The sequence below is a fragment of the Exiguobacterium sp. s146 genome (assembly GCF_018618415.1).
Lineage (GTDB): Bacteria > Bacillota > Bacilli > Exiguobacteriales > Exiguobacteriaceae > Exiguobacterium.
On sequence record NZ_JACSMA010000002.1, the window covers coordinates 229,680 to 286,786 of the forward strand.

The window sequence follows — 57,107 nt, forward strand, 5'->3', positions numbered from 1 at the left end:
ATCGTTTCGCCTCCCCACTCTTCCGGTACAAGACCAAACTCTGTCAATTCTTGTTTGACGCGGTCAGGGTTTGCGCCTTCTTTATCCATTTTGTTCACCGCGACGATAATCGGCACGTTTGCCGCTTTCGCGTGTGAGATGGCTTCTTCTGTCTGTGGCATGACGCCGTCATCCGCTGCGACAACGATAATCGCGATATCCGTCACTTCGGCTCCGCGGGCACGCATCGTTGTAAAGGCGGCGTGACCTGGTGTGTCGAGGAACGTGATCTTTTTACCGTTGACTTCAACTTGATAAGCACCGATGTGCTGCGTGATCCCGCCGGCTTCACCAGCAACGACTTTCGTGTTGCGGATCGAGTCAAGAAGGGTTGTCTTACCGTGGTCGACGTGACCCATGATCGTCACGACAGCTGGACGCTCCACAAGCTCATACGGAGAGAAGTCGATTTCTACTTCTTCAAAGTCCGTCTCGTCGATGAGGACTTCTTTCTCGACTTCGTAACCGAATTCAGTTGCAAGCAACTCAATCGTCTCGTCATCAAGTGTTTGGTTGATTGTCGCCATGACACCAAGACCCATCAACTTCATGATGATCTCGTTTGGCTTTTTATCCATTTTCGCAGCGAGGTCCGATACGCTGAGGACATCCTCGTACTTGATGACGTTGCCCATTTCAGACTCTTGCGCTAAACGAGCCGCTTTACGTTGACTCGTTTTCGAATTTGGATCCGCTTCTAATGGCACGGCTGCTTTCGCAGGTTTACCTTTGAATTTACCGCCGCGCTTTTTGTTGCGGTTGTCGTTGCGGTTGTTGCCGAAACGGTTGCCACCACGGTTACCCGCTTGGTTGCTTTGACCGCCAGACGCTTGTGGGCGTGCTTTCGGTGCTTCTTGTTTGCCAGCAGGCTTCGCGTCAGCCGGTTTTGACTCGGCAGACTTCGTTTCAGATGGTTTCGTTGCAGCCGGCTTGTCTTGCTTGTCAGCCGAACGGTATTTCTCAGGGTTGAAGACACGGTCGAGTTGCTTGACCGATTCCTCATCTAAGACAGCCATGTGGTTTTTCACTGGCTTGTTCATTTTCTCGAGCTGAGTAATGACTTGTTTACTTGTTACATTCTGTTCTTTTGCAAATTCATAGACGCGTTTTCCCAAAGCATCCACCTCCGTTAATAGTTAAGAGAGAAGTTGCTTAAGCTTGTTCGCAAATCCGGATTCTGTCACAGACACGACGACTCGCATGTCTTTACCTAAAGCAGCCCCGATCGTATATCGGTCGCTCACTTCAATCAATGGAACACCATACGATGTGCATTTGTCGGTAACCCGTTTTCTCGTAGATGCTCCTGCATCTCCGGCAAGGATGACAAGCTTGGCTCGGCCAGCTCGCACATCCTTCAACACAAACTCTTCTCCCATCGTTACTTTCCTCGCCCGTGCGGCAAGGCCTAACAATGATTCCCACTGACTCATGATTCGGCTCCTGTAACAGCTTGAAGCAGCTGCTCATAAAGCGCGTCACTCGTCTTGACTTTTAAATGATGATCGAGTGTCCGTTTTTTCTCTGCTAAACGAATCACATCCGCATCTTTCGATAAATACGCCCCACGTCCGTTCAATTTACCAGACGTATCGATGACGACGTCGCCTTCCGGCGTCCGAACGACACGAATCAACGCTTGTTTCGGTAACATTTCTTGCGTGACCACACATTTGCGCAAAGGAAGTTTCTTTGGCTTCATGGTCATTCCTCTTCTTTCACCGTTGTCGGTTCGAGAGCGACGTCAACCGAGTCAGTCTGTTCCATTTCATTGTGAACAATTTCTGGCTCCGGTTCAACTTTTTCGGCGTACGTATCATACAAGTCCATGCCCTCTGCATCCGTCTCGCTCTTGATATCAATTTTCCATCCCGTCAATTTCGCGGCAAGACGGGCGTTTTGACCGCGCTTCCCGATGGCGAGTGACAATTGATAGTCTGGCACGACGACCGTCGTCGATTTGTTCGGTTCATTGACGTACACGTCAACGACTTGAGCCGGACTGAGTGCGTTTTTCACGAACTCTTTCGGGTCGTTCGACCAACGAACGATATCGATTTTCTCACCGTTGAGCTCATCGACGATCGTTTGGACGCGTTGCCCTTTCGGACCGACACAAGCGCCGACTGGATCGACGATGTCTGAATGGACGGCAATCTTCGAGCGGTCACCCGCTTCGCGTGAGACCGACATGACGTCGACCGTTCCGCTCGCGATTTCTGGCACTTCGAGCTCGAACAGACGACGCAACAAGCCTGGATGCGTCCGTGAGACTTGAATGGCTGCACCAGAACCTTTCGTCGTCGAATCGACTTTCGTCACATACACTTTGATGCGGTCATGAATCTGGTACGATTCATTTGGCATCTGCTCGTTCGGTGTGAGCACCGCTTCGATATTGTTCTCAAGACCGATATACAAGTTGCGTGGGTCGAATCGTTCCACAATCCCTGTCATGATCTCGTCTTCTTTATCGACGAAATGATTATAGATGCGCTCGCGCTCGGCTTCCCGCATCTTTTGCGTGACGACTTGTTTAGCCGTCATCGCCGCGACGCGACCGAAGTCGCTCGGTGTGACTTCTTCTTTATGGAAGTCCCCTAACTCGTAGTTCGGGTCAATCTCATGTGCTTCTTCGAGCGACAATTGTTGCTCGGGATGCGAGAGACGTTCGACGACTTCAAGAAGTGCGAAGACACGAATATCACCGGTCACTTGGTCGAATTCAACTTTTACGTTTTCATTCGGGTTGGCGACGTTTCGGCGGTATGCCGAAATGAGCGCCTGCTCAAGTGCATCGATGATAATCTCCTTCTCGATTCCTTTTTCGTTAGCAATCTGTTCGATTGTTGTGAGTAATTGTGGCCCCATCTTTACCTCTCCTTAACTAAACGTGACCGCTAGGCGGGCTTGTGCAATTTTGTCTACCGGTAGCGATATCGCTTTTTTTCTTGTCTTGATGCGTGTCTCGACGACGGCTGTCTCGCCGTCATACTCTGTCAAAATCCCTTCGAACTCTTTAGCACCTTCGATTGGGGCGAACGTCTTGATATAGACATTCTTTCCAATCGCGCGTTCAAAGTCGGTCGGCTTCTTCAGCGGTCGTTCGGCACCGGGACTCGAGACGTCAAGATAATAGGCTTGTTCGATCGGATCGCTATCGTTTAGTTTTTCCGAGAGTTGTTCGTTGATGTTGACGCAATCATCTAAATCGACGCCCCCCGGCTTGTCGATATAGACGCGCAAGAACCAGTCCGGCCCTTCCTTCACGAATTCGACATCGACCAATTCCATGTTCTCACGCTCCACGATCGGCAACGCGATCGCTTCGACGACTTCTGTTATTTTGGACACTCTCATCCCTCCTTCTGGCTTTTACATACAAGAAAGGAGTAGGGTTCCCTACTCCTTTCCGTCGTAGTATCCAACATTGTTCGATACCAATATATCATATTTTCCCGTTTTTTCGCAACTTACACCCCAAAATCAAAGAACGAGAGTTGGTTCTCATCCGGGAGGCCTTCGAGACATTTCATCGTATCGAGCGTCTCGACGATCGTCTTCGACAACTTGGCCCGTTTGCGCAAGTCTTCTTTCGATAAGAACTGTCCTTCGGCACGTGCATCGACGATGGCTTTCGCCGCGTTCGTCCCGAGACCATCGACCGCATTGAACGGCGGGATGAGCGTGTTCCCTTCAATCAGAAACTCGGTCGCGCTCGAACGGTACAAATCGATGTTCTGGAACTTCATGCCGCGCTCTAACATCTCGAGTGCGAGCTCGAGCACCGTGTGCAGGCCTTTATCTTTCGCCGTGGCTTCAAATCCTTTTTCCCGGATATCCGACATCGCTTTACGCACGGCCTGAGATCCTTTGATCATCGCCGACAAATCGAAATCGCCGGCCCGGACCGTGAAGTACGTCGCATAATACAAGATTGGATGATGCACTTTGAAATAGGCGATGCGGACGGCCATGAGAACGTACGCCGTGGCGTGCGCTTTCGGGAACATGTACTTGATTTTCTTACAAGACGAGATGTACCATTCCGGGACATCGTTGGCCCGCATCTCCGTCTCCATGTCTTCGGACAAGCCTTTCCCTTTCCGTACCGACTCCATGATTTTGAAGGCGAACGACGGTTCGAGGCCCGCATAAATCAAGTAGACCATGATGTCATCTCGACACCCGATCACGTCTTTCAGTTCACACGTCCCGTTATAGATAAGCTCATTGGCGTTGCCGATCCAGACGTCCGTCCCGTGGGACAGTCCCGAGATTTGAACGAGTTCGGAGAACGTCGACGGCTTCGTCTCTTCGAGCATCTGTCGGACGAACTTCGTCCCAAACTCCGGAATCCCGAGCGTTCCCGTCTTCGATTCGATTTGCTCCGGCGTGACACCGAGCACTTCCGGCGACGAAAAGATTTTCATGACCGTCGGGTCGTCCGTCGGAATCGTCTTCGGATCGATGCCGGACAAGTCTTGCAGCATCCGGATGGCCGTCGGGTCATCGTGCCCGAGGATATCGAGCTTGAGCAAGTTGTCGTGAATCGAGTGGAAGTCGAAGTGGGTCGTCTTCCATTCCGACGTCTTGTCATCGGCCGGATATTGAATCGGTGAGATTTCGGCGATGTCCATATAATCCGGGACGACGATAATCCCTCCCGGGTGCTGTCCGGACGTCCGTTTGACGCCGGTGACACCCGAGACGAGCCGATCGACCTCGGCGTTCCGATAAATCTTGTCGTTCTCGGTCGCATAGCCTTTCACGTAACCATACGCCGTCTTATCGGCGATCGTCCCGATGGTGCCGGCACGATACACGTACTCTTCACCGAACAACACTTTCGTGTAGGCGTGGGCATGCGGTTGATATTCCCCTGAGAAGTTCAAATCGATATCCGGCACTTTGTCCCCTTTGAATCCAAGGAACGTCTCGAACGGGATGTCGTGCCCGTCTTTCGTATACCACGTCCCACACTCCGGACATTGCTTGTCCGGAAGGTCATAACCGGAACCGACCGAGCCGTCATCGAAGAAGTGGGAATGTTGACACTTCGGACAGACGTAATGCGGCGGAAGTGGATTGACCTCGGTGATCTCCGTCATCGTCGCGACGAAACTCGAGCCGACCGAACCACGTGACCCGACGAGATAGCCGTCATCGAGCGATTTTTTGACGAGCTTATGCGAGATCAAGTAAATGACGGCGAATCCGTGACCGATAATCGACTTCAACTCTTTCTCAAGTCGAGCCTCGACGATTTCTGGCAGTTCGTCGCCATAAATCGAACGGGCCATGTCATAACTCATGTTCCGGACTTCGTCATCCGCGCCTTCAATCTTCGGCGTATACAAGTCATCCGGGATGATTTGAATCGACTCGATTTGATCGGCGATCGCGTTCGGGTTCGTGATGACGATCTCACGGGCGAGCTCGTCCCCGAGGAACTTGAACTCTTCCATCATCTCTTTCGTCGTGCGGAAATGGGCGTGTGGCAGCTCTTTCCGCGTGTTGATGAAATTAGCGCCACCTTGCGTCCGAATCAAAATCTCCCGATACGAGCGATCGGTCCGGTCGAGATAGTGGACATTACCGGTCGCACAGACCGGCAGTCCGGCCTGACCGGCGACGCGAATGATTCGTTTGATGATCTCGCGCAACTCGAGTTCGTTGGCGACGATCTCTTTATCAATCAAATGGAGATAGAGCGCCGGCGGATGAATCTCGATGAAATCGTAAAACGCCATCATCTTCTCAAGCTCTTCGTCCGACTTGTTCAAGGCGGCATCGAAAATCTCCCCGTTGTCACACGCCGAACCAATCAACAGGCCCTCACGGCGTTTGATAATCTCCGAGCGCGGCATGCGTGCCATACGGAACAAGTAATCGATGTGCGACAAGGAAATCAGTTCGTACAAGTTCCGGAGGCCCGGTTTTTTCGTTTTCGCATAAATCGTCGCATGGAACGGACGAATCTTCGAGACATCGCTCCCGACTTTGGCATTGAGCGAGCGATGCGTCTGCATCTCAAACATCTGTTTGGCTAGTTCGAGCAGCTTCATGAGCAAATACGCCGTCGCCTCGGCATCATAGATGGCGCGGTGATGTTGCGTCAACTCGATATCGAATCGCTTCGCGAGCGTGTTGAGACGGTGGTTCTTGAGCGTCGGTAAAATCGTCCGGGCGAGCTCGAGCGTATCGATGACCGGATAATCGTCCGGCTCGTGTCCGCCGCTCCGGAGCGTCGCTTCGAGGAAGCCCATATCGAACGCGGCGTTATGCGCGACAAGGATACTGTCCCCTGACCAATCGACGAACTGTTTGGCGATGACTTCCGGGTCGGGCTGACCATGGACCATGTCATCAGTGATACCCGTCAGTTCGATCGTCGTGGCCGAGAGCGGATGTTTCGGATCGGCGAACGCCTCGAACCGGTCGATAATCTCTCCGTCTTTGATTTTGACGCCGGCGAGCTCGATGATTTTATTGTAGACGGCCGATAGTCCCGTCGTCTCGACGTCGAAGACGACGTACGTCGCATCGTCGAGCGGGACGTCGGTCGGATGATAGGCGACCGGAACTCCGTCATTGACGACGTTCGCCTCGACCCCGAACAACACTTTGATGTCATTCTTCTTCCCGGCGTAATACGCTTCCGGGAACGACTGGACGCCGGCGTGGTCGGTGATGGCGATGGCGCGGTGGCCCCATTTCGCGGCTCGTGCGACAAGCGCCGATACGTTCGTGACCGCGTCCATCTGGCTCATCTGCGTATGCGCATGCAGTTCGACACGTTTCTCGCCGGCCCATTCATCCTGGACCGGTTCGACTTTCACTTCTTGCAGTTGCGACGCCATCATGCACAGTTCGCGCATGAAACTGTCATCCTCGACTCGACCGGCCGCTTGAATCCACATGCCTTTTTTGACGGCACTGAGCATCCGGTCATCGTCGTCATCGCGTGCGAACACTTTGACGATGAGCGAGTCGGTATAGTCCGTCATCTTAAACGTGAACAGTTTTTTGCCACTCTTCAGTTCTTTCCGTTCGGCCGAGAAGACGAGGCCGCGGATGGCGACGCGGCGTTCTTCTTCGATAATCGTCTTGATTGGGACGATTTCGTCTTTAATCAAGGCACCCATTCGTACTTCCGTGACCGGTTCATCGTTCGTCTCGGTCGACTTGGCGAACTGTGCCGCGAGTGCGAGTTTCGCCTGTTCTAAATCTTCTTGGACGACTTGTTCGCGCAACGCTTGGTTCGCTTCGGCATCTTCGGAGAAGAACGCTTGGCACGGTTTTTTCATGAAGCCGTAGGCACTGTAGAGCGCCTGAACTTCTTGGCATAACTCTTTATCGACATAGTTCGCCTCAGGGGCCGAGCGCACCGGGATGAGCAATTTGTTCTGCTCGAAGCGCGGTGAGACCGATGCGAAATAACTGCGCATCGCGCCCGACACTTGGCTCAGTTCACTCACAATCCGCGGCCAATAGTCGATATAGTCCTGTTCGCCCCCACCTGACGTCGTCGTGAACCGAGCGTACACCTCGTCCGCGAACGTCGCATAGCGACTCTCGAGCCGGCTCATGAACAGTTGGTACACCTCATACGGCAACACTTGTTGCAATTGGAAATAAAACGTCCACGTCCGGCGTTGCTTGTTGACGACAAGTCGTGACAACTCCGCTCCGTCGAATTGATCCGTTTCGGTCGTGATGCCGAGGTCACCCAAGAGCAATTGCATTTTTTGATTAGCTTCCACGGGTAAGAAGTCCCCCTTTTATCATTCAATGTCGAAAAATGAAGGTGACGGCAAGAAACCGTCACCTTCATCGATCATTTGGCTTCGTTCAGTTGCTCCGTGATCACACGTGGCAACTCATCGACTGTCGTCTCGAGGACTTCGCCAGTGGCACGTACTTTCACTTCGACGATTCCTTCGTTCGCTTTTTTCCCGACGTTGATCCGAATCGGAAGTCCGATCAAATCAGCATCGGCGAACTTGACGCCAGCCCGTTCTTTACGGTCATCATACAATACATCGTATGTCGATGACAGCTCATCGTACAATCGGTTCGCCAGTTCGACTTGCGCCTCATCCTTCGTGTTGATGGCAATCAAGTGCACATCGAACGGAGCGACGCTCTTCGGCCAGACAATCCCGCGGTCGTCATGATGTTGCTCGATGACCGCTGACAATGTCCGCGAGACGCCGATGCCGTAACAGCCCATGATGAGCGGTTCGGCCCGGCCTTCTTCGTTCAAGAAAGTCGCGCCCATCGCTTCTGAATAGCGCGTGCCGAGCTTGAACACTTGTCCGACTTCAATCCCGCGGGCGAAGCGGACCGGACCCGACTCGTCAGGTGCCATGTCGCCTTCGACGACGAAACGGAGGTCGTGATACGTCAAATGCGACAAGTCGCGCTCGGCGTTGACGTGCGTATAGTGGGTGTTCGCCTCGTTGGCGCCACATACCGCGTCGACCAAATATTTGACGGCATAGTCGGCGACGACTTTGACAGGCGAATGGATTGGTCCGAGCGTACCCGGTTCACAGCCGAACAAGTCGATAATCGTCGCTTCTTCTTCCATTTGGATATCGAGTCCGCCGAGGGCGTTCTTCACTTTGACGTCGTTCGCCTCGTGATCGCCGCGGACGATGGCCATGACCGTCTCGCCGTCGACGTTGAAGAGGACCGACTTGATCGTCGTTTTCGGATCGACGTTCAAGTAACGCGCCACGTCTTCAATCGTCTTGTTGTCTTTCGTGTCGACCTTATCGAGGGGGAGCACGTCAGCCGTTTGCATGTCATAACGGTCGAGCGTTTCTGCCATCTCGATGTTCGCCGTATAGTTTGATGAATCCGTATAGACAATCGTATCCTCACCGATTTCGGCGAGCGCTTGGAACTCGTGTGTATCTTTCCCGCCGATGGCACCAGAATCGGCCACGACCGGACGATATTTCAAACCGATGCGGTCAAAGATGTTCGAGTAGGCTTGATACATATTTTTGTACTCTTCGTCCAGGTCATCTTGCGTCGCATGGAACGAGTATGAGTCTTTCATCAAGAACTCACGGCCCCGAAGCAATCCGAAGCGCGGGCGACGTTCGTCACGATACTTCGTTTGAATCTGATACAAGTTGACCGGCAACTTTTTATACGAGTTGAGTTCATCGCGCACGATTGACGTGATGAGTTCCTCATGGGTCGCACCGAGTGCGAAACGACGGTCATGACGGTCCGTCAATCGCATCAATTCTGGACCGTAAATGCCCCAGCGTCCCGTCTCTTCCCATAGTTCAGCCGGTTGAATCGCAGGCATGAGCAACTCTTGCGCTCCGGCCCGGTTCATCTCTTCGCGGATAATCGTTTGGATATTGTGCAATACGCGATGGCCGAGTGGGAGATACGAATAAATCCCAGCGGCGTTTTGGCGCATGAAGCCCCCACGGACGAGAAGCTGATGGCTGATGGCTTCCGCATCGGCCGGTACTTCTCTTAATGTAGGCATGAACAGTCTCGATTGTTTCATAGGTATCAACGTTTCCCTTCTGTAACTCGATTAAATCTAAATTATTTAAAGAATGATTGGATATCATTCCAGGTGACAATCAACATGAGCAGCATGAGCAAGGCGAAGCCGATAAAGTGGACGAAGCCCTCTTTTTTCGGATCGATCGGTCGGCCGCGCACCGCTTCGAACAAGAGGAAGATGAGTCGGCCTCCATCGAGCGCTGGGAGCGGCAACAAGTTGAAGATGGCCAAGTTGACGGATAAGAGCGCCGTCCAATTGAGGAGCATGATGAATCCGCTCGCCGCCACTTCGTCGGTCATGCGCACGATTCCGACCGGACCGGCCAACTGATCGACACCGACCTGACCCGTCACCAAGTCACCGACCGCGGAGAAGATGAGCGTCGACATCGTCCACGTCGTCTCGGCCCCCGTCGTGAAGGCTTTGGCCGGTGATCGTTCGAGCGCGTTCGTCACGCCTAAAATCCCGACCGTCTCCCCGTTTTGTTCGATCGCTTGCGGCGTAATCGTCACCGTTTGCTCGACCTCGTCACGAAGATACGTCACTTCGGTCGGCGTGTCGGCACGATCGGCCAATACCGTCCGCAAATCGAGCCAGTTGTCGATCGGTTGACCTTCAATCGAGACGATCTCGTCGCCTGCGACAAGTCCGGCTTGATCGGCGGCCGAGTCCGGTTGGACCGTACCGATTTGGCCATCGTCCGTCGGTGTCCCTTGGACGAGACCGACGATGACGAGAAGGAGGAAGGCAAGGACGAAGTTCATCGCCGGGCCGGCTGCAATCGCAAGCACCCGCTTCCAGACAGATTGGGCTCCGAACGTGCGGTCGTAAGGCGCGATTTGAATTTCCATGCCTTGGTCGACGAGAAGCGTGTCCCGCTCGAGCGAGTAGACACGGACTTCGTCATCGACAAGCAGTTGTACTTTCAGCTCGCGGACCGAGTCAAACTTGTCGACCGTCCCGACGACATGTACGTCTTGGGCCTGGTCCGGTTGGAAATAGACACGATCGACCGTCCCGGCGCTCGTCAAACGCAATCCGACGTGTTGCCCGGCCTTCACTTCGATTGGTTCAAAATCTTCCCCGGCCATTTTGACATAACCGCCGATTGGCAATAGTCGAATCGTATACAGCGTCTCATTTTTTCGGAATGAGAGGATTTTCGGTCCAAACCCGATTGCAAATTCATGACAGAGAATCCCTGCCCGTTTCGCCATGACGAGGTGTCCCCATTCATGAACCGAAATGAGTACCCCAAACATCAAAACGATGGCGATAAAAGTCGTCATTGTCTATTCCCCACCTTCACTTTCCTTGCTGAATTTGTTCTCGAACCGCTAGGTCGATTTGAAGAATCTCCTCGAGCGTCGGTTCTGCAATTACCGTATGTGTGTCCATCGCTTGTTCGACGATGCGTTCGATCTCGAGGAACGCAATCTCCCCGTTCAAGAACAGCTCGACGGCCGCCTCGTTGGCCGCGTTGAGCACGGTCGGCATCGAACCGCCGGCGCGACCGGCCTCATACGCAAGGCGTAACGCTGGATAACGTGTCAAATCGGCTTCCGCGAAGTGCAGCGTACCGATTTCTCTCAAGTTTAACCGCTTGTTCCCGTCGATTTCAAGACGTTTTGGGGCGGATAGCGCATAGAGGATCGGGCCTCGCATATCGGGGTTTCCGAGCTGTGCCATGACAGCGGCATCTTTGAATTCGACCATCGAATGGATAATCGATTCGCGGTGGAGCACCACTTCAATATCATTATAATCGATATCGAACAACCAGTGCGCTTCGATGACTTCGAGTCCTTTATTGAACATCGTCGCTGAATCGATTGTGATTTTCGCACCCATCGACCAGTTCGGATGAGCGAGCGCCTCGGCGACGGTCACGCCTTCAAGCTCTTCTCGCGACTTGTCACGGAAACTTCCGCCCGAAGCCGTCAAGATGATTTTCGAGACGTCCTCGCGACGCTCCCCGTTCAAGCATTGATAGATGGCCGAATGTTCGCTGTCGACCGGGAGCAGGCTGACGCCATGTTTTTTGACGGCCGCCGTCACGAGATGTCCTGCCGTGACGAGCGTCTCTTTGTTCGCGAGCGCGATGTCTTTCCCCGCTTCGATGGCGGCAAGGGTCGGTTCAAGCCCGACGGCCCCGACGACTGCCGTCACGACGACATCGGCCCGTTCAGCGGTCGCACATGCAATCAACCCTTCCAGTCCGATGAAAAAGAGTGGTTCATATGTAAGGCGTGGCTTGAGTTGTTCGAGTACCTCGATATTTTTAGCGGATACATATTTCGGCCGTAGGCGATTGATCCATTCTTCCGCCACGTCTACGTTCGATCCGAACGCATAGGCCTCAAGTTCAAACAAGTCGGGGTGCTGTTCGATGACGTCACATGTCTGTACGCCAATCGATCCAGTCGCCCCGATTAAGCTGATTCGCTTCATCTTGACACTCCTCTTTTATAACAAATTAAATACCCAAATGACGGTGAATACCGCGATCATACTATCAAACCGGTCTAAAATTCCACCGTGTCCCGGTAACAGATGACCCGAATCTTTTACATTATATTGCCGCTTGTACGCTGATTGTACCAAATCTCCGAGTTGACCGACGACTGATACGACGACCGCAAGCACCAACACCTCGAGAATCGGCAACACCGGCTCGATGAGCACGTAGATGACGCCGAGCACGATGGCCGACACGATGCCGCCGATTGCGCCTTCAATCGTCTTATTCGGGCTGATGGATGGCCAGAGTTTTGTCTTTCCGATGGCCTTCCCTGTGAAGTAAGCGCCGGAGTCGGTCGCCCAAATCATGAACAAGACGAGCAGCACTTTGACGAGCCCGTCTTCTGACAAGCGGACGAGTGCGAAACTCGAGAACCCGATGACGAGATAGACGGCAGAGACGAAATAAAAGCTCGCATCCTCATACGTGAAACGGTTTTTCGTGACGACCGTCCAGAACAAGAGGAGCATCAACCCGAGCACCATCCATTGCGTCGTCGACATCGGCAACTCATCAAGGACGAGTTGACGTTCGAGCAACATCAAGACGAACGGGAACGCCACGAGCAGTGACGTCACGAGAAACGGGAACGCCATCAATTTGTGGTTGCGCATCAATGTGAACTCACTCAATCCGATTAAGGCGAGTATGCCCATCAAGATGACGAACGGGCTACCGCCTAAGGCGATTAGCGTGACAAATATGGCGCCGGCCCACAGACCGGTAATAATTCGTGTTTTCATGTCACACCCCGCCAAACCGGCGTGTTCGCGCGTTGTACGCTTCAATCGCCTCGACGAAGTGGTCCCGTTTGAACTCGGGCCACAACACGTCCGTGAAATGTAGTTCAGCGTAAGCCCCTTGCCAGAGCAAGAAGTTCGATAGGCGCTGTTCCCCGCTCGTACGGATAATCAAATCGACGTCTTGCATGTTCGTCATGAGACGCTCACCAATCATGACGTCATCGATGTCATCCGGTTGGATGGTGCCGAGAGCCACGTCATTGGCGATTTGTTTCATCGCTTGCACGAGTTCGTCACGCCCGCCGTAGTTGAGGGCGAAGACGAGATCGAGTCCCGTGTTCGTCGCCGTCCGGGTACGGGCCTCATCGACCGCTTCTCGCGTCCCGCGTGGCAGTTTCGTCACATCCCCTGCGACGAGCACGCGTACGTTCTGTTCATCCAATTCTTTTAAATCCGTCTCCAAAAATTGCTTCGGCAATTTCATCAAGAAGTTGACTTCTTCTTCAGGACGCGTCCAGTTCTCCGTCGAGAACGCATACAGCGTCAAGGAACGGATACCAAGTTCTTGGGCGGTGCGCACCGCTTCCCGGACCGACTTCATCCCTTCCCGGTGACCCATGATGCGAGGGAGCCCACGCTTCTTCGCCCAACGGCCGTTGCCGTCCATGATGATGGCGACGTGTTCGGGAATGCTCAGTTCCGCCTCGGTTTTTGTTTTAGGATTCACCCATTTAAACATACTCTATCCTCCTGATTGTATGAAAGAGGGACCCTCTCAGTAAAAGGGTCCCCACACAGCTTTTTGGTATACCACTTCCGTGATTACACTTCCATGATTTCTTTTTCTTTCGTCGCTGCAGATTCATCAATCTTTTTGATGTACGAATCCGTTAACGATTGAACGTCATCCACGTAACCGCGAAGGTCGTCCTCAGTCAAGTCCCCATCTTTTTCGAGCTTCTTCAAGTTTTCATTCGCGTCACGACGAACGTTACGGACAGCGACTTTCGCTTCTTCCGCGTATTTCTTCGTCACTTTCACGAGCTCTTTACGGCGCTCTTCTGTCAAAGCTGGGATGGCGAGACGAATGACCGTCCCGTCAGAAGACGGCGAGAGGCCGAGGTCGGCTTTTTGAATCGCTTTCTCTACATCTGACACCATCGATTTGTCCCATGGTTGAATCAAGAGTAGACGCGCTTCCGGAGTGTTGATGTTCGCCACTTGGTTGAGCGGAGTCGGTACACCGTAGTAGTCGACTTGGACCGGGTCCAAGATTGACGCGCTCGCGCGTCCCGTACGAAGTGTCCCGAAATCACGTTTCAAGGCAGAATGGGCTTTCTCCATCTTTTCTTCAGCAGTTTTCAATACGTCATTTACACTCATGAATTGATTCCTCCTACTACCGTCCCGATATGTTCCCCGAGTACGACACGTTTGATGTTTCCTTCTTCAAGCAATGAGAATACAATCAGTGGGATATGGTTGTCCATACATAGTGATGTGGCTGTCGAATCCATGACTTGGAGTCCGTCTTTTAAGACGTCCAAGTACGTGAGCGTGTCGTATTTGACCGCATCCGGAACGAGTTTCGGATCCGCCGAATAGACACCATCGACGTTGTTTTTCCCCATCAAGATGACGTCAGCTTCAATTTCCGCTGCGCGGAGTGCCGCTGTCGTATCTGTTGAGAAGTACGGGTTCCCCGTCCCTGCCGCGAAAATCACGACGCGACCTTTTTCAAGGTGACGCATCGCCCGACGACGGATGTACGGTTCAGCCACTTGGCGCATTTCGATTGAGGTTTGGACGCGCGTCTGGACACCGTTCGATTCAAGGCTGTCTTGAAGTGCGAGCGAGTTCAACACGGTGGCGAGCATGCCCATATAGTCGGCATTCGCACGGTCCATGCCGAGTTCGCTGCCCGTCTTCCCGCGCCAGATGTTTCCGGCTCCGACGACGACGGCGACTTCGACGCCTAAGGCGACCAACTCTTTAATTTGTCCAGAGATCGAGTTGACGATGGCCGGGTCAATCCCGTACCCTTGATCTCCTGCGAGCGCTTCTCCACTCAATTTTAACACAATTCGCTTATATTTCGGTTCCATACTTTGCCTCCTCTTGCTTGAAAAAAGGGAACACGCTCCCTTAACGAACTAACTCAAGGTTATACAGACGTGTTCCCAATTTTGATTGCATCACAGGTGATGCAGATTATTTTTTAAGTTGGTTCATTACTTCTTCAGCAAAGTTTTCTTCGCGTTTTTCCATACCTTCTCCAACTTCGAAACGTACGAATGAGTTGATACGGCCGCCTTTAGACTCTACGTATTTCCCAACTTTGAAGTCAGCGTCTTTAACGAATGTTTGGTCAACGAGGCAGATTTCCTCGAAGTACTTGTTCATACGTCCCGCGATCATCTTCTCGACGATGTTGGCAGGCTTGCCTTCGTTGAGGGCTTGCTCAGTCAAGACTTTCTTCTCACGGTCTACTTCTTCAGCCGAAACTTCGTCGCGTGTCGCGTAAAGCGGGTTTGCTGCCGCTACGTGCATGGCAACGTCTTTCGCAACTGTCTCGTCCGTTGTGCCGTCGATAACGACGACCGAACCGATGCGGCCACCCATGTGAAGGTATGTGCCGAAGACAGCGTCGTCTGCTTTTTCAAGGATAGCGATACGGCGGAGTGAGATTTTCTCTCCGATTGTCGATGCTTCTTCTTGAATGTGTGTCTCAAGCGTCTTGCCAGCGACGAATTCAGAAGCGTGTGCCGCTTCGACTGTAGTCGCGCCTGAAGCGAGAACTGCTTTCGCAACGTCAGAAACGAGCGTTTGGAACTTCTCGTTTTTCGAGACGAAGTCTGTTTCTGAGTTGACTTCGACGAGCGCAGCTTTGTTGCCTTCAACGGCTACCGCTGTCAAGCCTTCAGCTGCGATGCGATCGCCTTTAGCTGCTGCTTTAGCAATCCCTTTTTCACGAAGGAAGTCGATTGCTGCTTGCATGTCACCATCTGTTTCAACGAGTGCTTTTTTGCAATCGAGCATACCTGCTCCTGTTTTTTCACGAAGTTCTTTTACCATTGCTGCTGTAACTGCCATCGGAAATTCCTCCTTGTAAAACTTACAAATTTTTAAGATAAAAAGCGCTAGGCTTCGATATACTATGTCCTAAAAAAAGGTGATAAAAGGCTTTCCCTTTATCACCTGTTGTCTGACCGATTACTCAGCTTCTGTCGCTTCAGCTTCTGGAGCTACTGCTTCTTCAGCTACTTCTTCTTCGCCTTGCTTCGCTTCGATGATCGCGTCTGCCATCTTAGAAGTGAGCAATTTAACCGCACGAATCGCATCGTCGTTCGCTGGGATGACGTAGTCGATTTCGTCTGGGTCACAGTTTGTGTCGACAATCGCAACGATTGGGATGTTCAATTTGTGAGCTTCTGCAATTGCAATACGCTCTTTACGTGGGTCAACGATGAAGAGGGCATCAGGAACACCTGGCATGTCCTTGATTCCGCCGAGGAACTTCTCAAGACGTGTCATTTCTTTTTTCAAGATGATGACTTCTTTCTTAGGAAGTACTTCGAACGTACCGTCAGCTTCCATTTTTTCAAGCTGCTTCAAGCGGTTGATACGCTTTTTGATTGTTGAGAAGTTAGTGAGTGTTCCACCCAACCAACGCTCATTGATGAAGTACATACCTGAACGGAGTGCTTCTTCTTTGATCGTGTCTTGAGCTTGTTTTTTCGTACCTACGAAGAGGACGTTTCCGCCTTCTGCCGCGAGTTCACGAACGAAGTTGTACGCTTCGTCTACTTTTTTGACCGTTTTTTGAAGGTCGATGATGTAGATTCCGTTACGCTCCGTGAAGATGTATTTCGCCATTTTTGGGTTCCAACGGCGTGTCTGGTGACCGAAGTGTACACCAGCTTCGAGCAATTGCTTCATTGAAATTACTGCCATGATAAATTTCCTCCTTGTGGTTTAAAAAAGTCCTCCGCCTCGTTCATCGTTGTATTCCGACCTTTCGGCACCGAGGAATACCATCCCGAGACGTGTGTGATGTGTTTAACACCGAGAATTACTATAGCATATGTCAGCCAATCCGGCAACTCTCACTTTTTGCGAAGTTTGGCATAAAGGGCGACTTCACCCTCGCCTTTTCCGAGCAGCCGGGCCGTCTCACGGACCGAATGGTTCAACAAGACGTCCTCGACGTGCGGTGCCTGTTGCCGTTCACGAGACGATGGTGCTTCCGCAGGGGAATCCTCAAGCGTGGGTGCCACAGCCGATTCCTCGCTCGGGGGCGCAGGCTGTTTCACGACATCGTTCATCGATTCCATGAACGATAACAGGAGGGCCTCGGTCTCACGCTTCTCCTGCTCGAGTCGCGTGATACGAGCCGTCAGCGCCTGAACTTGACGGAACAAAATCAATAGTCCGTACGCGACGATACAGGCAATCCCGATATAGACGACGGTCATCTCCATCCCTCCCTCACGATGTCTTTTCTTCTAAATAGGAGCGTCCGAGCGCAAGCTTCAGCGTCTTCAGCGCCTTGGAATGAATTTGGGAGATGCGGGACGTCGAGAGTTCCAACACTTCACCGATCTCCGTCAACGTCAACTCGTCGAAATAGAATAAGGACACGACGAGCCGTTCTTTCTCAGATAAATGCTCAATCTCGTTCGTCAACACATCGAGCAGCTCGCGCTGCAGGAGCGTATCTTCCGGTTTTTCGGAGTCGGGGTCGAAATACGTGACGGACATGACCTTGCCTTCCTCTTGAAGCGTCACCGCCTCATCGATGGACAACATGTTCGCAAAGTACCCTTCCGCCATCGCCTTCTCGATTTCTGAGACCGGCAGCTCGCACGCGCGCGCCAGCTCCTCTTTCGTCGGGGCCCGGTGCAGCTTCTGTTCGAGCTGTTCGGCGACATGGTCAATCTTCTTCACCCGTTCGCGCACCGATCGCGGCAACCAATCGATTTTCCGTAGCCCGTCGATGATGGCGCCCCGAATTCGAAATGCCGCGTACGTGTCAAACTTGTTGTTATGTTCTGGATCATATTTCATGAGGGCATCGTACAATCCCATGTAACCCAAACTTTTCAATTCGTCGCGTTCGACGCTCTTCGGGAGCGTCACGATCATTCGTTGCACGTGATAATGGATGAGGAACTCATAGTGCGTCAATAGTTCATTCGCCGTATCCATATCGCGGTCAGTATTCCAACGATCCCACAACTCGGTAAGTTGAGTCGTCATGTCGATCCCCCCTAAATTTCCTTTGTTCCTACGCTGACCGTTCGAATCGACAGGACGCAAGTCGCCACATCAAATTCGATCGTCCGCCCATTGTGTCCGCCACAGTCCTCGGCGATGAGCGGGATGCGGTGCGCTTTCAGCGCGTTGCGGACGGCTTCGGCATTTCGTTCACCGATGCGCATCGCCTCGTTCTCATACTTGAATTGAAACATTTGGGCGCCGCCGGCCATTTTTGCTTGCAGCCGACCGGCCCCGGCCCGTTTCAATGAAGCGACGAGTGCGTCGATGGCCGTATCCGCATATTTTCCTACTTCAATCGTTTGATGTTTCCGGGCGATTGCCGAATCCGGCAACATGACATGGGCCATCGCCGCGACTTGAAGCCGGACGTCATACAAAATCACCCCGACACACGAACCGAGCCCGGCCGTTCGCAACTTGTTCGGTGCCGTCGTCTGCTTCCATTCCGCAATCCCGATTTTGAGTACTTCAGCCATGGCCCATCAACCGCTGTTTAATCCGTTCGAGCGAACCGTGCGTCGGTAGGAACAACACGTGTCCGGCACTTACTTTTCCATCGATGCGGAACGTCGTATCGATATAGAGCGCCGCATCTTCCTCGGGCTGGACCGATGTGACGACGAACTCGACGATGGAACCGGCCATATCGACCGCTGTCGCCGGGACGTGAATCGGAATCGGCGTATTCAACCAATCGCCGAGCGCCCGGGCGTAGGCCCCGCTCATAATATTGCCAATCTCTTCCCATGCCGATTGACCGAGTTCATCGGCTGCTTGGAACGTGAACCCGCTCCCGATGAGTGATGCGACCATCATCTCGGCGTCATCGACCGGGAATAAGATGAGAATCATGCCGCTAATCTCGCCACCGAGCTCTAACAGCACCGAGGCCACATGACGCTCAGGACCGCCGACCCGTTCCGGCAAATACGTGATCGGTTCCATCTCGGCCGAGGAGACGGTAATGTTGACCGGTTTGGCCAAGAGCGTCGACAGTGCCGTCGCTGCGTGGCCAGACCCGATATTGCCAAGTTCTTTCAATAAATCTTGCTCGAACTCACTCAGCATGTTGTTCCTCGAATAACGCGTTGGCGTCGAGAAGTGAGAACAGTTTGTCCTCTCCTTTCGCGATCGCCGTCAAATGAGCCGACAACATGTCTCGACTCGATTCAGGAATCGGTTCGAGACGAACGTCTTCGCTTTCCACGACCTCGTTGGCGCGATCGACGATAAAACCGGCATCGCCTTGATTGAGCGAGGCGATTAAAATCCGAGTCTCGTCGGTTGGTTCGACCGCCTCATACCCGAGGCGGAGGCGAAGATCGATGACCGGTGTGACGACACCGCGAAGATTGATGACACCCTTAACGTGAGCCGGTGCGTTCGGGACGCGTGTGACCGGTTGGACCCGTTCAATCGAGCGGACCGATTGGACATCGATTCCGTATGTGTTCGTTCCCAGTGAAAAGACTACCCATTTTTGTTCCATCCTTCTTCCTCCTTAGAACAGATCGTTGCTGTCGACAATCAAGGCGACACGCCCGTCTCCGAGTATCGTTGCACCCGAGATGGCTGGAATGCCCTCGAGATACGTCCCGAGCGGCTTCATGACAATCTCTTGTTGGCCAATCAAATCGTTGACGACCACGCCGACGAGTTTGTTGCCTTTGCGGACGACGACGACCGGGAATTGCGTCTTCGTCTCCGTCTCAATCGCAAACATTTCTTTTAAATAGACGAGCGGGACGAGCTGACCACGGAAATCGAAGACGCGTTCGCGATGGGCCGTCAAAATGTCGGCCTCGTCGAGAAGTGTCGTCTCGAGAATCGATGACAACGGGATGGCGTACGTCTCGTCACCCGCTTGCACGAGCATCGCCGAGATGATGGATAGCGTGAGCGGAAGGCTGACTTGGAATTTCGTCCCTTGTCCGACGACCGTCTCGAGCGTGACGACCCCACCGAGTGACTCGATCTTGTTTTTGACGACGTCAAGACCGACACCGCGACCAGACAAATCGGTGACGACGTCTGCCGTCGAGAAGCCTGGGGCGAAGATGAGCATGGCCACTTCGTTATCGGTCATCGCTGTCGCTTCTTCCGGGGTGATGACGCCGCGCTCGAGCGCTTTCGAACGGACTTTCTCGACGTGAATCCCGGCCCCGTCGTCCTCGATTTCAATGAAGACCCGGTTGCCGCCATGATAGGCGCGGAGCGCAAGACTCCCTTGTTCCGGCTTCCCGGCTGCGACACGGACTTCTGGCAGTTCAATCCCGTGATCGATGGCGTTTCGAATCAAGTGCACGAGCGGGTCGCCGATTTCATCGATGACCGTCCGATCCAATTCCGTTTCCGCACCAGTGATATCAAGCTGGACTTTCTTATGGATGTCTTTCGCGACCGAACGCACCATACGTGGGAAGCGGTTGAACACTTGCTCGATTGGCATCATCCGGAGCGTCAGGACGAGTGATTGAAGTTCGTTCGTCCCGCGCTTGATTTTCTCGACTGTCTCGTTCAATTCAGGCTGTCCGACTTCGTCAGCGAGCCGCTCGAGACGACCGCGGTCGATAATAAATTCTTCGAATAAGTTCATTAAGCGATCGATCCGTTCCAAGTTGACGCGAATCGTCTTCGCTTGGGCGACAGCCTGTTCTTTCGGCTCGTCTGCCTCGACTTTCGGTTTCGGTTCGGCGACGGCGACGGTTTCCACACTGACGGCGACTTCCGGTGCACTCGATGTAGTCGCATACGGCGTCACGTGGACGGATTCGACTTCTGACACTTGTGACACAGCGTGTTCAATCACGTCGGCCGACTCTTGGGACACGAACAGGACGTCAAACGAGAGCTCGAACTGTTCTTGTTCGATGGCCTCGGTTTCTGGACACGTCCGGACGACCTCGCCGAGCTCTTGCAGGCGATCGAATACCATATAGGCACGCGCCGCTTTCAAAACGACGGCATCGGATAGTTTCACGTGCAATTGGAACGCCTCGAAGCCCGTCTCCTTCGCTTGGGTGATGACCGAATCCGTATAAAGGTCGGCCGTGAAGACGTTCGCTTCGACCGCTGGCGTCGCCTTTGGCGTGCTGCCGATGAACGACTGGAATGCAGCTACCGTTTCAGCGACGTCGACGTTTGCGCCTCGGCCGCCGGTCTCGATATTGGCGATCATCTCTTCGATTTGTTCCATCGCCGAGAACATCGTGTCGAGCAACAGCTGGTTGCTCTCTTTCTTGCCGGCTCGAACCAAGTCGAGCGCGCTCTCCATCTCATGCGTCAAGTTGGCCACACTCTCGTAACCCATCGTTGCCGACATTCCTTTGAGCGTATGCGCGGAGCGGAAAATCTCTTGAATCGCATCTTGGCTGCCCGTCTGTTCAAGTTTTAACAGCTGGGTGTTCACCGATTGAATATGTTCTTGCGACTCATCTAAAAACAATCCTAAGTATTCGTTCACGTCCATCTATAATGCCTCCCTGTCGTTAGACTCGGTTCCACTGACGTTTCAAGTTCCCCATCAAACGATCCATGAAATGACGTGGTTTCGGCGGTGTCCCGGTCAATGTCGTTAAAATCCGCTCTAACCGCCAACTGATATCACTTTTCCGGTCCAAATGGTAAAACGGGACTTGGGCGATGACCGCTCGTCTGACCGTGGCGTCATCTGGTAAATACCCGAGGAATCGAATCGATTTCTTTAAAAACTGCTCACACGCAACTTCCATTCGTTCAAAACATTGCAGCGCTTCCTCACCCGATTGAGCCCGATTGACGATGACACCGAGCGGCAAGTCTGGGCTCTGACGATGCACCAGCTTCGTATAGGCGTACCCGTCCATGAGCGAGGTCGGTTCCGGCGTCAAGATGAGAAACATCTCATCGCACCCTTCGATGAATTGAAGGGATGTGTCGGTCGCCCCGGCCCCCATGTCGAACAGGACATAATCGTATTCGGTGAGCACTTCGAGTTCACGCATAAAAAATTGCATATCGGCATGTGAGAATTGGACTAGTTCATCGAGTCCACTCCCCCCATGTAATATATCGACACCATGCACGCCTTTCTGAACCGAGGCGGCGAGCGGAATTCGGGCTTTGACCGAATCCATCATCGTCCGTGACCGCGAGGCGTTCAACAAGATATGCACGTTCGCCATCCCGATGTCGAGATCGACGATTAACACGCGCTTGCCGAGCTCGACGAGGCCGATGGCCGTGTTGACACAGACGTTCGTCTTGCCGACCCCGCCTTTCCCGCTCGCGAAGGCGATCGTCGTCGGCGGGGTCTCCGTTTTCGCCCTCAGACGTCTTGCTTGGTCCATTGGGTCCACCCTTCTTTCTCAAGCAACCGATCCGTCAGCCGGTCTGGGTCCCCGTTGACGAGGTCGTCCGGCACTTCTTGCCCATCCGTCAGCCAAGTGACCGGTAGCCCGCTCTCGCGAACCATCCGATACATCGCGTGGATGTCGCTCGTCTCATCGGCTTTCGTGAAGATGAGCGACCCGAGCGGCAACGGCTCGAACTGGCGATAAATCATGTCCATATCCCGCATCTTCGACGTCAAGCTGAGGACGAGCGAGAGACTCGTCTCTGAAAAGTCGTGATGCCGTTCGAACTGCTCGACATACGCCTCGTCGCGGAAGTTACGGCCCGCCGTATCGATTAAAATGATGTCTTTTCGAGCGAATAACTGTTTGGCCCGCTTGAAATCATCAAAATCGTAGGCGACCTCGACCGGGATGTCTAAAATCTCGGCATACGTCTTCAACTGTTCGATGGCGGCGATGCGATACGTATCCGTCGTGATCAGGCCGACCGAGAGTCCATGCTCGAGCTTGTAGTGCGCGGCGAGTTTCGCGAGCGTCGTCGTTTTGCCGACGCCGGTCGGACCGACGAGCATCATGTACCGCTTCGGTGCGGGTACAGGCAAGAAGGAACTCCGGATTTGGTCACGGACGTAACGTTCGACGGCGTCAACCGATTTTGTCGTGTAATACAGCTCTTGAATCGCCTCGTCCCACGTTTCACCGTGAAACGATTCCGACGCGAGCAGCGCTTCGACGTGAGCCAACGGTGCCGGCAACCGTCTCGTTACTGAGAGGTCAGGCGTAGCGGTCGCGACGTTCCGCGGCTGCGGTTGACGTCTCGGCGCCGTCTCGGGTTTCGGCGCTGCACTTGGCTTCGCCACCGTACGCGGTTTGACGGCGAGCGGCGCTTTCTCGAGCGCGGCGATGACCTCGACGTGTTGCGAGGCGAACAAGCCGAACCACCCCTTTTTCACTTGGCGCGAGTTCAAGATGACGGCGTCGTCGCCAAACTCTTGTTTGACTTTCGCCATCGCTTCCGCCATCGTCTTGCCTGTATATTTTTTTATTTGCACTTAAATCACCCCAATACTTTTCACTTCAATCGAGCTGAGCAATTCGTTATAGGCGAGGACCGGCACCTCCGGATAATACCGTTCGAGCAATTGTCTCACGAACAAGCGGATCGTCGGCGAACAAAGAATGACGGCCGATGCCCCGTAACGTTCGAACATGGACAGTTGCTCGCCCGAGCGTTCGATAATCTCGCGCGCTTGTTCCGGATCGAGCGCCAAATAATTGCCGAACTCCGTTTTTTGAACAGCGTCTTGAATCAACTGTTCGGTCTGTCCCCCGAGCGTGACCACGTAAAGCGGTCCGTCGGGCGGGCTGACTTGGTCCGTCAATTGACGGGACAAGCCTTGCCGGCAATATTCGCCGAGGATGTCGGCGTCTTTCGTCACTTTGCCGTAGTCGGCCATCGTCTCGAACAAAAGCGGCAAGTTGCGAATCGAGACGTGTTCTTTCAACAGATGACGGAGCACCTTTTGAATGTCGCCAATCGACAGGACGGCGGGTGTCACGTCCTCGACGAGCACCGGGTGCGTCTCTTTCAAATGTTCGACGAGTTGTTTCGTCTCTTCACGGCCGAGGAGGTCGGCGGCGTGTTTCTTGAGCGTCTCCGTCAAGTGTGTCGCCACGACGGACGGCGGATCGACGACGGTATACCCGCTCATTTCCGCGCGGGTGCGCGTCTCTTCATCAATCCATAGCGCCGGGAGACCGAACGCCGGTTCCGTCGTTTCAATCCCATACACTTCCGGATCTTCTATCCCAGGGCTCATCGCCAAGTAATGATCGAGCAAGAGCTCGCCTTCAGCGACGACGTTCCCTTTCACTTTGATCCGATACGCGTTCGGTGACAGTTGTAGATGATCGCGAATCCGGACCGTCGGTAAGATGAATCCAAGTTCGAGTGCGAGCTGACGACGAATCATGACGACCCGATCGAGCAGGTCGCCGCCTTGCGATTCATCGGCGAGCGGAATGAGTCCGTAGCCGAATTCGAACTCGATGGCATCAATCTGTAACAGCGAGACGACCGTCTCGGTCGGTGCCGACGGTTCTTCTTCCGCTAACGGTGTGTCGACGACCCGTTTCAAATTGCGACGCATCGTATAGGCACCATAGAACGTGGCGCCGGCAATAATCAATGTCACCGGCAGCAGACTCGGCGAGATAATCCCGAGCATGATGACGACTGAGCCGGCGATATAGAGCAGTGTCGGGTTTTGACTGAGCTGATCGACGACGTCCTCGCCGAGGTTCCCATCCGAGACGGCACGGGTGACGATAATCCCGGTCGCCGTCGAGATGAGGAGCGCCGGAATTTGACCGACGAGCCCGTCCCCGATTGTCATGAGTGAGAACTTCTGGAACGCCTCACCAACCGGGAGGCCCATGTCCACGACGCCGATGATAATCCCGAAAATCAAGTTGATGGCGACGATGATAATCCCCGCGATGGCGTCCCCTTTGACGAACTTCGAGGCCCCATCCATCGAACCATAAAAGTCGGCTTCACTTTGAATCTTTTTCCGGCGGATTTGCGCGTCTTTGTCATCAATCAATCCCGAGTTCAAATCGGCATCGATGGCCATCTGTTTCCCTGGCATCGCATCAAGGGTGAAACGCGCCGATACTTCGGATACACGTTCGGCCCCTTTCGTGATGACGACGAACTGGATGATGACGAGGATGAGGAAGACGACGAATCCGACGAGCACTTTCCCGCCAACGACGAAGTTTCCGAATGTGGCGATGACTTCTCCGCCGTATCCGGTCGATAAAATCGAACGTGTCGTCGACACGTTCAATCCGAGCCGGAACAACGTCACGATTAGCAAGAGTGACGGGAAGACCGAGAAGTCGAGTGCTTCACGTGCATTCATCGCGACGAGCAGAATCATCAACGCAATCAAGATATTGACAATGATTAAAAAATCTAATACGAACCCCGGCAATGGGATGACGAGCATGACGACAATCATGAGAACGCCGATCAATACCGCCAAATCTTTAGCTTTTACAGCCAATACATACTCCTCCTCAAGACGGTTGTTTCAACTGATAGACGAATGCGAGCACTTCGGCAATCGCCTGATAAAACGACTCGTCCACGACTTCCCCGATATCCATTTGGGCGTACAGCGCCCGGGCCAACGGTTTATTTTCGACAATCGGGATATCATGTTCTTTGGCCACGTCCCGGATATTGAAGGCGACGCGATCGACCCCTTTGGCGACGACGAGCGGCGCGAAGTCTTTCGTGTCGTCGTACCGGATGACGACGGCATAATGGGTCGGGTTGGTGATGACGACGTCCGCGTTCGGAATTTCTTGCATCATGCGGCGCATCGCCATCTCCCGTTGTTGTTGTTTAATCTTCGACTTGATGAGCGGGTCACCCTCACTGTTCTTATACTCGTCTTTAATATCTTGCTTCGACATGCGAATCGATTTCTCAAAATCGAATCGTTGATAGAAAAAGTCAAGCAACGCGAGCGCGAGCAAGGCCACACTCACCCACAGTCCGAGTTCAATCGTGATATGGGCGAGCGCGATGACCGATTCACGGATATGTTCGACCGCCATGCGAGACAGTTCTTTTTGGTTCTGCCAGAGCACGGCGACGGCAGTCGTCAGGATAATCAATAATTTGAATAAGGACTTTAAAAATTCGACGACCGCTTTCATACTGATAATCCGTTTGACCCCTTTAATCGGATCGATCCGTTCGAGTTTCGGTTGAATCGCCTCACCCGAGAACAACGTCCCGATTTGAAGGTAGTTGATTAATATCCCGAACACGACGGCGACCACGAAGAACGGGCCCACAATTAGTCCGACGCGAAGCAGCAAGTCGGTGAGCATGCCGGACAATCCGTTCGACAGATCGAACAGCAAGTAGCTCGGACCGAGCAAATCTTTTGTCACACTGAACAACTGTTTGCCGAGATAAGGCCCTAAAAACGATAACATGAGAAACATCGCGAACAGGGCGAAGGCACCGGTCAAATCGGCCGACTTGGCCACTTGTCCCTTCTTGCGCGAGTCCTCTCGTTTTCGTGGTGTTGCTTTTTCGGTTTTTTCTCCTGCAAAAAATTGAAGATCGACCGATAAGGTATATAGAGGCTTCATGAGGCGTCTCCTAGCACAGTCATAAAATCACGTAACACTTCTTGTAAAATCGGGATGAATTGGCTGATGCCGTTCAAGGTCAACCCCATCATGACGACCATGACTGAAAATCCCGCAATCAGCTTGAATGAGAATCCGATTGCAAAAATATTGAATTGCGGCGCTGATTTCGCCAAGAACCCGAGCGCCATGTCGACGAGCAAGAGCGACGCCATGAGCGGAAAGGCAAGCTGCAAGGCGACCATCATCGTCATCGTGACGACCTTGACGGCCATCATGAGTGACGCTTCGCTAAAGTCGATGATCGGCTGACCCGGCGGATAAATTTGAAAGCTATAATAGATGCCATCAATCAGCAGCAGATGTAAGTTGCTCGATAGCATGATGAACAACGTAAAAATATAATAGAATCGACCGATCAGCGGCGACTGCCCTCCGAACATCGGGTCATAGGCCGATGCCATCGCGAGTCCGAGCTGTAAATCGATGACGCCACCCGCAATCTGGGGGGCGAAGAATAAAATGTTAATCAATATACCGAGCACCAACCCAATCAATACCTCGTACAACACCTGTAAGATATAGGCTTGCCCGAGATCGAGCGGCTCTGTCACCGTGAACATCGCATAGTACGCTAAAAAGGCACTGAACGCGACGCGGTGCATGACCGGCAGTTGCCGGGATGAAAATAACGGGACGCTCACGAAGAAGCCGGAGAGACGGGCGAACGTCAACCCATACAGACTGATGAAATCGACCGCGTTCATTTCGAGGCGACCTCGACCATCAGTTCAAAAATCAAACGGGTGAACCCTTCAATCTGTTGCAGCATCCAAGGTCCAAAGACGACGAGCCCGATAAAGACCGAGACGATCTTCGGGACGAACGATAACGTCTGCTCTTGAATTTGTGTCGTCGCCTGTAAAATCGAAATGACGAGACCGACGACGAGTGAAATCAATAAGAGCGGCATCGAGATTTTCAATAACGTCCACACACTCTCCGTCGCCAAATAAATGACCATTTCCTGCGTCATATTCGTTCCTCCTACATACTTCTAAGCAAGGACTCCACAATCAAGTGCCATCCATCCACCAACACAAACAGTAATAATTTGAACGGCAATGCAATCATGACCGGCGGAAGCATCATCATCCCCATCGACATGAGAACACTCGCCACGACCATATCGATAATCAAAAATGGCAAGAAAATCATGAATCCGATTTGGAACGCCGTTTTCAACTCACTGATTGCATAGGCCGGGACCATCGCGAGTAGCGGGACATCTTCGACCGACTCAGGTTGCTCATAGTTCCCATATTTAATAAATAATTGCAAATCCTCTTGGCGTGTATATTGGGCCATGAACCGCTTCATCGTATTTCCTGCCTCTTCGAACGCCTCGTCTTGACTGATTTCGTCATCCATATACGGTGACAACGCCTGCTCATTCAATTCCGATAGCACAGGCGACATGACGAACAATGTGATGAACAGGGCGAGCCCGATAATCAACTGGTTCGGTGGCGTCTGTTGCGTCCCGAGTGCCGGACGGATGAACGACAGCACGACGACGACCCGTGTGAAACAAGTCATCAAGATTAAAAACGAAGGCGCGAGCGTGAGCAAGGTGAGCACGACCAATAATTTGATCGAGGTCGATGTACTGTCTGGCGTCTCCAAATTGATTAATTGTTCAATCGTCGTCATCGTTTCTTCCTCACTTCTTCAATCTGAGCCAACTGTTGTTTGAACGTGTCGAGAAAAGCCGACGAGTTCGACTGGTTCAAGGCCGGGGCATCGAGCGCCGCCTCGTCCATCGCTTCGGCATCAATCCGGTCGAGCAATTGAATCGAGTCGCCGACACCGAGCACGTACACTTGTTCACCGAGCTTGACGAGTTGCACCGAACGGTCTTTACCGAGCGGGACACCGCCGAGATGGGTCAAATGCTGAGCCGACTTCACGCCTTGTGTCCGTGCGTTCAACCATCGCACGAGGACGAGGAACCCACCGATGACGACGACCATGCTCAAGATGAGCTTGATGGCCGTGCCGACCGATGAGACGGCCGATGTGACCGGTTCGTCTTTCGTGTCTGGCTGTTGCTGTTCGAACTGTTGGTCGACGGTGGCGGCCTCGACCGTGGCCGGGACGAATAGCCCAGCCACGAGAAGGATAATCAACCACCACTTGTTCATTGTGCGACCGTTTTTGAGACTGCCTCGACGACGCGTTCAGCGTTGAACGGTTTGACGATAAAGTCTTTGGCTCCTGCTTGAATCGCATCGATGACCATCGCTTGTTGTCCCATCGCCGAACACATGATGACTTTCGCGTTCGAATCGAACCCACGGATTTCTTTCAATGCGGCCAAGCCGTCCATTTCTGGCATCGTGATGTCGAGCGTGACGAGATCGGGCATGAGTTCACGATATTTCGCTACCGCATCGACACCGTTCTCCGCTTCACCGACGACTTCAAATCCATTCTTTGTCAAGATATCCTTAATCATCATGCGCATGAACGCTGCATCATCTACTACTAAAATTTTTGCACTCATTCTTCTTCCTCCTTAAACGATGCCAATCCGCTCGTGCGGTTGGATAATTTCTGTTACACGGACGCCGAAGTTCTCTTCGATGACGACGACTTCGCCGCGGGCGATCCGCTGTTGGTTCACATAAATATCGACCGGCTCACCGGCCAACTTGTCGAGTTCGATAATCGAGCCTTGTGACAGCTCGAGCACTTCTCGGACCGAACGTTTCGTCCGTCCGAGTTCGACCGTCACGTTGAGCGGCACGTCATACAACAATCCCAGATTCGCTGGAATCGAGTCGTTCGTCGTCGGTGCATGGAGCGGCATGAACTCGGCCTGGCTGACGGCGACTTCCGGTACCGATTTCGCTTGCGGACGAACCGGTTGTTGGGCGGCCGCGGCTGGTGCCGGCGCTGCCTCTTGTTTCGGTGCGGCCTGAGCAGCTGGTGGAGCCGGCGCGACAGGGGCTGGCGACGTGGCGGCCATCAGTTCGTTGACGAGTTGTTTCCCGAACTGGACCGGTGCGATTTGAACGATTTTCGAATCGATTAACGTGCCGACCTTCAAGTTGAACTCGATGAGCACCATCGTCTCCCAAAGTTCGAGACGGTCGATAATCGTTTGTTTTTTCGTCGCATCGAACACTTCGACGAGCGGTGGTGAAATATCAATCTTTTTCGAGAACACGGTCGACAAGGATGTCGCTGCCGCACCCATCATTTGGTTCATCGCCTCTTGGACGGCTGAAAGACGAATCTCATCGAGCCCTTCCGGATCGACTCCGATCCCGGTTCCACCGAGCATCAAGTCGGAGATGATGGCGGCGTCTTCACGTGTCAATACGAGCACGTTCTCGCCTTTCAAGCCTTCCGTGTAGCCGACTCGAAGTGCGACGTGCGGCGTCGGATAACGCTCACGGAGCGCATCGATCGTGACTTCACTGACGATTGGCGTCGTGATTTCTACTTTTTGTTGCAATAACGTCGATAGCGCCGTCGCCGAGTTACCGAACGAGATATTTCCGATTTCCCCTAAGGCGTCGCTTTCCATCGAATCAAGATGTTCTTCAGGATTCGCCTCCGGTTTTGACGACTCGCTCGTCCCGCGCAATAACGCGTCTATTTCATCTTGTGACAACATCTCACTCATTGCTCTTCCTCCTTCACCCGGTGGAGCACTTGGACCGCCATCCGCTTCCCGCTCACACCGACTTGCCCTCTGAACACTTTATTTTCCCCTACCATGATCGATAACGGGTCTTTCACCAACTGATCGAGCGTCAAGCAGTCCCCGACCTCTAAATGCAACAAGTCACCGAACGTGATCGTCGTCTCCCCGAGCAGGGATACGACCTCGACCGACGAGTTCATCAACTGGGCTTTGAGCGGTTCTTTACTGTTCCCGCTCGCATTGCGGCGATTGGCCTCTTGCATCCAATAATGACTCGATAGTTTCGATAACACCGGCTCAATCGTCACGAACGGCAAGCAGACGTTGATTGTCCCGCTCACTTCGCCGATCGTGACGCCGATTGAAATGAGGACGACCGTCTCGTTTGGCGAGACGAGTTGAAGGAACTGAGGATTGACCTCGACCGCTGTCATCTCTGACTTGATTTCGGCAATCGATTCCCAAGCGTCTCCGTATCCGGCAAACGCTCGTTTATATAATTGCGTCAAGATGCGCATCTCGATTTCCGTGAAGCTCTCGACTTTTTCAATCTCGACCCCGGGACCGCCGAGTAGGCGGTCGAGCACCGCGTACGAGATGTTCGGATTCACTTCGATGATGAAACGGCCATTGAGCGGCGGTGCTTCAATCAAGTTGATCATCGTCATGCTCGGAATGGAATGAATGAATTCGTCATACGGAAGTTGCTCGACCGAGTTGACCGTGAACTGGACGTACGTCCGGAGCTGGGCCGAGAAGAACGTGGTCAGCATCCGTGTGAAATGCTCATGTATCCGGGTCAAGCTTCGGATTTGGTCTTTCGAGAAGCGGACCGCCCTTTTAAAGTCGTACTGCCGGACTTTCCGCTCTTCTTCCTGGGCCAAAAAGGAGTCGGCTTCGACGTCGCCACTACTTAACGCCGAAAGCAAGGCATCAATTTCTTGTTGAGATAAGACTTCTCCCATGATGCCACCTCACTGTATGATTTTCTTCGTCATGTAGACTCGTTGGACCTCACCTGACTCCAACAGCCCGTTTAATTGTTTGCGGAGCGACTGCTCGAACTTCTGCATGTCCTCTTTCGTCGTGAGCTTCGCTTTCGTCATGCCGGCCAAATCGCCGAGGATGACGTTATGCACTTGGAACTTCCGAAGTTCGAGATCTTCTTTCGTCTCCGCGGCATCGGTCACGATTGTGAACTGGACGTTAATGAAGCGCTCATCTTGGATGTTCGTCGTCATATCGTCCGTCGTGAAGCTGCGTTCGGCCAATTCTTCGGCGGTGACCGGTTTCGTCTTCGCCGTCACGTTGTCCCCGAATAAGTATTTATAAGTCATGAATCCGGCCCCGCCCATGACGAGCAGGACGACTAGCAGGATGAGCACCATTTTCATGGCGCCGCCTTTTTGTTTTTCTTCACTCATCTTCTTCACCTCGTATGCCTATCGTTCCAACCAGACCGATCGAGGCATAGAATGCCGTCGTCCGGTCGATGATTTGTTGTTTCGTCTCGCTGACGATATACGTCTTTCCGTTATACAAGTGAATGATCGTGTCGGGCTCGGCTTTGATCGTCTCGATGAACAAGGCGTTCAGCACGAGTTCCTCACCTCGGAGCGTCGTGACGTGAATCATCAGCGTTTCAAGTTGACGAGTTCTTGGAGAATCTCGTCCGATGTTGTGATGATTCGTGTGTTCGCCTGGAAACCACGCTGGGCGACAATCATTTCGGTGAACTCTTCAGACAAATCGACGTTCGACATCTCGAGCGCGCCCGAGACGAGCTCGCCACGACCATCTTGTCCAGCAATCCCGCCGTTCGGCACGCCTGAGTTTTGCGATTGAATGAAGTTGTTCGCGCCGACTTTTGACAATCCGGCGTTGTTGGCGAACGTGACGACTTGGATTTGACCGACGACAGTCGATGCTCCGGCATTATCGACGTAACTGACTTGTCCGTCTTTCCCAATCGAGAGTGACTTCGCACCGGTCGGGATATTGATGCGGCCGCCGTTTGTATTAAGGACGTAAGCCCCGTCCCCGTTCACGAGGTCGCCGGCGTTGTCCGTATAGAAGTTACCGGCCCGTGTATATTGCGTCTGTCCGTTCACGTCCAAGGCGAAGAACCCTTCACCCGAGATTCCGACGTCAAGCGCCCGACCAGAGTTTTGCATGGCGCCTTGGTTATAGACGTTATCGACGGTCGCCATCGTGCCCCCGAGACCGACTTCTTTCGGGTTGACCCCACCGCTCAAACCGTTCGCCGCCGTCGCACTACCGACTTGTTGGCTGACGAGGTCTTTGAACGTGACGCGCCCTTTTTTGTAACCGAACGTGTTGACGTTGGCGATGTTGTTCCCGACGACATCAAGCTTCGATTGGAAGTTCTTTAACCCACTGATTCCTGAGTACATTGCTCTTAACATGATGAATCCTCCTATGCTGGTTTGATGGAAGTGATGTTGTACACGTTGACGGACGTTCCGTCTTCAAGGTCGGCCACATAGCCGGCTTCGGTCTTCGAAATCGAGAGCACACGTCCCAAGCCTTTAATCGTCTCGGTTTCCGTTTCATTTGTATAAGCGACCGTTTGCCCGATCATATTGCTGAACTCCGAAATCGAGGCCATTTGTCGGTCGACGAGCACCGAGTCGAGTTGTTTCGAAATCGTCTGCATTTGTTCGAGAGAAGAGAACTGAGCCATCTGAGAGATGAACTCACGATCTTCCATCGGTGACATCGGGTCTTGGTTGGCGAGCTGGGCGAGCAACAGTTTCAAGAACATGCTTTGATCGTATTGGTTCGTCGCTTTCGGCATCGATTGATCCGGCAGCGTGTAATCATTCGTCTTCGGCTGGATGGTCGTCATCGTCAGGGTCTCCTTTCGGTTGTTCATGATGTTCCGGTTCAGGCTGGTCGAACTCTTGGAAGTTCGAGCTTTTCGTCTCGAGCGCTTGTTGGGTCAAGTTGACCTCGACCCGGACGTTCGGGTTCGCGGGCTGGAGCGTCTGTTGTAACTGTCCGAGTTGCGATTGCAATAACTGCTTCGCTTCTTGGTTACTCGCAAACAGCTTGACGACGAGCTCCCCGTTCTGCCGCTCGAGTTTGACGACGAGTTCGCCTAGCTGTTCCGGATACAGCCGGACCGTGAACACTTTCGACCCATCGGCCCCGCTCTTGAACGGTGCGCGTTGCAAGGCCGCTTCAATCCGGGCCTGCATGTTCTCAGGCAATGAGCCTTTCGAGGCGTACATCACCATCTCAGAGTCGATGCTCGGTTTGGACCACGTCATACTTTTCGGCATCCAGTCGGCCTCTTTGACCGGCTGTTGCACCGGTACGGGTTGCGTTTCAGGTTGTGTCACACCGGGTAAAGATTTTGGGGTCTGTCCGAGCGTCCCTTTAAACTGCGCAACGACTTGCTGGATGATGCGCACGTTCTCCTCTACTTGATCGACCGGCACCGTCTGGACGAGTGTGTCCGTCTCTTTCTTCGTGAGCGTGAACGAGAGCGTCGGTGCCGCCGCTTGGCTTGTAAGGAGTACCGGCAACTCTTCCGGGACCGGGACCGTTGCCGGTTCCGGGGCGACTTGATTTAAAATCCCGATATAGGCATCCATGAACTTCCGGTACGCATCGGCCGGTAGCGACTTCAACCATTGCAGGCTATCCGGCTGTTGAAGCCACTGTTCTAATCGATTCGATACGTTCTCGAGCGGGAGTGATGTTTCGTCTTCCGAGACGACCATTGCTTCAGGCGCCGCAGTCGGTGTCGTACCGAGCATGGCCGAGAGCAATTCTAAAAACTGTCCGGTCGGGGTTGCAGTCGCGTCCCCGCCCTTTTGCGGTGCCCCTTGCATCGATTGGGCCAATAAGGCGATATTCATCATCATGTCCTCCTTTCCAGTCACTGGAGCAACTGGGTAACGACGGCGGCCTGCTGGGCATCCATCCGTCCCAATATGTCGGCTTGTTGCTTCGGCGATAATTCTTTCAAAAGGTTCGCTACTTGTGGACTTTCGAGCTCGTTCATGATGGCAGCGGCTTGTTTCGCTGACATCTCTTCATAGACGCGAGACACGTCCGACGTTTCTTCTTCGACCGCACTGGCTGTCGCCAACTCTGCGACGAGCCGGTCCCGCTCTTGAATCAACTTTGAGACTTCTTCTTGTCTAGCCTTCACTTCGTTCGTCAACTCGGCGTTATCGGCCCGTAGCTTCTCGATTTCAGCATTCGCCACTTTCAAACGATTCGCGGCATCGGAATCTATCCCGGTCACGTTCACGTTCGTCTTCACATTCTCTTCCGGCTCTTGTTTTGAACCGGTCTCGAGAAACGGGACCGATAACAACGGACGGTCCATCGCATAGTTCATGACGACAATCCCTCCAACGAGTAGAAAGATGGCCGGCACGAGAACGAGTGCGACCAATAGCTGTCTGCCCCGCTTCGTATTGTCTTTTTCCATCGGTTTACTTCCCTTTCCCGTGATGAATCACGGCCAACTCATCGATGAAGTGCTGTTCGATGAGCTTTGTCGCGGCCACTTCATGTTGACTGACTTTTTCATGCAACGTTACATATTTCTTTTCCTCGACGACTTTTCCAAGCAGACGTTCCTGCGACAAATGGTAGCGATTCCGCGCCTGTTGGACGACGAGTTGTTGTGTCTCGATTTGACGCTTCAACCGTTCGCGTGTTTGCTCTCGGTATTGCGACATGAGCAGATCGATGACGCCAGCTTGTTCATCTTGACTCTTCATGAGCGACTCGTACGTCAAGACGAGCTGATACAACGTCTCCATCTCCGTCTCGAACCGCGATTTATATTGTCTCATTTCCGTCGCCGACTCTTCTTTCTCATGTTCTGCGATCGGCATGATGCGCTCTAACAATAATCTGTTCATCGTTCACCTCGCACGATTTGGGCCAGGTGTTCGAGTGATTGCTCGAGCGGGGCCTCTTCTTCGATGGATTGCTTTAAAAACGTCAACAAGTTTGGATACTGCTCGATGGCGGTGTCGATGGCCGGGTTCGTCCCTTTTTTATAGGCACCGATATTAATTAAGTCTTCGGCATCCAAATAGGTCGCCAGCCAACCGCGAAACGTCTGCGCGACGTCTCGGTGCATCGGCGTGGCGATTTGGTTCATGACACGGCTAATCGACTTCAAGACGTGAATCGCCGGGAACTGCCCACGGTTCGCGAGCGAGCGGTCCATGACGAAGTGTCCGTCTAAAATCCCGCGCACCGCATCCGCGATCGGCTCGTTCATATCGTCCCCGTCGACGAGGACGGTGTAGAACGCGGTGATCGACCCCGTCACGGAGGTCCCGCTTCGTTCTAACAGTTGCGGCAGCATCGCGAAGACGGACGGTGTATATCCTTTCGACGTCGGCGGTTCCCCTGTGGCGAGTCCGATCTCTCGTTGCGCCATGGCGAACCGGGTCACCGAATCCATCATAAGGACGACTTCTTTGCCTTGGTCGCGGAAGTATTCGGCGATGGCAGTCGCCGTATAGGCTCCTTTCAACCGCACGAGCGGCGGCTGGTCGCTCGTCGCCACGATGACGACCGAACGGGCCATCCCTTCCGGACCGAGCTCTTTCTCGATGAACTCTTTCACTTCTCGGCCACGCTCGCCAATCAAGGCGATGACGTTGATGTCGGCCGATGACCGTTTGGCGATCATGCCGAGCAATGTCGACTTCCCGACGCCGGAACCTGCGAACAATCCGACCCGTTGGCCCTTCCCGACCGTCAACAGACCGTCGATGACGCGAACGCCCGTCGAGAGGACGTCAAGAATGCGGGGGCGCTCCAGCGGGTTCGGCGGCTTACGCAGAACGTCGTAACGTGCGCCAGGGGTGATACCTTCGCCGGACAACGGTCGGCCGAGACCGTCGAGCACTTGGCCAATCAACTCGTCGCCGACTGGCACTTGAAGCATCCGTCCCGTCCCTTTGACCATACAGCCCGGTGCGATTTGCGTCGTTTCGCCGTATGGCATGAGCAGGACACGTGCCTCATTGAATCCGACGACTTCGGCCTCGACGTGTTGACCAGATGGGAGCTCAATCAAACAACGTTCACCGATAAAAGCGCTCGGTCCGTTCGACTCGATCATTAGCCCGACGACCCGACAGACGCGCCCGACTTTCCGGACGTACTCGTCATCGGGCGAGGATGTAATCGACTCGAGCACGTGATCAATAAGCGCCATCGGCCAGAACCTCCTCGATTTTAGAGCGGACGCGATCAAAGCTATAGCTTAAATCGAGCTCATCTCCGTGTTGCGGGGTCTCAATCCGTACGCTCGTCTCATCTAAACCGGCATCCGCCCGATACTTGATGGTCGGGCCGTCTGGGAGGACCCAGTCCGCTTCGAACCGTTGAATCGTGGCGAGGCGTGTCGGATGGACGTACACCATCAATGATTCGGCATCGAGTTGACGGAGCAGCTGTTCGCGAATCCGATCGGCGAACAACGCCTCATCGTTTCGGACGAGCTCTGTCGTCACACGGGCGCTGACTTCGACGGCGAGGGTGACGAGCTGTTGCTCGGCGTCCCGCCATTTCGTGTCAAACGACTGCTCGAGTTCGACGCTGACCATGTTCAACCGGGTCGTCAACTCCTCATACTCGGCCTTGCCTTCCCGTCTTCCGTGGTCGAAACCTGCGTCATACCCTTCTTGCCTTGCCGACACGAGCACTTCTGCCCGCAAGTCGGCGAGTTCTTGCTCCATCGCGGTGCGGCGCGCCTCGAGTGCGGCTGCTTGTTCGTCTAGCTCCGCGCGTGTTTGGGCCAATCGTTCCCGCTCCTCGTCGTGGTGAAGCGGACTCACCGGCTCGAGGAAGGGCTTCGAATCGATCCGTTGCGGCTCGAGCGGTGTCGCATAGTGACGTTTGATTACATTAGACAACGATGTCATCTCCTCCGCCGCGGCTGATCACGATTTCTCCGACGTCTTCTAGGCGACGGATGATACCGACGATGCGACTTTGCGCCTCTTCGACGTCACGCAACCGGACTGGCCCCATGAATTCCATGTCTTCTTTGAACGTGTCGACCATTCGTTGCGACATGTTTTTGAAGATAACCTGTTTGACTTCGTCGGACGACACTTTGAGGGCGAGCAAGAGGTCGTCGTTCGCCACTTCGCGGATAATCCGCTGAATCGCCCGCGAATCGAGCGTGACGATGTCTTCGAAGACGAACATCCGTTTTTTGATTTCTTCGGCCAATTCCGGGTCTTCGATTTCAAGCGCATCGAGAATCGTGCGCTCGGTCGTACGGTCGACGCCGTTGAGCACTTCGACGACCGCTTCGATGCCGCCGGATTGGGCGTAGTCTTGCATATCGGTTTGGGACAAGTTCTTCTCAAGAATTTGTTCAATCTCATGAATCACATCCGGGTTGAGCCGGTCCATCGTCGCAATCCGCTTGGCAACTTCTGACTGAATCTCAGGTGGGAGTTCAGACAGAATCTGTCCGGACTTGACCGGTTCGAGATGCGCCAAAATCAAGGCGATCGTCTGCGGATGCTCGTTTTGGATAAAGTTCAGCAGTTGTTTCGGGTCGGCCTTGCGGGCGAACTCGAACGGTCGGACTTGAAGCGTCGAGGTGAGGCGGTGGATGAGGGCCATCGCCTTCTCTTCCCCGACCGCCTTCTCGAGCACCGTTTTCGCGAATCCGATGCCGCCTTGCGTGATATAGCTCTGTGCCATGGCGAGCTCGTGGAACTCGCCCATAATCGCTTCTTTCTGTTCGGATGATACTTTTTTCAACGCCGAGATTTGTAGTGTCAATTGCTCCATCTCTTCTTCGGACAGATGCTTGTAGACGCTCGCTGCCACTTCAGGTCCAAGCGAGATCATGAGCATGGCCGCTTTTTCTCGGTTCGGTTGTTTGGCGTAATTCACAGTACTCACTCCTCAGACATCCATGTACGGAGAAGTTTGGCGAACTCTTCTGGGTTGCTCTCTGCCAATTTCTCCAACTGTTTCTTCTTGACGGCCCCTTCGCCCCGTTCTTCGAGGTCGAGGTCCGGTACTTCGTCTTCATATGGGACTTCCCACTCATTCGACTCGGCGATTGGTTCGCGGTTGCGCTTGCGCATCGCGAAGAACAAGAGCGCGAGTAAGACGACGGCACCGGCTGCAGCGGCATACATCCACCACTGGGTCGGTTGTTCGACCACGGCCGCTTCTTCCGTTTCTGCGAACGGACGTGAGACAACGACAACTTTTTGTTCAAGTTCCGCCTCGGTGAGTGCCTCTCCGGTCTTGGCGAGTGACGTCCGGATAATCGAGTACATCATCGTCTCGAGGTCGCCCTCGAGCTGAGGATCGATGGTCGTCGCCCCGTTCGGTGGTTCGACGATCAATTGGACACCGAGGTCACGAATCGAGTACGGTGCGTTCTGAATCTGTTTCGTGATGCGGTTGACTTCATAATTGATGATTTCATGATTCTTTTCGCTCTCTTCTTCCCCGGTGCCCGTGGCAGCCGGGAAATTGACCGTATCGTTCTCGGCCGTTCCGGCAGCGGTCGCCGCGCCGGTTCCGCCCGTATACGCCTCAGCGATTCGTTCGGCCGACGTGACGATGCCTTCCATGCTGTCCTCGTTGACTGGTGTCACGAGGTTTTGCTCTTCAGCCGTTTGCGTCGTGTCGATATCGGCCGTGACCGAGACGAGCACGCTTCGTTCGCCGAGCAACACCGACAACATTTGTTGAATCTGTTGACGGACATCCTTCTCGACTTGACGTTTTAAGACGAGCGGGTCGGTCGATGATCCACCGGCCGTCGTCGTCTGGTCTAAATCGTAATACGTGAAATATTGGTCCATGACCGAGATGTTTTCAGGTTTCAAGTTCGGTACGCTCTTACTGATTAAGTGATAGAGACCTTTCACCGTCGCCGGCTCGAGATTCGTACCAGCTCCTAAATTTAAGACGACCGAGGCCGTCGGTTCCCCTTGATCTTCAGCCAAGAAGACCGACTTTTCGGGAATCGAGATGATGACTTTTGCCTGGTTGATTCCTTCGATTTGCGTGATCAACCGTTCGAGCTCGGTCTGCATCGCGCTCCGCTCGATGACGGCCATCTCACGGTCGGTCGTTCCGAAACCTGCGTTCTCGCTAAAGAAGCTGTAATCGATTGCACCCGACTTCGGGATACCTGCTGCCGCCAGACTGACTTTCAGTTGATCGACTTGTTCACTCGGCACGTACACACTGACGCCGTTCGAAGTCGCTTTAATCTCAGCCTTCACGCCGTCGGCCGTCAGCTGTTCCGTCACCTCGCCCGCTTCTTGAGCGGACAGGTTCGTATAGAGCGGGGCCATGTTCGGGCGCGACAGCCAGACGGTCAAGAGCACCGCGACGAGAAGCACGCCGACGATGACGAGACCCCAAATGATTTTACGGTTCGTTTTTATCGTTTGAAGCGAACCGGTCAGTGAACCGAATCGTTCTTTTAACTTTTCATTCATCGCTACTCGTCATCCTCTACTTTAAACTTGCATTCGCATCATTTCTTGATAGGCCTCGACTGCTTTGTTCCGCACCTCTATCGCAAGTTGCATCGCAATCGACGACTCTTCGCTTTGAATCATAACCTGATGTAAATCGGCTTTGCCGACGGCGAGGTCGGCTCGGGCCGCACTCGTCGCTTGTTGGACGTCATTTAACGAACGCATCGCCTCGTTCAAATACGTTCCGAACTGAGACGGCGTCTCTTTCACGGCCGGTGCGCCTGTCGGTTGGGTGCCCATCAATTGAATCGGGTTGATTTGCATATATTGTCACTCCTTATCCTTTACCAATTTCCATCGCCTTGACGAGCATCGCCTTCGAAGCGTTCATCGCAGCGATGTTCGCCTCGTACGATCGCGTCGCCCCCATCAAGTCGACCATTTCTTTCAATAGGTCGACGTTTGGCATCTGGACATAGCCCCGGTCATCCGAATCGGGATGGCTCGGGTCATAGACGAGCTTGTACGGGCTCTCATCTTCTACAATCTGTGAGACCTCGACGCCGCCGCTGACAGCGGACAGCTGTTGGCGAAACGGTGCTTCCTGCATCACGGTCATTTTCCGTGTATACGGTTGCCACTCCCCGTCGACGAGCTTGCCGCGTGTCGTCTGGGCGTTCGCAATGTTCGCGGACACCGTGTCCATCCGTAGCCGCTGCGACGTCAGTGCCGTCGCCGAAATATGAAAACTATCAAACATGCCCATCGTCAACGTCCTCCTCTAATGACGGTTTTGAGTCCGCCGAGTCGGCGGTTCAACTGTTCCATCATCGCTTCATATTGAAGCTGGTTCCGTGCCAATTCGCTCATCTCATAATCAAGATCGACGTTATTGCCGTCGCTTCGCATCGCGCCTCCGGCCCGGTCCGTGATCGTCGTCGCCGCGCGCTCGCTCGGACGACCGCCTGCCAGCTTGAGACGCATCTCGTTGTTCAACGTCTGTTCAAACACGGCCTGCTTCGCCCGGAAGTTCGGGGTATCGATATTCGATAGGTTATGGCTGATGACTTTTTGATTTACGACCGAATGATTGATCGCTTGCTTCATTAATTGATAGTCGCTGCCAATCCAATTCATGCGTTTCACTCGCTTTCACTAAAAGAATGCATGTATATACCTTATTTGGAAAATCCACTATTTCATTGAAACAAATCTGTAACAGTGTTGAAAGATATTTTTATTAAAACAGGTAAATGCTGTCTTCTCTTTTTGTCGAATTTACGACGAATTCTGAAAATAATTACTTTTGCACTAAAAAAAGCCGCTCCCATTTCGTCGGGAGCGACTTTATAAGTCGAAAGTCCTAAATCAGTAGACTTCTTTAGATTTATAGACTGAATTACAATTGTTTCAGTTCGATTTCAACTTTTGCAATTCGAACAAGAAGTTGTCATTCAATATTTTAATATACGTTCCTTTCATACCGAGTGAACGTGACTCGATGACGCCCGCGCTTTCCAATTTACGGAGCGCGTTGACGATGACCGAACGCGTAATTCCCACACGGTCGGCAATTTTGGAAGCAACTAGTAAACCTTCGTTACCGCCGAGCTCTTCAAAGATATGCTCGATCGCTTCGAGTTCAGAATACGAGAGCGAGTTGATCGCCATTTGAACGACCGCTTTCTTACGGGCTGACGCCTCGGCTTCCGCCGCTTTCTCGCGAAGGATCTCCATCCCTACGACCGTCGCGCTATATTCGGCCAAGACGAGGTCGTCTTCCGTGAACTCGTTGTTGAGTCGCCCGAGCACGAGTGTCCCGAGACGCTCCCCGCCACCGATGATTGGAACGATCGTCGTCATCGAGTCGAGGAACAGCTCACGGTTCTCGACCGGGAACGCCGTATACTCACTGTCGATGCCGATGTTTTCCGTCGTCTCTTTGACGTTGAACAAGTTCGAGGCATATGGCTCCGGGAATTGACGGTCGACCAAGAACGCCTTCATGCGTTCGTTCTCGATTTGTTGCTTGATGGCAAAGCCGAGCAAACGGCCCCGACGACTGACGATGAACGTGTTTGCTTCGAGTACTTCGCGCATCTTATCCGCCATTTCTTTAAAGTCTACATGTGCGCTTGCCTCTTGTTGAAGCATCGTGTTCAATTGGCGTGTTTTGTCTAGTAAGTTCATAATTCTTATTTTCCTCCCTGTATGTGCATACAGAATCTTATAGTATAAATTGGCTTAGGTCTCGATCTTCCGCAATCGAGCCGACTTTCTCTTTGACATAGGCCGGTGTGATTTGAACATGCGTCTGTGGCATGTCGGCCGCCTCGAACGACAAGTCCTCGAGGACGCGTTCCATGATCGTGTACAGACGCCGGGCCCCGATATCATCCGTCTCTCGGTTGACGTGCGTCGCGATGCGCGCAATCTCTTCGATGGCCGGATGGGTGAACTCGACGCTGATTTCCTCGGACTCGAGGAGTGCCGTGTACTGCTTGATGAGCGCCTGTGACGGCTCCGTCAAAATCTTGACGAAGTCCTCTTCGGTCAGACTGCTCAGTTCAACGCGAATCGGGAAACGCCCTTGCAGCTCGGGAATCAAATCGGACGGCTTTGCCATATGAAACGCTCCGGCAGCGATAAAGAGCACGTGGTCCGTCTTGACCGGCCCGTATTTCGTGACGACGGTCGACCCTTCGACGATTGGCAAGATGTCACGCTGCACGCCTTCTCGTGAGACACCGGCATGGTCTTGCGATTTCGTCGCAATCTTGTCGATCTCATCGACGAAGATGATGCCCATCTGTTCGCTGCGGCGCACGGCCTCGTCATGAACCTCGTTCATATCGAGCAAGCTTTCCGCTTCCTCGGCAACGATGAGCGGACGGGCCTCGCGGACCGGCAACTTACGTTTCTTCCGTTTCTTCGGCACGATTTGACCGAGCATGTCCTGCAAGTTCGATAAGCCTTCCATGCCTTGCCCTTGGAACAAGTCGACGGTCTGCTTTTCTTCGAGATTGACCTCAATCAATCGCTCTTCGAGTTCACCGAGCTCGAGCAAGCGACGCAACTGCGCACGGTCGGACGACTGCGTGCTCGTCGGCTCCTCGGCCTTTTGGGTTTGGCCGCCGAACAGTGCCTCGAACGGGTTCGAAGCAGCGGTCGGTTCGACTTTGGCCTTGCCTTGCAGCGCGTCGAGGATGCGTTCCTTCGCAGCGACTTCCGCTTGCTCTTTCACGCCCTCTTTCTTCTCTTCCTTCACGAGCCGGACCGATGCCTCGACGAGGTCGCGGACCATCGATTCGACATCGCGGCCGACGTAGCCGACTTCAGTGAATTTCGTAGCCTCGACTTTGACGAACGGCGCACCGACGAGTTTGGCCAAGCGGCGTGCGATCTCCGTCTTCCCGACACCCGTCGGTCCAATCATCAAGATGTTCTTCGGTGTCACTTCATCACGCAGGTCGGCACTCAACTTTTGGCGACGATAACGGTTGCGGAGTGCGATAGCGACGGCGCGCTTGGCATCCTTTTGTCCGATGACGAAGCGGTCAAGTTCCGCTACGATTTGGCGTGGTGTCAGTTCACGTTTCATTCAGAATCGCCTCCGATCGTTTCTACGATGACTTGGTCGTTTGTATAGACGCACAACTCTCCGGCAATCTCGAGAGCGGCGCGGGCTATGTCTTCTGCTGATTTCTCAGGCGAATGGCGCACGAGGGCGCGCCCGGCAGCGAGCGCATAGTTCCCGCCCGAGCCGATCGCTAAAATACCATCATCCGGTTCAATCACTTCGCCGTTGCCCGACACGAGCAGTAGGTGCTCACGGTCCATGACAATCAAGAGCGCTTCGAGTTGACGGAGCATCTTGTCCCCGCGCCACTCTTTGGCCAGTTCGACGGCCGCACGCGGCAAGTTCCCGTTATACATCTCGAGCTTCGATTCAAACTTCTCGAACAGCGTGAATGCGTCGGCAACGCTTCCGGCGAACCCGGCGACGACTTTACCGCCGTAGAGACGTCGTACTTTTTTGGCCTTGTTTTTCATGATGACGGCGTTCCCGAACGTGACTTGTCCATCCCCGCTCATGGCACCATGCCCGTTGTGACGGACTGCGAAAATCGTGGTTGCGTGAAACATCTGATGACCTCCTACTTTCTCGGATGTGTGGCTTGATAGACCGCTCGCAAACGTTCTGTCGAGACATGGGTGTAACGCCCCGTCGTCGAAAGCGACTCGTGACCGAGCAACTCTTGGACGGCACGGAGGTCGGCCCCGCGCTCGAGCAGGTCCGTCGCAAAACTGTGACGGAGCGAGTGAGGCGTCAACGGCTTATGCAGGCCGCCTTGCTTTCTCAGACGCTTCATGACGTAGCGAATTTGGTCTGTTGTCACTCGATTCCCTTTTTGACTGAGGAATAATGCCGTTTCTTGGGGAGAAGCGCACGTTTGGCGCGCGTCAAGATAACGACCGAGCGCCTCGATGGCGAACTGCCCGATTGGAATGTAGCGTTCTTTCTTCCCTTTCCCGACGACATGCACGAAGGCGAGTTCCGCATCGTAAGACGACACGTCCATCCCGCACAATTCGGCGACGCGCATGCCCGTCCCGTACAACATCTCGACGATGGCGACATCACGGGCCCGCAGGAACGGGTCATCTTGTCCGTCCGCGGTCGCGATGAGCTGTTCGACCTCGCTCGGCACGGCGAACGTCGGAAGCGACTTGCGCCGCTTCGGGGACGTCAGGCCATGGAACAGTGGCTCGCCCCCCGTCTCACGTGCCACAAATTTCCCGAATTGCTTGAGGCACGATACTTTTTGGGCGACCGTCGTCGTGGCGCTATCGGTCTCATAAAGAGCATATAAATAACGCCGCGCCGACTGCACATCATACGGATCTTGATGTGTCAATTGGCAATAAGCGGCGTACTGGTCGAGCGTCTGCTCGTAAGAGCGTTTCGTATGGGGAGACAGTCGGCGTTCGACTTGGCAATAGCGCAAAAATGACTGTTGATCGTCACCGAATCCCATTCTCTCGCCCCCTCATTTTCAGCTTAAAAACGCATGTTCCCGTCAAATCGAAATTAGCATAGCACACACCGTCAGAGGTGACAATAGATAGCCCTTCAATAATCTGAAAATTTTCAAAGTGTTGTACAAATTACACAATTGAAATTTAAATTCACAAAAAAGGAGCCAAAAAATGGCTCCTTTCCCTTAAATCTCTTTATATTGCTGAATCGTTTCAAGGGCACGGTTGGCGTAACGCTCGTACCGTTCTTGCTTCTTCATCTTCTTCGGTGCATCCTCGAGAGACGGCACGAGACCGAAGTTTGCGTTCATCGGTTGGAAGTGCTTGCCGTCCGTCGTCGTAATATAGTGCGCCATCGAACCGAGCATCGTCTCACGTGGCAAGACGACGAGTTCTTCCCCGGCAATCAATTTCGCTGCGTTAATCCCAGCGAGAAGACCTGACGCCGCCGACTCGACGTACCCTTCCACACCGGTCATCTGACCGGCGAAGAACAACGTGTCGCGTGTCCGCGCCTGATACGTTGGCTTCAACAGGCTCGGCGAGTTGATGAACGTGTTCCGGTGCATGACACCGTAGCGCACGATCTCCGCGTTCTCGAGACCCGGGATGAGTTGAAGGATTCGTTTCTGTTCGCCCCATTTGAGGTGGGTCTGGAAACCGACCAAGTTGAAGAGCGTGCCGGCCGAGTTATCTTGCCGTAATTGCACGACCGCGTGCGGACGTTTGCCCGTCTTCGGATCTTCGAGGCCGACCGGTTTCATCGGTCCGAATAAGAGCGTCTTCTTGCCGCGTTGGGCGAGGACTTCGAACGGCATGCAACCTTCGAAGTAAATCTCTTTCTCGAACTCTTTGAGTGGAACGACTTCTGCTTTGACGAGCTCGTCGTAGAACACGTCGAACTCTTCTTCCGTCATCGGACAGTTGAGGTACGCTGCCTCACCTTTGTCGTAACGTGATTTCAAATAGACCTTGTCCCGGTCGATCGTCTCGCCATCCAAAATCGGCGCCGCGGCGTCGTAGAAGTAAAGGTAATCTTCCCCTGTGAACGCTTTGAGCGAAGCCGAGAGGTCCGGTGACGTGAGCGGACCGGTTGCCATGATGACGATCCCGTCCGGAATCGCCGTGATCTCTTCATTGTGCACGGTCACGTTCGGGTGGTTCTTCAACGTGTCCGTCACGAATCCGGCGAAATCATGACGGTCGACGGCGAGCGCGCCACCGGCCGGTACACTTGCCGTGTCGGCCGCTTTCAAGATGAGCGAGTCGAGCGTGCGCATCTCTTCTTTCAAGACGCCGACCGCGTTTTGGAGCCCGTTCGCTCGTAGCGAGTTCGAGCAGACCAGTTCAGCGAATTGGTCCGTATGGTGTGCCGGTGTCTTTCGGACCGGTCTCATTTCATACAAATCGACTTGAATTCCGCGTTTCGCGAGTTGCCAAGCCGCCTCGGAGCCGGCGAGGCCCGCTCCGATCACAGTTACACGTTGCTGCAAAGTTAATCCTCCTCTAACTGATGTACCTCGGCATGGGTACAGTTCGTACATTGATATTTCACACCGTCTTTAATTTTTTTCTCGACCATCATTTTACCACATTCCGGACACGGTTTCGCGACCGGCTTGTCCCATGAGACGAATTCACAGTCTGGATAGTTCGAGCAACCGTAGAACAGACGACCTTTTTTACTGCGTCGTTCGACGACTTGTCCGTCTTTACAGCTCGGACATGGGACGCCGATTTCGACTTGTACCGGTTTCGTGTTCGTACAGTTCGGAAAGTTTGAGCACGCCATGAATTTTCCGTAACGGCCCATCTTGATGACCATCGGCGAACCGCACACTTCGCAGTCGATGCCGGCCGGCTCATCTTTCACTTCGATTTTCTCAATCTCCGATTCGGCCCGTTTCAAACGTTTCTCGAAACTGCGATAGATTGGAGCGACGACTTCTGTCCACTCGACTTCCTCGTTCTCAATCGAGTCGAGGAGCGTCTCCATATCGGCCGTGAACTGGACGGTGATGAAGTCGTTGAAGTACTCATCAATCATCTCGATGACGAGTTCGCCGAGCTCTGTCGGGACGAATTTCTTCTCTTCTAAGACGACATAACCGCGTTTCTGAATCGTATCGAGCGTCGGTGCATACGTCGACGGACGACCGATGCCGAGTTCTTCCATCGCCCGGACGAGGCGCGCCTCACTGTATCGTGGCGGTGGCTGTGTGAAGTGCTGTTTCGGTTCGATTGCCTCGAACTTGACGAGGTCATCCACTTCGAGCGGCGGGAGTAACCCTTCCTTCTCCGGGTTCGTGTCTTCGATATCTTCATCTTTCGATTCGATATACACTTTCATGAAACCTGGGAATTTGACGGTCGATCCGTTGGCACGGAAAATCATGCCGTTCGACTCGACGTCGATTTTCACCGTATCGAGGATGGCCGGCGCCATTTGGCTCGCGACGAGACGCTCCCAAATCAACTTGTACAAGCGGAGCTGGTCACGCGACAAGTACGCTTTCACCGAGGCCGGGTCGCGCAACGCCGAAGTCGGACGAATCGCTTCGTGGGCGTCTTGGGCGTTCGCGGCTTTCTTCTCTTTTTGTTTCTGCAACGCGACGTACTCTTCTCCGAACGTGGATTCGATATACTCTTTCGCTTCTGCTTTCGCCAAATCCGAGATGCGCGTCGAGTCGGTACGCATATACGTGATCAAACCGACGGTGCCTTCTTTCTTCCCGAGGTCAATCCCTTCGTATAGCTGTTGCGCGAGCATCATCGTTTTCTTGGCCCGGAAGTTCAATTTACGAGCCGCATCTTGCTGGAGCGAACTCGTCGTGAACGGGAGCGAGGCGTTCCGCTTCCGCTCTTTCTTCGTGACGTCGATGACTTTGAATGAGTCGTCGATCGCTTTGAGCACCGCGTCGGCATCCGCCTCGCTCTTGAGCTCCATTTTTTTCCCGTCTTTTCCATAAAACGAAGTCTCGAACGATTCGCCTTCATGGTTGAGGGTGAGTTTGATGGTCCAATACTCTTCTGGGTCGAAGGCATTGATCTCCCGCTCCCGGTCGATAATCATTTTAACGGCCACGGATTGAACGCGTCCGGCCGATAATCCTTTTTTGACTTTCTTCCATAGTAATGGGCTCATCCCGTATCCGACGAGACGGTCCAAAATTCGACGCGCCTGTTGGGCGTCGACGAGGTCATGGTTGATTTTACGCGGGTGTTTGAACGACTCTTTAATCGCATCTTTCGTGATCTCGTTAAAGACGACACGACATTCGGTCGTTTCGTCGACACCGAGGGCACGTGCTAAATGCCAAGCAATCGCTTCCCCTTCGCGATCCGGGTCAGCCGCGAGAAAGATTTTCGTCGCTTTTTTGGCTGCCGTCTTCAATTCTTTCAAAACTGGGCCTTTGCCACGGATCGTGATGTACTTCGGTTCGAAGTCATGTTCCACGTCGACACCGAGTTGACTCTTCGGTAAATCGATGACGTGACCCATAGATGCCTTGACCGTGTAATTCGATCCTAAATAACGTTTAATGGTTTTCGCTTTCGCGGGTGATTCGACGATCACCAAGTATTTTGCCATACATCTGCTCCCCTTTTAGAGGTCATTTAAATCCCTACCATAATATTCATGTTGTCGATGGTTTGTCAACGTCCAATCCTTGAACAGGTTAGAATTTGATCGGCAGTCGTCAATGGAATCGCCCCGTCTTCAATCAATTGATTCGGACCGGCCGCGAGCGGATCGAGCGGGCTTCCTGGCACCGCGAACACCGTCTTTCCTTGCTCGAGGGCGTGTCCGACCGTGTTCATCGTCCCGCTCTTTTGACGGGCCTGAATGACGACGAGCCGATCGGCAAGTCCGCTGACAAGACGATTTCGTTCTAAAAATTGAAATTTTTTTACAGGTGTTTCCGGTGTGTATTCCGTGAGCAGTAACCCGTGTCGCGAAATCCGCTCGAACAAGGGCACATGCACTTGTGGATATAAGTGCGAAAAGCCCGCTCCGAGGATGGCGATGGTCGGCCGGTCATGATCGAGCGCTAGCTCATGGACGAGACCGTCGATGCCGAGCGCCCCACCCGAGACGGAAACAGTTTCTTCTATTAAAGGACGGAAATGTTCGACGAGCCGACGGCTGATGCGATTCAATTCACGGCTTCCGACCAATGCGGTCGTTTGTTGATGTAGTACCTCTAAATCGCCTCGATAAAACAAACAATACGGCGGATTCGGGATTTGGAGCAGCGCGGACGGGAACGAATCGTCCTCCCATGTCAGAAAGCGGTCGTACGTGACCGTGGAACGAAGCGCCCGTTCAGCCTTACTTCGGACGCTCGGATGGAACTGGTGCATGTTCACATGCGGGTGAGACAAGTAATGATGGACGAACTCGACCGGCACCCGTTCGGCTGCGAATCGAGCGATTGTTTGATTCATCACAATCACCTCTAAAAAAATGAGGGATGCCGCGCATCCCTCATTCCGAATGGTTTACGTTGTCGGTTGACCCGTCACGCAAGCTTCATACAAACCTTGTTGTTTCAACACACGGATGAGTGTCTCTCCGATAACTGCAGGCGTCTCGGCGACTTCAATCCCATTGGCGTTCAACGTCTTGATTTTTTCAGCGGCCGTACCTTTTCCGCCTGAGATGATAGCACCGGCATGGCCCATCCGCTTGCCTTCAGGGGCTGTTTGACCACCGATGAAACCGATGACCGGTTTCGTCATGTTCGCTTTCACCCATTCAGCAGCCTCTTCTTCAGCCGTCCCACCGATTTCACCGATCATGATGACCGCTTTCGTGTCCTCGTCTTCATTGAACGCTTGGAGCGTGTCGATGAAGTTCGTGCCGTTGACCGGGTCTCCCCCGATTCCGACAGCTGTCGATTGTCCGATTCCGGCAGTCGTCAACTGATGAACTGCCTCATACGTGAGCGTCCCTGAACGTGAGACGATGCCGACGTGGCCTTTCGTATGGATATAGCCTGGCATGATGCCAAGTTTCGCTTCTCCTGGCGTGATGATTCCTGGACAGTTCGGTCCGATGAGACGGGCCGGTTTGTCCTCGAGGTAACGCTTCACTTGAATCATGTCGATGACCGGGATACCTTCTGTGATACAGATGATCAACTCGATGCCGCTATCGGCCGCTTCCATAATCGAATCGGCTGCGAACGCAGGTGGCACGTAGATGATTGACGCGTTCGCGCCAGTCGCTTCGACAGCCTCGGATACCGTGTTGAAGACCGGTACGCCATCAAGGACGGTCGTGCCACCTTTACCAGGTGTCACTCCTCCGACCAATTTCGTGTTATATGCCAGCATCTGTTCGCCGTGGAACAGACCTTGTTTCCCCGTGATCCCTTGAATGATCACTTTTGTATCTTGATTCGCCCAAATACTCATGTCGTTTCCCCCTTATCGAACGAGTGCCGCGATTTTTTCTGCACCGTCAGCCATCGAGCTCGCCGAAGTGATCGCAAGTCCAGATTCATCAAGAATGCGTCGTCCCGCATCCACGTTTGTACCTTCTAACCGAACGACGAGTGGCAAATCGAGACCGATTTCTTTCGTCGCCGCGACGATACCTTCAGCGATGATGTCACACTTCATGATGCCACCAAAGATGTTCACGAAGATTCCTTTGACTTGGTCGTCTGACAAAATCAATTTGAACGCTTCCGTTACTTTTTCTTTCGTTGCACCGCCGCCTACATCGAGGAAGTTAGCGGGTTCGGCGCCATAATGCTTGATGATATCCATCGTCGCCATGGCCAGCCCGGCACCGTTAACGAGGCAACCGATGTTGCCGTCGAGCGCGATATAGCTGAGGTCGTGTTTTGACGCCTCGACTTCACGCGGATCTTCTTCTGTCGTGTCGCGCAGGTCGACGATGTCTTTATGACGATAAAGCGCGTTGCTGTCGAAGTTGAGCTTCGCATCGAGTGCGATGACGTTGCCGTCTTTCGTCGTGACGAGCGGGTTGATTTCCGCGATCGTGCAATCTGTCTCGACGTACACTTTATACAATTTCATGACCATGTCGCTGAATTTGTTGACGAGCTTGGTCGGCACTTCCATCTTGAAGGCGAGACGGCGTGCTTGGAACGGGCGGAGTCCGACGACTGGGTCGACGACTTCTTTATGAATCTTTTCAGGTGTATGTTCAGCGACTTCCTCGATGTCCATACCACCTTCTGATGAACCCATGATGACAATTCGGCCGATCGAACGGTCAAGCACGAGTCCTAAGTAAAATTCTTGGTCAATCGCAGAGCCTTCTTCAATGTAAAGGCGTTGCACGACTTTCCCTTCTGGTCCAGTCTGGTGCGTGACGAGCGTCTTGCCGAGAATCTCTGACGCGTACTGTTTGACTTCTTCATCTGACTTCGCAAGTTTGACACCGCCGGCTTTCCCGCGGCCCCCTGCGTGAATCTGGGCTTTGACAACTTTTAGTTCACCGTCTAGCTTGGCAGCGGCTGAAACTGCTTCTTCAACCGTGAACGCTGGATAGCCCGTAGGTACGGCCACTCCAAACGCCCGAAGCAATTCTTTCGCCTGATACTCATGGATATTCATTTCGTTTCCCCCTTAGTCCCCTTTAATATCGGCACGTCTATTGTAACGAAAAACTGAAAGCGCTGTCTATCGTTCTTGCTTTAAGTTTTCATCTTTTTTTCACATCTACCCTTAGACATCTCCGATTTTTCCTTGTTCCATCTGATAAAGAAACACGAAAAGCTCGGCGATAACCTGATACAGGTCGTCCGGAATCTGTTCTTCAATCTGCAAGGCAGACAACAGTGACAACAAGGCCGGGTCCTCATGAATCGGCACCCCGTTCGCTTGCGCGAGCGCGAGCATGCGCTCGGCGACGAGTCCGCCCCCTTTGGCGACGACACGCGGTGACTCCATTGACTGCTCATACGACAAGGCGATGGCTTGTTTGCGATCGTTCATACGCGTTGGTCCACCTTTCCGAGCGGGGCGAACGTGTCCGGTACCGGTGCTTCCTGTTTTGGTTCGAACGAGAAGCGGGACAGTTCATAGCCGCTCGCTTCGAGTGCGCGCCCGAGCAACGGCTCATAGGCGTTGACGAACGGACTCAAGTCATGTTGCTCGTTGAACACTTTAACCGATACGTGCCGTTTTTGGACGAGCAAATCGATGCCCGTCTCGCCGTAGGTCGGGGTCTCGAGGAATAGAACGATGCGGGCATGGTCGGAGTCGATGACCTCGCCTTTCGGTGCCTCGAGACGGAACCGTACTTGTTCGAACGGTCCTAAATGCGGTATGTGAAATGCTTGAACGACGAACGGCGGGGCTTGGACGGCGTTGAACGTCTCCTGGGCCCGGACGAACTGTTCGAACTTCGGGTCGCCCTTCGCTTTGAACAGCTCGCCGACGAGCTGTTTCACGTCGGACCCGGCCCCGCTCTCGAGCAGTTGCCGGCCTTGCGCCTGGAGCGGCTCGGGCGTAGCGAGCGGCTGACGGGCCAGGCGCCCGAGCTCGCTGCCGAGCTGGGCGAGCGGTGACCGCGCGACTTGCGCGAGCGCCTCGGCTTGTTGCGGCACGACTTTCAAGACGAGTTTCGGCTCGAGCTCCGTGACGACCATCTTGTACGTCACGTTCTCTTTGACGTCGGCGTTCACCCCGACCCGGAACATGCCTTGCGGCAGCTGCATGACCGCCTCGCCGCCAGGCAACAGCTGAAGCACCCGGCCGACGACCGTATTGCCGACGAGCAGTTGCCGTGAATTTTGTTCGGTGACCTTGAACGGCAGGACGCCTTGGTGATCGATGCGCATCGTGTCCCCTCCTACATATGTTTAATCGGCGCGAACGATTTCCGATGAATCGGTGTGATGCCGCGTTCGGCGAGGCCGGTCAAATGGTCTTTCGTGCCATAGCCCGCGTTCCGCTCGAACCCGTAACCGGGATAGAGGACGGCATAATCCTCCATCATATTATCACGAACGACTTTGGCGACAACGCTCGCCGCCGCAATCGAGACGCTCCGCGCATCGCCTTTGATGAGCGATTGCTGCGGGATGTCGAGGTCGAGCCGCATCGCGTCAATCAACAGCGCTTCGACCGTTCCGAGCTGGCGGACCGCCTCCACCATCGCCAGTTTCGTCGCCTCATAAATATTGACCTCATCGATCACGTCAGCGTCGACGATCCCGACGCCGACCGTCGCCTCGTCCATGAGGATGCGGTACGCCACTTCCCGCGCCCGTTTCGACATTTTTTTCGAGTCGTTCAGGCCGGGATGATAAAATCCATCCGGCAAGATGACGGCCGCTGCGACGACAGGACCCGCGAGCGGCCCTCGCCCGACCTCATCGACGCCGCCGATGAGACTGAACCCTTGGGCCTTCCATTCGTCTTCGAACGCGTGACGGGCCGTATAATCGGCACGGAGGGCATGTTCTTGAGCGAACTGCCGCTCCCATTGCCGGATGAGCGTCTGGACGCCCGCCCGCGGGTCGTCCTTCAGCTCGTCTCGCACCTGTTCCCACTCTTCATATCGGACCGTCTGTAGCCGTTGTTTAATCGCTTGAATCGTCATTCCGTTCCTCCTATTCAAAAAAGCCCTGTTTGCACAGGACTTCACGCCATGTCATGGTCGGCCGGCGTCTCGAGGGAGACCCGTCCGATTTTCTCATGACGCAGTTCGTTCAATAGTAATTCGCTCGCTTTCTCGAAATCGACGTAGCCGCCGCTGACGAGTCCGCGTTTCTTCCCAATCAATTCGAGAAGTTCGACGGCATCTTCCGGCAGTTGGTCGATTTTGAACCGTTCTTTCAACTGTTCCGGATAGCGGGCCGACAGCTCACGGGCCGTATAGAGCGCGATATCGTCAAGGTTCAAAATATCGTCCTTGATGGCACCGGTCGCCGCCAAGCGATAGCCGACCATCTGGTCCTCGAACTTCGGCCACAGAATCCCTGGCGTATCGAGCAGTTCCATCTCGCCGCCTTTCATCTTGATCCATTGCTGGCGTTTCGTGACACCCGGACGGTCGCCGGTGATGGCGATATTGCGTCCGGCGAGACGGTTGATGAGCGTCGACTTGCCGACGTTCGGGATGCCGATGATGAGCGCGCGGATTGGGCCGGGATTCCGACCTTTCTCACGCATGCGGTCATGCTTCTCTTGCATGAGCTTCTCGGCGCCCGACATGAGCTGCTTCAAGCCTTTGCTATGTTTCGCATCGACGGCGACGACCTCGATGTCATCGCGTTTCAAGGCGCGGAGCCAAGCGTCGGTGACGACCGGGTCGGCCATATCGGCCTTATTCAAGACGATGAGACGTGGTTTGCCCTCCGTGATCTCATCGACCATTGGGTTACGGCTCGATTGTGGAACGCGTGCATCGACGAGTTCGATGACGACATCGATGAGCTTTAACTTTTCTGTTACTTGTCTTCGTGCCTTGGCCATGTGGCCAGGGAACCATTGAATTGCCAAACAAACACCACCTTATTCTTGTACGGTCCCGAAATCGCCGAGCGGCCAGAATACGAAGTTCGTTTTGCCGACGACGTCCTCTTTCGGGACAAAGCCGATTTCACGGCTGTCTTTCGAGTTTTGACGATTGTCACCCATGACGAAGTATGAGCCTTCCGGGACGACCGTCTCGCCCGTCACTTGTTCGAGCGTAAAGTTTTCGGTAAGAGGAAAGCCGTTCATCTGTGCCTGGAACTCCTCTAAATACGGTTCTTCGACCGCCTCACCGTTCAAGTAAAGCGTATCGTCCCGATATTCGAGCGTGTCGCCAGGAATGGCGATGACGCGTTTAATATAATCTTTCGATTCCGTCGCGTGGAAGACGATGATATCGCCCCGGTCGAGCTCACCGACGTAGTTCGAGATTTTGCTGACAATCATGCGATCGGCATTTTGGAGCGTCGGCATCATCGACTCTCCTTCGACGATGACAGGTACAAAGATGAACGTCCGGATCACGAACGCGATGACGAGCGCAACGACGATCGCCTTAAGCCAACTGAACACTTCTTTCAACTTGCCTCACTCCTCTGTCCGTTTGAACTTATTGTACTAGAAAAAAAGAAGCTTGTCGCAAGCGACAAGCTTAATCCCCATCTTAACGACGGATTTCTTTAATACGTGCTGCTTTACCGCGAAGGTTGCGGAGGTAGTAGAGTTTCGCACGACGGACTTTACCGTAACGAACGACTTCGATTTGCGCGACACGTGGTGAGTGAAGCGGGAATGCACGCTCAACACCTACGCCGTAAGAAATCTTACGAACTGTGAATGTTTCGCCGATGCCGCCACCTTTACGCTTAATGACTACGCCTTCGAAGATCTGGATACGCTCACGCGTTCCCTCTACGACTTTAACGTGGACACGTACTGTGTCACCAGGACGGAAAGCAGGTACGTCTGATTTGAATTGTTCTTCTGTGATTTCACGGAACAGTTTTTGTGTGTTCATGAATAGTTCTCCTTTTTCTTCAATGTTCATATCTTCATCTGCCCAAGCATCCAACAGCGGAACATTGGTAATTGGTGGGGTTAACCCACATGCTCAAACATAGCACAATTTGATCAATCGCGCAACGATTCAATGAATTTTTTATCGGCTTCCGACAAGTCGACCGCCTCGAGCAGGTCCGGTCGTCGGTGATACGTGCGCAGGAGTGATTGCTCCCGACGCCACGCCTCGATGTTAGCATGATTGCCGGATAAGAGGACGTCCGGGACCTTGAGCCCACGAAAGTTCGCAGGACGCGTGTAGTGCGGGTATTCGAGCAAGCCGGTTGAGAACGAGTCGTCCTCATGGCTCGCCTGGTCGCCGAGCACGTCCGGGATGAGCCGGACCGTCGCATCGATCATGACCATCGCGGCGAGCTCGCCGCCGGTCATGACGAAATCCCCGATGGACACCTCGTCCGTCGCGAGCTCATCGTGAATCCGTTGGTCGAACCCTTCGTAATGCCCGCATAGAAAGATGAGGTGTTCCTCGTTCGCCCATTCCTCGGCCAGCCGTTGGTCGAAGCGCCGCCCGGTTGGCGTCGTGACGATGACGCGGGGACGCTTCTTGTCGAGGGCGTCGAAAGCGTCGAAGATCGGCTGCGGCGTGAGCAACATGCCCGCCCCGCCCCCGTATGGATAATCGTCGACCTTATGATGCTTGTTCGCCGAGAAGTCACGGAAGTTCGTGAACGCCATCTCGACTTGTCCGAGCGTCCGGGCCCGACCGACAATCGAATGGTCGAGCGGGGCGAACATCTCAGGGAAGAGCGTTAAAACATCAATCTTCATCTTCAATCATTCCCGGGATCGGGGTGATGACGACACGTTTCGCCTCGACGTCGATGTCGCTCACGACCGACTCGATGTAGGGGATGAGCGCGTCCGACTTGCCTGGGCGCTTGATGACCCAGACGTCGTTCGCGCCGGTCTCGAAGATGTCATCGACGACACCGATGACCTCGCCATCGACGACGGCCTCGCAGCCGATAATCTCGTGGTAATAAAACTCATGTTCCGGCAGCTCGTGGACGTGCTCGACGTGGACGTACAGCTTCATGCCCTTGTACTTCTCGACGAGGTTGATATTCTCGAGTCCTTTGAACGTGACGAGATGGAACTGCTTGTGCGGACGATACGTCGTCACTTCGAGCGGGATTTTCTTGCCATCGACGTCCAAAAAGAGCGTCTCGCCTTTCTTGAACCGTTCGGCCGGGAAGTCGGTCGCGGCGAGCAACTTCAATTCCCCTCTTAAGCCGTGGGTATTGGCGATCTTACCTACGTATAACCATTCCATTTGTTATGCCTCCTCACAAAAATGGGCCGACCTCATAAAAGGTCGGCCACATCCTTACTTCGCGTTTTTCGCGTTGTGGAATTTCTCCATGATCCCTGCTTTAGAGAACAAGTTACGTACTGTGTCAGATGGCTTTGCGCCGTCTGCCAACCATTTGAGCGCGAGTTCTTCGTCGATGCGAACTTCTGCTTCTGGTTTTGCAACCGGGTTGTAGTGACCGACTTGCTCGATGAAACGGCCATCACGTGGTGAACGTGAATCAGCTACAACGATCCGGTAGAAAGGTGATTTTTTTGCGCCCATGCGCTTGAGACGAATTTTAACTGCCATGGTAATATACCTCCATCATGTGTTTAAGAATTGACAACTTTAATAGTATACTGCTTTTTTGTCCGACTGACAAAAGTTTTCTTAGAAGAAC

65 protein-coding genes (2 of these 65 cut by a window edge) are annotated in these 57,107 nt (G+C 53.6%); all 65 read right to left on the reverse strand.

Annotation, left to right across the window (positions count from 1 at the left end; genetic code table 11):
- Positions 1–1,154: the 5' portion of a translation initiation factor IF-2 gene (gene infB, locus KNP83_RS07785; RefSeq protein WP_214761998.1), read on the reverse strand. It extends 1,081 nt beyond the left edge of the window; 1,154 of the gene's 2,235 nt are visible here — the first part of the coding sequence; the start codon lies at positions 1,152–1,154; its stop codon lies off the left edge, out of view.
- 21 nt (positions 1,155–1,175) lie between these two features.
- Positions 1,176–1,472, reverse strand: a complete 297-nt coding sequence (locus KNP83_RS07790; RefSeq protein ID WP_021067159.1) for a YlxQ family RNA-binding protein — start codon at positions 1,470–1,472, stop codon at positions 1,176–1,178.
- The gene (gene rnpM / locus KNP83_RS07795; RefSeq protein ID WP_214761999.1) at positions 1,469–1,747 is read right to left on the reverse strand and encodes an RNase P modulator RnpM; all 279 of its coding nucleotides are present in this window, start codon (positions 1,745–1,747) and stop codon (positions 1,469–1,471) included. The genes KNP83_RS07790 and rnpM overlap by 4 nt, the downstream gene beginning before the upstream one ends.
- Positions 1,744–2,910: a transcription termination factor NusA gene (gene nusA / locus KNP83_RS07800; protein ID WP_034777276.1), complete on the reverse strand. Its 1,167-nt coding sequence runs from the start codon at positions 2,908–2,910 to the stop codon at positions 1,744–1,746. Before nusA ends, rnpM begins: the two co-directional genes overlap by 4 nt.
- Positions 2,911–2,922: 12 nt before the next feature.
- Complete coding sequence (gene rimP, locus KNP83_RS07805; RefSeq protein ID WP_034777274.1) at positions 2,923–3,393, reverse strand: ribosome maturation factor RimP; 471 nt, start codon at positions 3,391–3,393, stop codon at positions 2,923–2,925.
- A gap of 119 nt (positions 3,394–3,512) precedes the next feature.
- Positions 3,513–7,805 (reverse strand): PolC-type DNA polymerase III, encoded by a 4,293-nt coding sequence (locus tag KNP83_RS07810; RefSeq protein WP_214762000.1) that lies wholly within the window; start codon positions 7,803–7,805, stop codon positions 3,513–3,515.
- 74 nt (positions 7,806–7,879) lie between these two features.
- Positions 7,880–9,580, reverse strand: coding sequence for a proline--tRNA ligase (locus tag KNP83_RS07815; RefSeq protein ID WP_214762001.1), 1,701 nt, complete (start codon positions 9,578–9,580; stop codon positions 7,880–7,882).
- A gap of 41 nt (positions 9,581–9,621) precedes the next feature.
- The gene (gene rseP, locus KNP83_RS07820; RefSeq protein WP_214762002.1) at positions 9,622–10,872 is read right to left on the reverse strand and encodes an RIP metalloprotease RseP; all 1,251 of its coding nucleotides are present in this window, start codon (positions 10,870–10,872) and stop codon (positions 9,622–9,624) included.
- A gap of 16 nt (positions 10,873–10,888) precedes the next feature.
- Entirely contained in the window at positions 10,889–12,034 is a 1,146-nt protein-coding gene (gene dxr / locus KNP83_RS07825) for a 1-deoxy-D-xylulose-5-phosphate reductoisomerase (protein ID WP_214762003.1), read from the reverse strand.
- A 15-nt stretch (positions 12,035–12,049) separates the two neighbouring features.
- Entirely contained in the window at positions 12,050–12,847 is a 798-nt protein-coding gene (locus KNP83_RS07830) for a phosphatidate cytidylyltransferase (protein ID WP_214762004.1), read from the reverse strand.
- 1 nt (position 12,848) lies between these two features.
- The gene (locus tag KNP83_RS07835; RefSeq protein WP_214762005.1) at positions 12,849–13,586 is read right to left on the reverse strand and encodes an undecaprenyl pyrophosphate synthase; all 738 of its coding nucleotides are present in this window, start codon (positions 13,584–13,586) and stop codon (positions 12,849–12,851) included.
- An 83-nt stretch (positions 13,587–13,669) separates the two neighbouring features.
- Positions 13,670–14,230: a ribosome recycling factor gene (frr, locus tag KNP83_RS07840; protein WP_214762006.1), complete on the reverse strand. Its 561-nt coding sequence runs from the start codon at positions 14,228–14,230 to the stop codon at positions 13,670–13,672.
- Positions 14,227–14,952 carry a UMP kinase gene (gene pyrH / locus KNP83_RS07845; protein WP_021067148.1) on the reverse strand — a complete coding sequence of 242 codons (726 nt, stop codon included), beginning with the start codon at positions 14,950–14,952 and terminating at the stop codon, positions 14,227–14,229. The genes frr and pyrH overlap by 4 nt, the downstream gene beginning before the upstream one ends.
- A 106-nt stretch (positions 14,953–15,058) precedes the next feature.
- On the reverse strand, positions 15,059–15,940 hold the full coding sequence (gene tsf / locus KNP83_RS07850; protein WP_214762007.1) for a translation elongation factor Ts: 882 nt from the start codon (positions 15,938–15,940) through the stop codon (positions 15,059–15,061).
- Positions 15,941–16,060: 120 nt separating this feature from the next.
- The gene (gene rpsB, locus KNP83_RS07855) at positions 16,061–16,801 is read right to left on the reverse strand and encodes a 30S ribosomal protein S2 (protein WP_021067146.1); all 741 of its coding nucleotides are present in this window, start codon (positions 16,799–16,801) and stop codon (positions 16,061–16,063) included.
- 152 nt (positions 16,802–16,953) lie between these two features.
- Positions 16,954–17,322 (reverse strand): hypothetical protein, encoded by a 369-nt coding sequence (locus KNP83_RS07860; protein WP_214762008.1) that lies wholly within the window; start codon positions 17,320–17,322, stop codon positions 16,954–16,956.
- Positions 17,323–17,335: 13 nt separating this feature from the next.
- Positions 17,336–18,106, reverse strand: coding sequence for a FliA/WhiG family RNA polymerase sigma factor (locus KNP83_RS07865; protein ID WP_214762009.1), 771 nt, complete (start codon positions 18,104–18,106; stop codon positions 17,336–17,338).
- Between the two features lie 11 nt (positions 18,107–18,117).
- Positions 18,118–18,603, reverse strand: coding sequence for a chemotaxis protein CheD (locus KNP83_RS07870; RefSeq protein ID WP_021067143.1), 486 nt, complete (start codon positions 18,601–18,603; stop codon positions 18,118–18,120).
- The gene (locus tag KNP83_RS07875; RefSeq protein WP_214762010.1) at positions 18,596–19,195 is read right to left on the reverse strand and encodes a chemotaxis protein CheC; all 600 of its coding nucleotides are present in this window, start codon (positions 19,193–19,195) and stop codon (positions 18,596–18,598) included. The genes KNP83_RS07870 and KNP83_RS07875 overlap by 8 nt, the downstream gene beginning before the upstream one ends.
- Positions 19,185–19,616, reverse strand: coding sequence for a chemotaxis protein CheW (locus KNP83_RS07880; RefSeq protein WP_214762011.1), 432 nt, complete (start codon positions 19,614–19,616; stop codon positions 19,185–19,187). The genes KNP83_RS07875 and KNP83_RS07880 overlap by 11 nt, the downstream gene beginning before the upstream one ends.
- Positions 19,617–19,628: 12 nt before the next feature.
- Positions 19,629–21,596, reverse strand: a complete 1,968-nt coding sequence (locus KNP83_RS07885) for a chemotaxis protein CheA (RefSeq protein WP_214762012.1) — start codon at positions 21,594–21,596, stop codon at positions 19,629–19,631.
- Between the two features lie 19 nt (positions 21,597–21,615).
- Positions 21,616–22,455, reverse strand: a complete 840-nt coding sequence (locus KNP83_RS07890) for a MinD/ParA family protein (protein WP_021067139.1) — start codon at positions 22,453–22,455, stop codon at positions 21,616–21,618.
- Complete coding sequence (locus tag KNP83_RS07895) at positions 22,434–23,513, reverse strand: flagellar biosynthesis protein FlhF (protein WP_214762013.1); 1,080 nt, start codon at positions 23,511–23,513, stop codon at positions 22,434–22,436. Before KNP83_RS07895 ends, KNP83_RS07890 begins: the two co-directional genes overlap by 22 nt.
- Entirely contained in the window at positions 23,514–25,532 is a 2,019-nt protein-coding gene (gene flhA, locus KNP83_RS07900; RefSeq protein ID WP_214762014.1) for a flagellar biosynthesis protein FlhA, read from the reverse strand.
- Positions 25,533–25,545: 13 nt separating this feature from the next.
- The gene (gene flhB / locus KNP83_RS07905; protein WP_214762015.1) at positions 25,546–26,637 is read right to left on the reverse strand and encodes a flagellar biosynthesis protein FlhB; all 1,092 of its coding nucleotides are present in this window, start codon (positions 26,635–26,637) and stop codon (positions 25,546–25,548) included.
- Complete coding sequence (gene fliR, locus KNP83_RS07910; RefSeq protein WP_021067135.1) at positions 26,634–27,404, reverse strand: flagellar biosynthetic protein FliR; 771 nt, start codon at positions 27,402–27,404, stop codon at positions 26,634–26,636. Before fliR ends, flhB begins: the two co-directional genes overlap by 4 nt.
- Positions 27,401–27,673 carry a flagellar biosynthesis protein FliQ gene (gene fliQ / locus KNP83_RS07915; protein WP_021067134.1) on the reverse strand — a complete coding sequence of 91 codons (273 nt, stop codon included), beginning with the start codon at positions 27,671–27,673 and terminating at the stop codon, positions 27,401–27,403. The genes fliR and fliQ overlap by 4 nt, the downstream gene beginning before the upstream one ends.
- A gap of 11 nt (positions 27,674–27,684) precedes the next feature.
- A complete protein-coding gene (gene fliP, locus KNP83_RS07920; protein ID WP_214762016.1) occupies positions 27,685–28,350 on the reverse strand; it encodes a flagellar type III secretion system pore protein FliP in 666 nt (221 codons plus the stop codon).
- Positions 28,347–28,841 carry a flagellar biosynthetic protein FliO gene (locus KNP83_RS07925; protein ID WP_214762017.1) on the reverse strand — a complete coding sequence of 165 codons (495 nt, stop codon included), beginning with the start codon at positions 28,839–28,841 and terminating at the stop codon, positions 28,347–28,349. Before KNP83_RS07925 ends, fliP begins: the two co-directional genes overlap by 4 nt.
- Positions 28,838–29,203 (reverse strand): response regulator, encoded by a 366-nt coding sequence (locus KNP83_RS07930; protein ID WP_021067131.1) that lies wholly within the window; start codon positions 29,201–29,203, stop codon positions 28,838–28,840. Before KNP83_RS07930 ends, KNP83_RS07925 begins: the two co-directional genes overlap by 4 nt.
- A 12-nt stretch (positions 29,204–29,215) precedes the next feature.
- Positions 29,216–30,331, reverse strand: coding sequence for a flagellar motor switch phosphatase FliY (fliY, locus tag KNP83_RS07935; RefSeq protein WP_214762018.1), 1,116 nt, complete (start codon positions 30,329–30,331; stop codon positions 29,216–29,218).
- Positions 30,328–31,317: a flagellar motor switch protein FliM gene (fliM, locus tag KNP83_RS07940; RefSeq protein ID WP_214762019.1), complete on the reverse strand. Its 990-nt coding sequence runs from the start codon at positions 31,315–31,317 to the stop codon at positions 30,328–30,330. Before fliM ends, fliY begins: the two co-directional genes overlap by 4 nt.
- A gap of 9 nt (positions 31,318–31,326) precedes the next feature.
- A complete protein-coding gene (locus KNP83_RS07945; protein ID WP_021067128.1) occupies positions 31,327–31,776 on the reverse strand; it encodes a flagellar basal body-associated FliL family protein in 450 nt (149 codons plus the stop codon).
- The gene (locus KNP83_RS07950) at positions 31,769–31,987 is read right to left on the reverse strand and encodes a flagellar FlbD family protein (protein ID WP_214762020.1); all 219 of its coding nucleotides are present in this window, start codon (positions 31,985–31,987) and stop codon (positions 31,769–31,771) included. Before KNP83_RS07950 ends, KNP83_RS07945 begins: the two co-directional genes overlap by 8 nt.
- Positions 31,987–32,778: a flagellar basal body rod protein FlgG gene (gene flgG, locus KNP83_RS07955; RefSeq protein ID WP_214752226.1), complete on the reverse strand. Its 792-nt coding sequence runs from the start codon at positions 32,776–32,778 to the stop codon at positions 31,987–31,989. Before flgG ends, KNP83_RS07950 begins: the two co-directional genes overlap by 1 nt.
- Positions 32,779–32,789: 11 nt before the next feature.
- On the reverse strand, positions 32,790–33,221 hold the full coding sequence (locus KNP83_RS07960; RefSeq protein ID WP_214762021.1) for a flagellar hook capping FlgD N-terminal domain-containing protein: 432 nt from the start codon (positions 33,219–33,221) through the stop codon (positions 32,790–32,792).
- Positions 33,193–34,239 carry a flagellar hook-length control protein FliK gene (locus KNP83_RS07965; protein ID WP_251139285.1) on the reverse strand — a complete coding sequence of 349 codons (1,047 nt, stop codon included), beginning with the start codon at positions 34,237–34,239 and terminating at the stop codon, positions 33,193–33,195. The genes KNP83_RS07960 and KNP83_RS07965 overlap by 29 nt, the downstream gene beginning before the upstream one ends.
- 20 nt (positions 34,240–34,259) lie before the next feature.
- Positions 34,260–34,820: a MotE family protein gene (locus KNP83_RS07970; protein ID WP_214762023.1), complete on the reverse strand. Its 561-nt coding sequence runs from the start codon at positions 34,818–34,820 to the stop codon at positions 34,260–34,262.
- 4 nt (positions 34,821–34,824) lie between these two features.
- Entirely contained in the window at positions 34,825–35,259 is a 435-nt protein-coding gene (locus KNP83_RS07975) for a flagellar FliJ family protein (protein ID WP_214762024.1), read from the reverse strand.
- Positions 35,256–36,575 (reverse strand): flagellar protein export ATPase FliI, encoded by a 1,320-nt coding sequence (gene fliI / locus KNP83_RS07980; RefSeq protein WP_214762025.1) that lies wholly within the window; start codon positions 36,573–36,575, stop codon positions 35,256–35,258. The genes KNP83_RS07975 and fliI overlap by 4 nt, the downstream gene beginning before the upstream one ends.
- Positions 36,562–37,284, reverse strand: a complete 723-nt coding sequence (locus tag KNP83_RS07985) for a FliH/SctL family protein (protein ID WP_214762026.1) — start codon at positions 37,282–37,284, stop codon at positions 36,562–36,564. The genes fliI and KNP83_RS07985 overlap by 14 nt, the downstream gene beginning before the upstream one ends.
- Positions 37,268–38,275 carry a flagellar motor switch protein FliG gene (fliG, locus tag KNP83_RS07990; RefSeq protein WP_214762027.1) on the reverse strand — a complete coding sequence of 336 codons (1,008 nt, stop codon included), beginning with the start codon at positions 38,273–38,275 and terminating at the stop codon, positions 37,268–37,270. The genes KNP83_RS07985 and fliG overlap by 17 nt, the downstream gene beginning before the upstream one ends.
- A 5-nt stretch (positions 38,276–38,280) precedes the next feature.
- Positions 38,281–39,849: a flagellar basal-body MS-ring/collar protein FliF gene (fliF, locus tag KNP83_RS07995; RefSeq protein ID WP_214762028.1), complete on the reverse strand. Its 1,569-nt coding sequence runs from the start codon at positions 39,847–39,849 to the stop codon at positions 38,281–38,283.
- A gap of 21 nt (positions 39,850–39,870) precedes the next feature.
- On the reverse strand, positions 39,871–40,155 hold the full coding sequence (fliE, locus tag KNP83_RS08000; protein WP_214762029.1) for a flagellar hook-basal body complex protein FliE: 285 nt from the start codon (positions 40,153–40,155) through the stop codon (positions 39,871–39,873).
- Positions 40,156–40,168: 13 nt separating this feature from the next.
- On the reverse strand, positions 40,169–40,597 hold the full coding sequence (gene flgC, locus KNP83_RS08005) for a flagellar basal body rod protein FlgC (protein WP_214762030.1): 429 nt from the start codon (positions 40,595–40,597) through the stop codon (positions 40,169–40,171).
- Between the two features lie 2 nt (positions 40,598–40,599).
- The gene (gene flgB, locus KNP83_RS08010) at positions 40,600–40,968 is read right to left on the reverse strand and encodes a flagellar basal body rod protein FlgB (RefSeq protein WP_131433917.1); all 369 of its coding nucleotides are present in this window, start codon (positions 40,966–40,968) and stop codon (positions 40,600–40,602) included.
- Positions 40,969–41,241: 273 nt separating this feature from the next.
- Positions 41,242–42,021 carry a GTP-sensing pleiotropic transcriptional regulator CodY gene (gene codY / locus KNP83_RS08015; RefSeq protein ID WP_016508279.1) on the reverse strand — a complete coding sequence of 260 codons (780 nt, stop codon included), beginning with the start codon at positions 42,019–42,021 and terminating at the stop codon, positions 41,242–41,244.
- 37 nt (positions 42,022–42,058) lie between these two features.
- A complete protein-coding gene (hslU, locus tag KNP83_RS08020) occupies positions 42,059–43,432 on the reverse strand; it encodes an ATP-dependent protease ATPase subunit HslU (RefSeq protein WP_214762031.1) in 1,374 nt (457 codons plus the stop codon).
- The gene (gene hslV / locus KNP83_RS08025; protein WP_021067113.1) at positions 43,429–43,977 is read right to left on the reverse strand and encodes an ATP-dependent protease subunit HslV; all 549 of its coding nucleotides are present in this window, start codon (positions 43,975–43,977) and stop codon (positions 43,429–43,431) included. Before hslV ends, hslU begins: the two co-directional genes overlap by 4 nt.
- A gap of 11 nt (positions 43,978–43,988) precedes the next feature.
- On the reverse strand, positions 43,989–44,870 hold the full coding sequence (locus tag KNP83_RS08030) for a tyrosine-type recombinase/integrase (RefSeq protein ID WP_214762032.1): 882 nt from the start codon (positions 44,868–44,870) through the stop codon (positions 43,989–43,991).
- A gap of 186 nt (positions 44,871–45,056) precedes the next feature.
- Positions 45,057–46,364, reverse strand: coding sequence for an FADH(2)-oxidizing methylenetetrahydrofolate--tRNA-(uracil(54)-C(5))-methyltransferase TrmFO (gene trmFO, locus KNP83_RS08035; protein WP_251128877.1), 1,308 nt, complete (start codon positions 46,362–46,364; stop codon positions 45,057–45,059).
- A gap of 2 nt (positions 46,365–46,366) precedes the next feature.
- Positions 46,367–48,463, reverse strand: coding sequence for a type I DNA topoisomerase (gene topA, locus KNP83_RS08040; RefSeq protein ID WP_214762033.1), 2,097 nt, complete (start codon positions 48,461–48,463; stop codon positions 46,367–46,369).
- Positions 48,464–48,528: 65 nt separating this feature from the next.
- Positions 48,529–49,320: a DNA-processing protein DprA gene (gene dprA, locus KNP83_RS08045; RefSeq protein WP_214762034.1), complete on the reverse strand. Its 792-nt coding sequence runs from the start codon at positions 49,318–49,320 to the stop codon at positions 48,529–48,531.
- A 54-nt stretch (positions 49,321–49,374) separates the two neighbouring features.
- A complete protein-coding gene (gene sucD / locus KNP83_RS08050; protein WP_021067108.1) occupies positions 49,375–50,292 on the reverse strand; it encodes a succinate--CoA ligase subunit alpha in 918 nt (305 codons plus the stop codon).
- 12 nt (positions 50,293–50,304) lie between these two features.
- Complete coding sequence (sucC, locus tag KNP83_RS08055) at positions 50,305–51,465, reverse strand: ADP-forming succinate--CoA ligase subunit beta (RefSeq protein ID WP_021067107.1); 1,161 nt, start codon at positions 51,463–51,465, stop codon at positions 50,305–50,307.
- Positions 51,466–51,576: 111 nt separating this feature from the next.
- On the reverse strand, positions 51,577–51,846 hold the full coding sequence (locus KNP83_RS08060) for an EscU/YscU/HrcU family type III secretion system export apparatus switch protein (protein ID WP_214762035.1): 270 nt from the start codon (positions 51,844–51,846) through the stop codon (positions 51,577–51,579).
- The gene (locus KNP83_RS08065) at positions 51,843–52,694 is read right to left on the reverse strand and encodes a hypothetical protein (RefSeq protein ID WP_214762036.1); all 852 of its coding nucleotides are present in this window, start codon (positions 52,692–52,694) and stop codon (positions 51,843–51,845) included. Before KNP83_RS08065 ends, KNP83_RS08060 begins: the two co-directional genes overlap by 4 nt.
- Before the next feature lie 11 nt (positions 52,695–52,705).
- A complete protein-coding gene (locus tag KNP83_RS08070; protein WP_214762037.1) occupies positions 52,706–53,458 on the reverse strand; it encodes a ribonuclease HII in 753 nt (250 codons plus the stop codon).
- Between the two features lie 41 nt (positions 53,459–53,499).
- Complete coding sequence (gene ylqF, locus KNP83_RS08075; protein WP_214762038.1) at positions 53,500–54,360, reverse strand: ribosome biogenesis GTPase YlqF; 861 nt, start codon at positions 54,358–54,360, stop codon at positions 53,500–53,502.
- A gap of 12 nt (positions 54,361–54,372) precedes the next feature.
- A complete protein-coding gene (gene lepB, locus KNP83_RS08080) occupies positions 54,373–54,915 on the reverse strand; it encodes a signal peptidase I (RefSeq protein ID WP_214762039.1) in 543 nt (180 codons plus the stop codon).
- A gap of 82 nt (positions 54,916–54,997) precedes the next feature.
- Positions 54,998–55,351 (reverse strand): 50S ribosomal protein L19, encoded by a 354-nt coding sequence (rplS, locus tag KNP83_RS08085; protein WP_021067101.1) that lies wholly within the window; start codon positions 55,349–55,351, stop codon positions 54,998–55,000.
- Positions 55,352–55,464: 113 nt separating this feature from the next.
- Entirely contained in the window at positions 55,465–56,181 is a 717-nt protein-coding gene (gene trmD, locus KNP83_RS08090; RefSeq protein WP_214762040.1) for a tRNA (guanosine(37)-N1)-methyltransferase TrmD, read from the reverse strand.
- Entirely contained in the window at positions 56,171–56,686 is a 516-nt protein-coding gene (gene rimM, locus KNP83_RS08095; protein WP_214762041.1) for a ribosome maturation factor RimM, read from the reverse strand. The genes trmD and rimM overlap by 11 nt, the downstream gene beginning before the upstream one ends.
- Positions 56,687–56,740: 54 nt before the next feature.
- A complete protein-coding gene (gene rpsP / locus KNP83_RS08100) occupies positions 56,741–57,016 on the reverse strand; it encodes a 30S ribosomal protein S16 (RefSeq protein ID WP_114165525.1) in 276 nt (91 codons plus the stop codon).
- A gap of 81 nt (positions 57,017–57,097) precedes the next feature.
- Positions 57,098–57,107: the 3' end of a signal recognition particle protein gene (ffh, locus tag KNP83_RS08105; RefSeq protein ID WP_021067097.1), read on the reverse strand. Its footprint extends 1,331 nt past the window's final position; 10 of the gene's 1,341 nt are visible here — the last part of the coding sequence; the start codon falls outside the window, past its right edge; its stop codon occupies positions 57,098–57,100.

Coding starts and splice junctions, on each gene's coding strand:
- KNP83_RS07790 (WP_021067159.1), bottom strand. CDS start 1,472: ATGAGTCAGTGGGAATCATTGTTAGGCCTTGCCGCACGGGCGAGGAAA.
- rnpM (WP_214761999.1), bottom strand. CDS start 1,747: ATGACCATGAAGCCAAAGAAACTTCCTTTGCGCAAATGTGTGGTCACG.
- nusA (WP_034777276.1), bottom strand. CDS start 2,910: ATGGGGCCACAATTACTCACAACAATCGAACAGATTGCTAACGAAAAA.
- KNP83_RS07815 (WP_214762001.1), bottom strand. CDS start 9,580: ATGAAACAATCGAGACTGTTCATGCCTACATTAAGAGAAGTACCGGCC.
- rseP (WP_214762002.1), bottom strand. CDS start 10,872: ATGACGACTTTTATCGCCATCGTTTTGATGTTTGGGGTACTCATTTCG.
- dxr (WP_214762003.1), bottom strand. CDS start 12,034: ATGAAGCGAATCAGCTTAATCGGGGCGACTGGATCGATTGGCGTACAG.
- KNP83_RS07830 (WP_214762004.1), bottom strand. CDS start 12,847: ATGAAAACACGAATTATTACCGGTCTGTGGGCCGGCGCCATATTTGTC.
- KNP83_RS07835 (WP_214762005.1), bottom strand. CDS start 13,586: ATGTTTAAATGGGTGAATCCTAAAACAAAAACCGAGGCGGAACTGAGC.
- frr (WP_214762006.1), bottom strand. CDS start 14,230: ATGAGTGTAAATGACGTATTGAAAACTGCTGAAGAAAAGATGGAGAAA.
- pyrH (WP_021067148.1), bottom strand. CDS start 14,952: ATGGAACCGAAATATAAGCGAATTGTGTTAAAATTGAGTGGAGAAGCG.
- tsf (WP_214762007.1), bottom strand. CDS start 15,940: ATGGCAGTTACAGCAGCAATGGTAAAAGAACTTCGTGAAAAAACAGGA.
- rpsB (WP_021067146.1), bottom strand. CDS start 16,801: ATGGCAGTAATTTCAATGAAGCAATTGCTCGAAGCTGGTGTACACTTC.
- KNP83_RS07860 (WP_214762008.1), bottom strand. CDS start 17,322: ATGACCGTCGTCTATATCGGGATTGCCTGTATCGTCGCGTACGGACTA.
- KNP83_RS07865 (WP_214762009.1), bottom strand. CDS start 18,106: ATGACGACTCAACTTACCGAGTTGTGGGATCGTTGGAATACTGACCGC.
- KNP83_RS07870 (WP_021067143.1), bottom strand. CDS start 18,603: ATGGCTGAAGTACTCAAAATCGGGATTGCGGAATGGAAGCAGACGACG.
- KNP83_RS07875 (WP_214762010.1), bottom strand. CDS start 19,195: ATGCTGAGTGAGTTCGAGCAAGATTTATTGAAAGAACTTGGCAATATC.
- KNP83_RS07880 (WP_214762011.1), bottom strand. CDS start 19,616: ATGGAACAAAAATGGGTAGTCTTTTCACTGGGAACGAACACATACGGA.
- KNP83_RS07885 (WP_214762012.1), bottom strand. CDS start 21,596: ATGGACGTGAACGAATACTTAGGATTGTTTTTAGATGAGTCGCAAGAA.
- KNP83_RS07890 (WP_021067139.1), bottom strand. CDS start 22,455: ATGGACCAAGCAAGACGTCTGAGGGCGAAAACGGAGACCCCGCCGACG.
- flhB (WP_214762015.1), bottom strand. CDS start 26,637: ATGAAGCCTCTATATACCTTATCGGTCGATCTTCAATTTTTTGCAGGA.
- fliR (WP_021067135.1), bottom strand. CDS start 27,404: ATGAACGCGGTCGATTTCATCAGTCTGTATGGGTTGACGTTCGCCCGT.
- fliQ (WP_021067134.1), bottom strand. CDS start 27,673: ATGACGCAGGAAATGGTCATTTATTTGGCGACGGAGAGTGTGTGGACG.
- fliP (WP_214762016.1), bottom strand. CDS start 28,350: ATGACGACGATTGAACAATTAATCAATTTGGAGACGCCAGACAGTACA.
- KNP83_RS07925 (WP_214762017.1), bottom strand. CDS start 28,841: ATGAACAAGTGGTGGTTGATTATCCTTCTCGTGGCTGGGCTATTCGTC.
- KNP83_RS07930 (WP_021067131.1), bottom strand. CDS start 29,203: ATGAGTGCAAAAATTTTAGTAGTAGATGATGCAGCGTTCATGCGCATG.
- fliY (WP_214762018.1), bottom strand. CDS start 30,331: ATGAGTGAGATGTTGTCACAAGATGAAATAGACGCGTTATTGCGCGGG.
- fliM (WP_214762019.1), bottom strand. CDS start 31,317: ATGGGAGAAGTCTTATCTCAACAAGAAATTGATGCCTTGCTTTCGGCG.
- KNP83_RS07945 (WP_021067128.1), bottom strand. CDS start 31,776: ATGAGTGAAGAAAAACAAAAAGGCGGCGCCATGAAAATGGTGCTCATC.
- KNP83_RS07950 (WP_214762020.1), bottom strand. CDS start 31,987: ATGATTCACGTCACGACGCTCCGAGGTGAGGAACTCGTGCTGAACGCC.
- flgG (WP_214752226.1), bottom strand. CDS start 32,778: ATGTTAAGAGCAATGTACTCAGGAATCAGTGGGTTAAAGAACTTCCAA.
- KNP83_RS07960 (WP_214762021.1), bottom strand. CDS start 33,221: ATGACGACCATCCAGCCGAAGACGAATGATTACACGCTGCCGGATCAA.
- KNP83_RS07965 (WP_251139285.1), bottom strand. CDS start 34,239: ATGAATATCGCCTTATTGGCCCAATCGATGCAAGGGGCACCGCAAAAG.
- KNP83_RS07970 (WP_214762023.1), bottom strand. CDS start 34,820: ATGGAAAAAGACAATACGAAGCGGGGCAGACAGCTATTGGTCGCACTC.
- KNP83_RS07975 (WP_214762024.1), bottom strand. CDS start 35,259: ATGAACAGATTATTGTTAGAGCGCATCATGCCGATCGCAGAACATGAG.
- fliI (WP_214762025.1), bottom strand. CDS start 36,575: ATGGCGCTTATTGATCACGTGCTCGAGTCGATTACATCCTCGCCCGAT.
- KNP83_RS07985 (WP_214762026.1), bottom strand. CDS start 37,284: ATGACATCGTTGTCTAATGTAATCAAACGTCACTATGCGACACCGCTC.
- fliF (WP_214762028.1), bottom strand. CDS start 39,849: ATGAATGAAAAGTTAAAAGAACGATTCGGTTCACTGACCGGTTCGCTT.
- fliE (WP_214762029.1), bottom strand. CDS start 40,155: ATGCAAATCAACCCGATTCAATTGATGGGCACCCAACCGACAGGCGCA.
- flgC (WP_214762030.1), bottom strand. CDS start 40,597: ATGGGCATGTTTGATAGTTTTCATATTTCGGCGACGGCACTGACGTCG.
- flgB (WP_131433917.1), bottom strand. CDS start 40,968: ATGAATTGGATTGGCAGCGACTATCAATTAATGAAGCAAGCGATCAAT.
- codY (WP_016508279.1), bottom strand. CDS start 42,021: ATGAACTTACTAGACAAAACACGCCAATTGAACACGATGCTTCAACAA.
- hslU (WP_214762031.1), bottom strand. CDS start 43,432: ATGAAACGTGAACTGACACCACGCCAAATCGTAGCGGAACTTGACCGC.
- hslV (WP_021067113.1), bottom strand. CDS start 43,977: ATGTTTCACGCAACCACGATTTTCGCAGTCCGTCACAACGGGCATGGT.
- KNP83_RS08030 (WP_214762032.1), bottom strand. CDS start 44,870: ATGGGATTCGGTGACGATCAACAGTCATTTTTGCGCTATTGCCAAGTC.
- topA (WP_214762033.1), bottom strand. CDS start 48,463: ATGGCAAAATACTTGGTGATCGTCGAATCACCCGCGAAAGCGAAAACC.
- dprA (WP_214762034.1), bottom strand. CDS start 49,320: ATGAATCAAACAATCGCTCGATTCGCAGCCGAACGGGTGCCGGTCGAG.
- sucD (WP_021067108.1), bottom strand. CDS start 50,292: ATGAGTATTTGGGCGAATCAAGATACAAAAGTGATCATTCAAGGGATC.
- sucC (WP_021067107.1), bottom strand. CDS start 51,465: ATGAATATCCATGAGTATCAGGCGAAAGAATTGCTTCGGGCGTTTGGA.
- KNP83_RS08060 (WP_214762035.1), bottom strand. CDS start 51,846: ATGAACGATCGCAAACAAGCCATCGCCTTGTCGTATGAGCAGTCAATG.
- KNP83_RS08065 (WP_214762036.1), bottom strand. CDS start 52,694: ATGCGCATCGATCACCAAGGCGTCCTGCCGTTCAAGGTCACCGAACAA.
- KNP83_RS08070 (WP_214762037.1), bottom strand. CDS start 53,458: ATGACGATTCAAGCGATTAAACAACGGCTACAGACGGTCCGATATGAA.
- rplS (WP_021067101.1), bottom strand. CDS start 55,351: ATGAACACACAAAAACTGTTCCGTGAAATCACAGAAGAACAATTCAAA.
- trmD (WP_214762040.1), bottom strand. CDS start 56,181: ATGAAGATTGATGTTTTAACGCTCTTCCCTGAGATGTTCGCCCCGCTC.
- rimM (WP_214762041.1), bottom strand. CDS start 56,686: ATGGAATGGTTATACGTAGGTAAGATCGCCAATACCCACGGCTTAAGA.
- rpsP (WP_114165525.1), bottom strand. CDS start 57,016: ATGGCAGTTAAAATTCGTCTCAAGCGCATGGGCGCAAAAAAATCACCT.